Raw genomic sequence first — 55,802 nt, 5'->3', positions numbered from 1 at the left:
CGAGGACTGCGGCGACCACGCCCACATTCACGAGGAAGAAGATCCACGGCTGGCCACCGTCGCGTCCGCTCGTGCCCACGACGAACGGCCAGCATGCGAGCGCCACGACGTAGACGACCGCGAAGATCCCCGCAGCCATTCGCACGAACCGGCCGAACACGCAGGCAGCGAGCATCCCGATGAGAGGCACATAGACCACCGCGATCAGCGCGATATATCCGACATCGACACCCTGAGCGATACCGCCGAGCGCAGCGACAAGGCCCTGCGTGCCCGGAAGGGCGGAACCGACCGCGACGACCTTCGCGAGGATCCACTCCATCCGCTTGGCCGTGAAGCGCTCGAAGGCCGTTTCCGCGGTCCCTGGCGAGGGAATCTGACTCCAGGCCTGTTCGAGCGCCGCCTCAGTCGCCACTCGAGGTTCCATCGACGAGAACGATGCCGTCTTCGACCGCACGGCGAAGCAGCTCGATCTTCGTGCGCGCGGGACGGCCGACCTCGACGTACTTCACGCGGACGCGCGTGATGTTCTCCTTCGCCGTGGAATAAGCGACGCCCAGTCGCTCGGCGACGACCTTCAACGGCAGCCCCGCGGCGTACAGCCGCAGGACCTCGCGCTCGCGCACGGAGAGCTGGGCGTCGGCGAATGCCCGGTCGCCATCGACGGCGCTGGCCCACTCGACGTTGTTGAGCGCCTCGCCTCCCGCGACCGTGCGGATCGCCGCGAGCACGTCCTCGAGAGACGAGGCCTTGCTCACGACGCCCGCTGCTCCCGCGGCGAGGGCCTCGCGGACCGCCGCGGGACGATCAGCGACGCTGTGGATGACGACGCTCGTCCCCTCGGCGACGAGCCGGCTGACGTTCTCGGTCACGGTCGTGCCGTCGCCGAGCGTCAGATCCAGCACGATGACATCGGGCGGGATCGCTCCCGTCTCGCGACGCCACTGCGCATAGGAGTTGACGGTGCTCCCGGAGAACACCACCTCCTGCGAGCCGTCTCGCTCACAGGCCAATTCGAGCCCGAGCCGGACGGACTCGTGGTCATCGATGAGGGCGATCCTGCTCATAGCCCCCAGTCTATCGATTCCCTGTGAACTCATGCCGTCAGCAGGGCGACGACCTCGAAGTGATGGGAGTGCGGGAACAGGTCGAAGGCCTCGAGCGAGGCGACGTTCCATCCGAGCTCGCGGAAGGTGCCGAGGTCGCGCGCCAGCGCCACCGGGTCGCAGGCCACATAGGTGATCGCCTGCGGCTTCAGAGCATGGATGCCGTCGACCACGGCGCGACCGGCGCCCGCGCGGGGCGGATCGAGGACCACCGCGCCGACCTTCGTGTCCCCCGAGAACCCGTCGAGGTACCGGTCGACCCGCGCCGTGACCGCGGCGACGTCGACGTCTTCGAGATTGTGCTTGGCGTGCTCGGTCGCACGTCGACTCGACTCGACCGTGACGATCTGGCGCGCACCGAGATCCGCGAGAGTGGCGGCGAACAGGCCGACCCCGCCATAGAGGTCCAGGTGGGTGAGCTCCGGGTCGACGCGGTCGGCGAGCGTGCGGCGCACCGCGGCATCGAGCGTCTCCGCCGCGCGCGGGTGCACCTGCCAGAAGCCGTCCGCATCCACGCGGAAGGCGCGCTCGCCCACACGTTCGATGATGACGTCGGCAGGCTGGCGCTTGCCCTTCTCCGGGCGGCGGATGACGTGGACCTGCTGGTCCGCGGACTGCACGAGGTCGATGCGGCCGGGCTTGGCGTTCTTCTGCGACAGCGCTTCGGCGGCCACACGGCGGCGGGCCAGCGGGTGCGAGCTCACCGGGATCACACGGTGGCTGCGGGCTGCGAAGGGCCCGACGATGCCGTCGTCGTCGACGTGCAGGGAGACGCGCGTTCGCCATCCCGTGCCGTCGCCCTCGTCGACGGCCTGAACCTCGGGCGCCGTCAGCCCCGCACCGGCGAACTTGTCGAGGGCCTCCTGCAGCACTTGCCGCTTGAGCGTGCGCTGATGCGACAGCTCGATGTGTCCGAGGTCGGCTCCACCGGCACGGTCCTCGGGCGCGCGCGAGACGTCGGCCTCGGGCCACACGTGTGCTCGTCGGTGCGGAGAGGGCTCGAGCACCTCGACCGTCTCGCCGCGCCAGAACTTCTTCTTGGCCGCGGCCTCGGCGCTCGAGCCGGGCGCGGGATCCGTGATGCGCACGCGCACGCGCTCACCGGGGATCGCGTCGGAGACGAACACCACGCGCCCCTCGTGACGAGCGATGAACGTGCCGCCATGGGCGATACCGGTGATGTCGAGGTCGAGCAGCTGGCCCGAAGAGGAAGTCATCCCTCCAGGATCCCACGTCTGTTCGGACATTGCCTGCATGCGGCGCTCTACGCTGGAGGAATGCAGGTCTGCCTCGCTTCCACCTCCCCCGCCCGTCTCATGCTGCTGCGCCAGGTCGGGATCGAACCGATCACGCGAGCCCCCGAGACGGATGAGGATGCCGTGGCCGCCGCAGCGGCGGCCGAACGCGGCGGCCGCCTCCCCCCGGCCGACATGGTCCTCCTCCTCGCCCGCGCGAAAGCGGCTGATGTCGCGGAGCGCCTCGTGACGCAGCACCCTGATTTCGACGGCATCGTGATCGGCGGCGATTCGATGTTCGCCCTCGATGGCCGCGTCTACGGCAAGCCGTACACCGCGGAGGAGGCGACCCGCCGCTGGCGCGACGAGATGCGCGGAGCGACCGGCATCCTCCACTCCGGCCACTCCGTCTTCCGTCTGACCCCGGGCTCGGCGCCGGTCGAGGCGACCGCCGTGGCCGAGGCATCCGTCACCTTCGCCGCTGACGTCACCGACGCCGAGATCGATGCCTACGTGGCCTCGGGCGAACCGTTGCACGTCGCCGGAGCATTCACCGTCGACAGCCTGGGCGGCGCGTTCATCACGCGCGTCGAGGGCGATCCCTCGACCGTCGTGGGCATGTCGGTCTCGACGCTGCGTTCCTTGACCCGCGAGCTCGGCGTCGCCTGGACCGATCTGTGGTCGTAGACATCCCTCTACGTTTTTGCGTCTTTCTTGTCGAGAGTACTCAAAGGGATCAGCCCTGATCTCGATAGGCTGACACTCATGCCAATCGAGAAGGTGCTCATCGCCAACCGCGGAGAGATCGCCGTACGCATCATCCGCGCCGCTCGTGATTCGGGGATCTCCTCGGTCGCCGTATACGCCGATCAGGATCGTGACGCCCTGCACACGCGCCTGGCCGATGAGGCCTACTCGCTCGACGGCGAGACGAGCGCTGCGACCTACCTGCAGATCGACAAGATCCTCTCCGTGGCCCGCCGCGCCGGAGCCGATGCCATTCACCCCGGTTACGGATTCCTCGCCGAGAACGCAGACTTCGCCCGCGCCGTCATCGGCGCCGGCTTGATCTGGATCGGCCCCTCGCCCGAAGCCATCGAATCGCTCGGCGACAAGGTCACGGCGCGTCAGGTCGCCGAGAAGGTCGGCGCACCGCTCGCCCCCGGCACGCCCGGCCCCGTCGAGAGCGCCGACGAGGTCATCGCCTTCGCGGAGGAAGTCGGCCTCCCCATCGCCATCAAGGCCGCCTACGGCGGCGGCGGACGCGGCCTCAAGGTCGCCCGCGAGCTCGACGAGGTCGCCGAGCTCTTCGAATCGGCCACCCGCGAGGCCGTCGCCGCCTTCGGACGCGGCGAGTGCTTCGTCGAGAAGTACCTCGACAAGCCGCGTCACGTCGAGACCCAGTGCCTGGCGGATGCCGCGGGCAACGTCGTCGTCATCTCCACCCGCGACTGCTCGCTGCAGCGCCGCCACCAGAAGCTCGTCGAGGAGGCCCCCGCGCCGTTCCTCACGGATGACCAGAACGCCCAGCTGTACGCGGCGTCCAAGGCCATCCTCCAGGAGGTCGGCTACGTGGGAGCCGGAACATGCGAGTTCCTCATCGGCGCGGACGGCACCGTGTCGTTCCTCGAGGTGAACACCCGCCTCCAGGTCGAACACCCCGTCTCCGAGGAGATCACCGGTATCGACCTGGTGCGCGAGCAGTTCCGCATCGCCGCCGGCGGCACCATCGATTACGACGACCCGACGCCGCAGGGCCACTCCTTCGAGTTCCGCATCAACGGCGAGGACCCGGGCCGCGGATTCCTCCCCCAGCCCGGCCCCATCCACGTCTTCAAGACGTTCGGAGGCCCCGGCATCCGCCTCGACTCCGGCGTCACCGCCGGCGACGCCGTCTCGGGCGCCTTCGACTCGCTGCTGGCCAAGATCATCGTCACTGGCCGCACCCGCGCCGAGGCCCTCGAGCGCTCGCGTCGGGCCCTTGAGGAATTCGAGGTCGCGGGGCTGCCGACCGTGCTGCCCTTCCACCGCAAGGTCGTCAGCGACCCCGCCTTCACCGCCGAGAACGGCGAGTTCGGCGTCTTCACCCGCTGGATCGAGACCGAGTTCGACAACGACATCCCCGCCTGGGACGGCGAGCTCGAGGCGCCGGCCGAGGCCGAGAGCCGGCACACGGTCGTCGTCGAGGTCGCCGGAAAGCGACTCGAGGTGAGCCTGCCCGACCGTGTGACGGTCGCCGCCGGCGCCGTCGGACGTCCCGCGGCCGTCCCGCCGTCGCGCCGCAATCACACCATGCAGGTGTCCTCCAGCGCTTCCGGCGACGCGGTCAAGTCCCCCATGCAGGCCACGATCGTCAAGCTCGCCGTCGAGGAGGGCCACGAGGTCGTCAAGGGCGACCTCGTCGTCGTCCTCGAGGCGATGAAGATGGAGCAGCCCCTCCAGGCGCACAAGGACGGCGTGATCGGCAACATCAACGCCGAACCCGGCGCGACCATCGCCGCCGGACACCAACTGCTCACCATCAGCTGATCCGCCGGCCAGCCAAACGCCGAGACCCCGCTTTACCGACGAGACCCCGTCTTGCCCTCGCTGGTAGGACGGGGTCTCGTCGTTGTGACGGGGGCTCGACGCCGGCACCCTCTACTGTGGGCTCTGACACCGGATGTCGGGCAGAGGGGGCACCGTGACCGAGGTAGACGAGCTGCGACGCAGATTGGCCGTGCTCGAGCAGGAGAACGAGCTGTTGCGCTCCGCGGCGAAGGGCGGGGGTGCGCGCGCCGGCCGCGGCCGCGCCGCCCTCTCGTTCATCCTGATCGCCATCGCGCTGGTTCTGGCACCGGTCGCGGCGCTGGGCAGCTGGGCGCGAATGCAGCTGGTCGACACGGACCGGTTCGTCGCGACGTTCGCGCCGTTGGCCGAGGATGCCTCGGTGCAGGCCTTCGTCGCCGATGAGGTGACCGCGGCGATCATCGAGCAGATCGACGTCGATGCCCTCGTCGGCGAAGTCTTCGACGGCGTACGAGAGCTCGGCATGCCGCCGAAGGCATCCGCGGCGCTGAGCCTGTTGGAGGGGCCCGCGGCTCAGGGCGTGCAGACGCTGATCGGCGACGTCGTCGTGCAGGTCGTCGCCTCCCCCGCGTTCGCCGAGGTATGGGCGGGCTCGCTGCGCATCACCCACGCGAATGCCGTCGCGCTCATCCAGGGCGATCCCGCGGCCGCCGTGCAGCTCGCCGAGGACGGCGCCCTATCGCTGCAACTCGACGTGATCGTCTCGACGGTGAAGGCGCAGCTGATGGACCGTGGCGTCGGCTTCGCGGACTTGATCCCGCGGATCGACCGGGAGATCCCGATTCTTCAGGCGGATGCCCTGATCCTCGCGCGCACCGTGTACACCGTCGCCGTCACAGCGGGTTATTGGATGCCGTGGGTCGTTCTCGCGCTGCTCATCGCCGGAGTGGCGATCGCACGACGCCCGGTGCACGCCCTGGCCTGGACCGCGGGGCTCCTCGCCGCGACATTCGCGCTGTTCGCCGCCGCGCTCGGGGTCGGACGGCTGTTCTTCATCCAGACGATGAGCCCCGCCATCATGCCGGAGTCCGCGGCCACCGCGCTCTTCTCACAGGTGACGCTGCTGCTGAGGTCGACCGCGGTCGCTCTCGCCGTGCTCGCCGCATTCATCGCTCTCGGCGCCTGGTTCGCCGGATCCACCGTCGCCGCCCGCAGGCTCCGTCGCGCGGCGGCTCACGGCAGCGCGGCCCTGCGGGACGCCGGCGAACGCCACGGCATCACGACCGGACGCGTCGGCCGCTTCGTCGAACGCTGGCGCGCGGCGATCATCGTCGTGATCCTCGCCCTCACCGTGGTCCTGATCTTCTCGGCCCCGACCACGGTGGGATCGGTCATCGGCATCGTGATCGGTGCGGCTGTCGCGTTCCTGTTCGTGGAACTCGTGCGCCGCCCCGCGGATCCGACCCCGGAATCGGCCGATCGCTGATCAGCTCATGTTGACGAGGTGCATCGCGCGCGAGGCATCCGTGATGCTCGAGGACAGCGACGGGTACGCCGCGAACACGCGCGAGACCTGGTCGACCGTCAAACGACGCTCGACGGCGACCGCGATCGGGTAGATCAGCTCCGACGCCTTCGGCGCGACGATCACACCGCCGATCACCGTGCCCGACCCCTTTCGGGCGATCAGCTTGACGAACCCGTCCTTGATGCCCATCATCTTCGCGCGGGGGTTGGCCGCGAGCGGCAGCTTGTAGACGAGCCCGTCGACGACGCCGTCCTCGACGTCCTGCTCGCCGTGACCGACCGTGGCGATCTCGGGCGCCGTGAAGATGTTCGAGGTGATCTTGATCTTCTCCAGCGGGATCACGATGTCGCCCAGGGCGTGGAAGACGGCCGTGCGGCCCTGCATGGAGGCGACGGATGCCAGGGGGAAGAAGTTCGTGCAGTCGCCGACCGCGTAGATGTTCGGCACGGAGGTGCGCGCGACCTTGTTCACGCGCACGTGACCGGACTCGGTCAGCTCGACGCCGGCGTCCTCCAGGCCGATCTCGGCCGTGTTCGGGATCGATCCGACAGCCATGAGGCAGTGGCTGCCCTCGACGACCCGACCATCCGCGAGGGAGACCTTCACCCCCGTCTCGGTGCGCTCGACGAGGTCCGCGCGCGACTTCGACAGCACGGTCATGCCGCCGCGCTTGAAGACCTTCTCGAGCACGCGGGCCGCGTCCTGGTCGGAACCGGGCAGCACCTGGTCGCGGCTGGAGACGAGTGTCACCTTGGCGCCGAGGTTCATGTAGGCCGAGGCGAACTCCGCACCCGTCACTCCGGAGCCCACGACGATCAGATGCTCGGGAAGAGCCTTCATGTCGTACAGCTGCGTCCAGGTGAGGATGCGCTCCCCATCGGGCTTCGCGGAATCGAGCTCGCGCGGCGATGCACCCACCGAGACGACGATGGTGTCGGCCTCGACGCGGTCGAAGTCGGTGCCGCCGGGGCCGGTGGCGACGATAATGGCGTTCGTGCCCTCGAGGCGCCCATGACCGGAGATGATGCGCACGCCCGACTCGATGAGCGTCGTGCGCATGTCCTCGGACTGCTGACCGGCCAGCGCGATGAGCCGCTTGTTGACCGCGGCGAGGTTGATCGCGATCTCCGGCTTGAGCGGCTTGCCCTTGTCGCCCTTCGCGTAGAACTGGACGCCCAGATCGCTCGCCTCCGCGATGGCGACAGCGGCATCGGCCGTCGCGATGAGGCTCTTCGAGGGCACGACGTCGGTGAGGACGGCAGAGCCGCCGACGCCGACGCGCTCTACCAGGGTCACCTCCGCACCGAGCTGAGCCGCGGCGAGCGCCGCTTCATAACCGCCGGGACCGCCGCCGAGGACGGCGACGCGCTGAGTGCGCTCGAAAGGAGTGGAAGCCATATCCCCATTCTCCCGCAATCCTCGCTGAGAACCCGCCATCTTCCTTAGAGTGGAACCATGACCGACATTCATGACAACCCTCTCGATGCGCCGAACGCGGACCCGTTCGAGATCGCAGCTCGCGCCGCCGCAGACATCGCGCGGCTCACCGGCGTCGAGAACCACGACATCGCCCTCACGCTCGGCAGCGGCTGGGGCAAGGCCGCCGAGCTCATCGGCGAGACGATCGCGACGATCCCGGCCACCGAGGTCACCGGCTTCTCGAAGCCCGCGCTGGCCGGCCACGTCGGAACCCTCCGCAGCATCCGCACCCCCGGGGGCAAGAACGTCCTCGTGATCGGCGCACGCACGCACTACTACGAGAACCACGGCGTCCGCCGCGTCGTGCACAGCGTGCGCACCGCCGCCGCGACCGGGGCGAAGATCATGGTGCTCACCAACGGCGCCGGGGGCGCCCGCGAGAGCTGGAAGCCCGGCCAGCCGGTGCTCATCAGCGACCACATCAACCTCACGGCCGACTCGCCGCTCGAGGGCGCGACGTTCATCGACCTGACGGATCTGTACTCGACCCGCCTGCGCGATGTCGCCCGCACGATCGATCCCTCGCTCGACGAGGGCGTCTACACGCAGTTCCGCGGACCGCACTACGAGACCCCGGCCGAGGTGCAGATGGCCAAGAAGATGGGCGGTGACATCGTCGGCATGTCGACGGCCCTGGAGGCGATCGCCGCCCGTGAGGCCGGCATGGAGATCCTCGGCTTCTCGCTGATCACGAACCTCGCCGCCGGCATCCAGAAGACCCCGCTCAGCCACACCGAGGTGATCGAGGCCGGTCAGGCCGCCGAACCGGTGATCTCCGCACTGCTGGCCCGTGTCGTGGAGGCCCTGTGAGCGAGCAGACCCAGATCCGCCTCTCCCAGGCGCGCGCCTGGTTACGCCAGGACCCGGATGCCGAGACCCGCGACGAGCTGGCCGCGATCATCACCCGGGCCGGTGCCGGCGAGGCCGCAGCCCTCGCCGATCTCGACGATCGTTTCGCCACGCGCCTCGCCTTCGGCACCGCCGGGCTCCGCGGCGAGCTGGGTGCGGGCAGCAACCGCATGAACCGGGTGCTCGTCGCCCAGGCCGCGGCCGGATTCGCCGGATATCTCATCGAGCACGCGGCGGGCCCCGCACCGACCGTCGTGATCGGTTACGACGGCCGCCGCAACTCGCGCCGCTTCGCGCTCGACTCGGCGGAGGTCTTCGCCGGTGCGGGGCTGCGGACGATCCTGCTGCCGCGCCTGCTGCCGACGCCCGTGCTCGCCTTCGCCGTGCGCTACTTCGGCGCGGACGCGGGCGTCATGGTCACCGCCAGCCACAACCCGCCCAACGACAACGGCTACAAGGTGTACCTGGGCGGCGCCGATGGCGGCTCCCAGATCGTGGCACCCGCGGATGCGGAGATCGCCGCCCACATCCAGCGCATCGCCGACGCGGGCGACATCGGCGCTCTCGCCCGTTCGCAGGATTACGAGGTCGCCGGGGAGAGGGTCGTCGAGGCGTACGTCGCGGCGACGGCCGCCGTCGCCCCGGCGCCGGCATCCGCCCGCAAGCTCACCTGGGTCTACACGGCCATGCACGGCGTCGGCTGGGAGACGTTCGCGCGCATCCTGGATGCCGCGGGCTACCCCCGGCCGAAGGCCGTGTTCGACCAGCTCGAGCCGGACCCCACCTTCCGCACGGTCGCCTTCCCCAACCCGGAGGAGCCGGGCGCGATGGATCTCGCGTTCGCCGCGGGCCGACGCACCCGCGCGGACTTCATCCTCGCGAACGACCCCGATGCCGACCGTCTCGCGGTCGCGATCCCGGATACGACCGCTGCGGGCGGCTGGCGCCGTCTGAGCGGCAACGAGATCGGCCTGCTGCTGGGTGCCCGCGCGGCCCGCGCGGCGGAGGGCACGCCGGGCGCTTCGCTGGCATGCTCGCTGGTCTCCTCCCCCGGCCTCGGCACGATCGCGGCCCGCCACGGGCTGGACTTCCACGAGACCCTGACCGGTTTCAAATGGATCTCGCGTGCTCCCGGCATGGTCTTCGGCTTCGAGGAGGCCCTGGGCTACCTTGTGAACCCCGAGACGGTGCGTGACAAGGACGGCATCTCCGCGGCGATCGCCGTGCTCGGTCTCGCCGCCGAGGCGCGCGAACGCGGTGAGACGCTCGCGACGCTCATCTCCGAGCTCGGAGACGCGTACGGGCACGTCGCCAGCGGGCAGGTATCGGTGCGCGTCGATGACATCGCGGTGATCGCGAAGATCATGCTGTCGTTGCGCACGACTGCGCCGGCGGAGTTCGGCGGCCTTGCGATCACCGAGGCCGATGATCTGCTCCAGGCCGCACCGGGCGAGCCGTCCGGCGATGTGCTGCTCTACCGCCTCGCGGGCGGATCGCGCGTCATCGTGCGCCCGAGCGGCACCGAGCCGAAGCTGAAGATCTATCTGGATGCGCAGGCCGATACTCCCGAGGAGGCGCAGACGATCGTCTCCGCGCTCGAGGCCGGTGCGCGGGCTCTGCTGGAGGAGCGCTCCTGAGCGCCGGCGGATGATGCCCGTCCGTCAGGTGAGGATCACGGTCCCGGGCGGCGCGCATGCGCGCCCGGTAGCCGAGCTCGTCCGTCTCGCCGCCGAGCACTCGGATCCGGTGACCCTGCGCACGCACGATGGCACGGTCGTGGATCTGTCGAGTGTGCTGGCCGTCATGGACCTCGCCTTGGAGATCGGAGACGAGGTGTCCCTCGAGACGGCTCCGTCACCGGAGGCGGATGCTGTGCTGGCCGCCCTGGCGCAGGCGCTCGATCCGGTCTCCTGACGTTCCCTCGGAACGCCTGAGGCCCCTTCGATCCCGGAGGGGCCTCAGCCGTCGATGACGGCGACGAGCTCGTCGAGGAAGGCCTCGAAGCTCGTCCCGCGGCGCACGATGCGCTGAACGCTCTCGCGCTCGCTGAACACCTCGACGAGCTGCTCGAAGACGGTCTGGAAGGCCGCCCGGTCGTTCTCGCTGAATGCGGCGAGCGCGACGACCTGCACGCGCCCTTCGCCCCAGGCGACGGAGCCCTCGGCGACTCCGATCGCGATGGCGGTCCGCTCGGCGGTCATCTGGAGGGCGTGGGGCACGGCGAGCGCGTCGGTGAAGGCGGTGGAGGACATGCGCTCGCGCGCAATGGTGTTCTCGATGTAGTCCTCGCCGATCAGCCCGCGTTCGACGAGCAGCCCGCCGAGTCGACGGATGATCGTCTCGTCGCCGGAGTCCGCGAGCGGGTGCATGAAGGCGTCGGCGTGGAAGTATCGGGAGAGTTCCTCGCGCAATCGTGCGAGTCGCCTCGCCCGCCGCATCCGGGAGGCCGCCTGGGTGACGCGTTCGATGTCGGCGTCGGTGAGGAACGGCTGGATGCGCACGTAGCGCTCGCCCCCGGCGCCGGGTTCGATCGTCGTCAGCACGAGGTCGGCGTCGATGCCGTCCCAATCGGGGTCGACGCTCGTGAGGACACCGGTGACCTCGACAGCGGTGCCGAGCGAGCGATCGATGCTCGAGCGCAGCAGTTCGTGCAGCTCGTAATAGCCGGGGCAGACGATCACGGCGCTGAGGATGCTCTCGGCCTTGCGACTGCGTTCGAGACGGCCGCCGATGTGCATGGCGATGTAGGCGATCTCGTCGTCGCGGATCGGCGCGCCGAGCCGGTCGTGCAGTCCGCTGGCGATCGAGACGGCGACCTCGAAGATCATCGGGTATGAGGACTTGAGCGAACGGGTGAGCGGGTTACGGGTCCAGGCATGTTCCTGGGCGCGGCGCAGCAGGTTCTGCACGTGCAGGGCCAGTCGCAGGATGAAGCGCTCATCGACGAGGTCGACCTGGTAGTCGATGGCGGCCTGGATGATCTCGGCTCGCACGGCGGCTTCGATCGTGGCGTCAACGGCACGTCGCGCCGCCTCCGCGGTGGTCTCCTCGCCGGGGGCGATGGCACGGGTGAGCACGAGGGTCGCGAGGTGCGCGCTGTCGCCGTTGCCGAGCGAGACGCCGAAGTGCTCGGCGGCGAGGCGACTGATCACCGAGGCGAGTTTCGGGGCCTCGTCGCCAGCGTCGACCGCCGAGGCGTCGAGAGGGCGCCCCGCCGCGACGCGGTCGGCGGCGATCGCGATGTGCAGCAGAACGTCGGAGATCGCGAGCTCGTTGACGAAGTATCCGAGTTCTCCGAGCTCTCCCACCAGCGCCGCTTTGAAGGGCGCCACGGCGTGGGCGGCGACCGCGCTCCCTGTCAGGGCACGGCGGATGCTCTCCGGGTGGAAGGATCCGGCATCCATCTCGTCGTGGGCGAGGCGGCTGAGCAGCCGCCGCTGGGCGATCTCCGTCCCCTGCAGGCGCACGGTCTCACGGTCGCGCTCCAAGCGCAGATCCGCACCGTCGAGGAGACCGCGCACCCGGGCGAGGTCGGCTTCGATGGTCGCGTCGCTGATGTGCAGCCGCTCGGCGGTGTCGTAGACGTCGATGCCGTCATCGGCGTCCAGCAGCAGGCGGACGAGGGCGTGCAGGCGATCTCGCGGTGTGATGTCTCCGGTGGCGCGCGAACGCAGCGCTGTGTGCGCGCCCGGTCCCGCCCGGTAGCCGGCGGGCCCGGACTCGACGGCGTCGCCTGAGCTGCCGCGGGCGTTGAGGGATGCGACATAGGAGCGGATGCTGCGCGGGGTCACTCCGAGGGAATCGGCGAGCTCGGCAGCGGTCACCCAGTCGTCATGGCGCAGCAGCGCCTGCAGGAGCTGGTCCTGACGCTGACGCGACATGCGCTCCTCCCCATCCGGTGCCGGTACTGCCCCATGATGCCAGCCCTCGGCCCGGTGCGGGACCCTGTGGAAGATTCCGCAGGGGCGGAAGGGAATGTGGTGGCGGATCGTTCAGCGTCTTCCCAGACTGGACAGCGGAACGAGGTGGCATCGATGAGGATCCTGGTGGTGTGCGGCGCGGGTGCGTCCAGCACCTTTATCGCCCAGCGTCTGCGGCGCGCGGCCGAGAGCGCCGGCCTCGATCTCGATGCATACCCCGGCACGGAGCTCACGATCGATCACGCCTTCGCCGATCTCGTGCTCCTCGGCCCGCACATCGCCGATCGTCTTGAGCCGATCCGCGCGCGGGTCCCGATTCCCGTCGCGGTTCTCCCGGCCGACGTCCAGGCCGATCGGGACGGCGCCCTCACGCTCGCCCTGGTGCTGGCGGAGCTCGAGCGCTCCCCCGGTCTTCCCTCTTCGACCCGCTCCTCGTCCTCTGCGAAAGGAACATCATGACCGCTCTCAGCCGCACCGTGCGCATCGGCTCATCCCACGGGCTGCACGCCCGTCCCGCGAAGCTCTTCGCCCAGGCGGCGAAGGAGTCCGGCATCCCGGTGACGATCGCGAAGGACTCCGGCAAGCCTGTCAACGCCGCGAGCATCCTCGCGGTGATCGCCCTCGCCGTCGAGCATGGCGACTACGTGACGCTCACCGCGGAGGGTGCCGGCGCCGAGGGTGCGCTCGACGCGCTCACCGAGCTGCTGACGACGGATCACGACCAGGAGCAGGCATGACCGAGCTGCGCGGAGTCGGCGTCGGACGCGGAGTCGCGCACGGTCCGGTCGTGCGGATGGCCGAGCCGTTGCCGGCCCCGGAGAACTCTCCGAGCGATCTCGACCCCGAGGCGGAGCGCGCCCGGGTGCGGGAGGCGGTGTCGACCGTCGCGGCGGAGCTCCAGCAGCGGGCGGATGCCGCGGGAGGGTCCTCCCAAGAGGTGCTCGAGGCGCAGGCCATGATCGCCGAGGACCCCAGCCTGCAGGAGGAGGTCGATGCACGCATCGACCAGGGCGCCGGTGCGGAGTGGGCCGTGCACGATGCCTTCGCCGGTTTCCGTGCCACGCTCGAGGCCGTCGGCGGATACCTCGGCGAGCGCGCCGCCGACCTCGATGACATCGCCCAGCGCGTGCTCGCGCATCTGCGGGGAGTGGATGCTCCCGGCATCCCCGACCCGGGGCATCCCTTCGTCCTCGTCGCGCGCGACCTCGCCCCGGCCGATACCGCGCTCCTGGATCTGGAGCAGGTTCTCGCGCTCATCACGACGGACGGCGGCCCGACCTCGCACACCGCGATCCTTGCGCGGGAGAAGGGCATCGTCGCACTTGTCGGCGCCGCTTCGGCGGGTGAACTGAGCACCGGGCAGGTGGTGATCGTGGATGCCGCGGCCGGAACCGTGACGACGGATCCGAGCGCCGAGCAGATCGAGCGCGCGCGCCAGCGCGCCGCCGACCGCGACGCGGCCCGCAGCGCGCCGCCGACCGCGGGAGCGCTCGCGGATGGCACACCGATCGCTCTGCTCGCGAACCTCGGGAAGCCCGCCGATGCCGCTGATGCGGTGGCCGAAGGAGCGGAGGGCGTCGGCCTGTTCCGCACCGAGTTCCTGTTCCTCTCCTCCGCGCAGGCACCCACGATCGCCGAGCAGCGCACCGCGTACACGGAGTTGTTGACGGCCTTCCCCGCTCAGAAGGTCGTGGTGCGGATGCTGGATGCCGGAGCCGACAAGCCGCTCGCCTTCCTCAACGACGCCCACGAGGAGAACCCTGCGCTGGGTCTGCGGGGCCTCCGCTCCCTGCGCGCGAGCGAGGACATCCTGCGCGAGCAGCTCACGGCGCTCGCCGAGGCGGATGCCGCGACCGCCGCGGATCTGTGGGTCATGGCGCCGATGGTGACCACGGTCGAGGAGACCGCCTACTTCACCGGTCTCGCCCGCGAGTACGGGCTGAAGACGGCGGGGGTCATGGTCGAGGTGCCGGCGAGCGCCCTGCTCGCCGACCGCGTACTCGCGCACGCCGACTTCGCCTCGATCGGAACGAACGATCTGACCCAGTACACGATGGCCGCCGACCGTCTGCTCGGCTCCGTCGCCGGATTCCAGGACCCGTGGCATCCCGCCGTGCTGCGCCTCGTCGGCGAGGTCGGCACCGCCGGCGCACGCGCTGAAAAGCCCGTGGGTATCTGCGGCGAGGCCGCCGCCGATCCCCTGCTCGCCGTCGTCCTCGTGGGTCTGGGCGCGACGAGCCTGTCGATGGCACCCGCGGCACTCGCCGACATCCGACTCGCGCTCACCGAGCGCACCCTCGACGAGACGCGTCGCCTCGCCGAGATCGCACTCGCGGCCGATGACGCCGCCGGTGCGCGCAGCGCCGTGGCCGAGGCCGCGGCATCCCTCCCCTCACATCAGAAAGAGACGACATCATGACGACGACGTCACCGTCCCCCGCAAAGACCGGCGGACTCCGGGTCGGCGTGCAGAAGTTCGGCACGTTCCTCTCCGGCATGGTCATGCCCAATATCTCGGCGTTCATCGCATGGGGCTTCATCACGGCGCTGTTCATCCCCGACGGCTGGCTGGGCAGCAACAGCCCCGTCGAATCGTGGCAGTGGGCGGACTCCGCGATCCTCGGCGGAGGTGAGGTCGGGGGCGTCGAGTATCCGGGCCTCGTCGGCCCGATGATCAACTACCTGCTTCCGCTTCTCATCGCGTTCACCGGTGGACGCGTCGTGCACGGGCACCGCGGCGGGGTCGTCGGCGCGGTCGCCGCGATGGGCGTCATCATCGGAGCATCCGGCACCGTCATGTTCCTGGGTGCCATGATCGTCGGCCCGCTCACCGCCATCGTCCTCAAGTGGGTCGAGAAGCCCTGGGAGGGCAAGGTCAAGCCCGGCTTCGAAATGCTGATCGACAACTTCTCCGCCGGGTTCGTCGCCTTCTTCATGGCGCTGGCATCGTTCTTCTGGCTCGCACCGGTCATGAAGTGGATCACCGAGATCCTCGGCAACGCGGTCGGCTGGCTCGTCGAAACCGGCCTGCTTCCGCTGGCGAGCATCATCGTGGAACCCGCGAAGGTGCTGTTCCTGAACAACGCCATCAACCACGGCGTCTTCACCCCGCTCGGCACCGAGCAGGTGCAGGAGACCGGACGCAGCCTGCTGTTCCTCATCGAGGCCAACCCCGGCCCCGGCGCCGGAATGCTGCTCGCGTTGATGGTCTTCGGCGTCGGCGTCGCCCGGGCGACCGCACCGGGTGCGCTGATCATCCAGTTCCTCGGCGGCATCCACGAGGTGTACTTCCCTTACGTCCTCGCCAAGCCCGCTCTCGTGATCGGTCTGATCGCCGGTGGTGCAACGGGCGTTGCGACGAACATGGTGTTCCAGTCGGGTCTCGTGGCTCCGGCAGCCCCCGGATCGATCTTCGCGGTGCTCATCCAGACCGCGCCCGGCAGCCACCTCGGCGTCATCTGCTCCGTGCTCTTCTCGGCCGCCGTATCGTTCCTCGTCTGCGGTGTCATCCTCCGGGCCAGCCGCAAGCGCGACATCGCCGCGGAAGCCGCCGGCGGCGACCCGCTCGCCGCTGCCATCGCGCAGACCGAGGCGAACAAGGGCAAGGCGTCGAGCACGCTGTCCGGTCTCGCAGCGTCGGCCGCAGCAGGAACGACGGCAACCGTCACGGCCCCGATCCGCAACGTCGTCTTCGCCTGCGACGCCGGCATGGGCTCCTCCGCCATGGGCGCGAGCGTGCTGCGCAACAAGCTGAAGAAGGCCGGCATCACGGATGTCACCGTCACCAACCAGGCCATCGCGAATCTCGACGGCACGGCAGACCTCGTGATCACCCAGCAGCAGCTGACCGATCGCGCCAAGGGCACCTCGCCGAATTCCATCCACGTCTCGGTCGACAACTTCATGAATGCACCGCAATACGAAGAGGTCGTCGAGATGGTCCAGTCCCAGCGAGAGGAAGAATCATGAGTGTCCTGAACCGCGGCCAGGTCCGCATCCATCCCGGATCCGTCACCCAGGACGAGGCGCTGCAGGAGGCGACCGATATCCTCGTCGCCGCCGGTGCCGTCACCCCGGCCTACGTCGACGCGATGAAGCTGCGCGAGGAGACCGTCTCCACGTTCATGGGAAACGGGCTCGCGATCCCGCACGGAACGAATGAGACGAAGGACGCGATCCTCGACTCCGGTCTGTCGGTCGTCCGCTACGACGGCGGCGTCGATTGGGCCGGTGAGCAGGCCACCTTCGTCATCGGGATCGCCGGCCGCGGTGACGAGCACCTCGAGATCCTTTCGCAGATCGCCATCCTGTTCTCGGATGAGGACGATGTGGCCCGGCTCCACGCCGCCACCACCCCGGATGAGCTGTACGAGCTGCTGTCGACGGTGAACGAAGGATGAAGGCCGTCCACTTCGGCGCCGGCAACATCGGGCGCGGCTTCGTGGGTCTGCTGCTGCACCAGGGCGGCTACGACCTGGTGTTCTCAGATGTCTCCGGCGCCCTGGTGGACGCCATCAACGCCGCCGATTCCTACACGGTTCATGAGGCCGGCCCGGGCGGCACCGACCATGTCGTGACCGGATTCCGAGCGGTGAACAGTGCGGAGGATCCGGATGCCGTGGCCGATGAGGTCGCCTCGGCCGATGTCGTCACCTGCGCGGTCGGTCCGACCGTGCTGCGCTTCATCGCGCCGGCGATCGTCGCGGGCCTGCGGCGCCGGGATCCGGATGCCTCGCCGCTGACCGTCATGGCGTGCGAGAACGCGATCGGCGCGACCGACACCCTGCGGGCGGAGATCGAGAGCCTGGATGCCGACGCGGCGGCGCGTGCCGCGTACGCGAACACCGCCGTCGACCGCATCGTGCCCGCGCAGCCTGCGGACGGCGGTATCGATGTCACCGTGGAACCGTACTTCGAGTGGACGATCGAGCGGCTCCCCCTCGCGGAGTCCCTGCCGAGCATCCCGGGGGCGCACTTCGTCGATGACCTCGCCCCCTACATCGAGCGCAAGCTCTTCACCGTAAACACCGGGCACGCCGCGACGGCGTATCTCGGGGCGGAGGCCGGCATCGAGCGCATCTCGGATGCGCTCGCCGACCCCGCCATCGCCGCACGGGTCGCCACAGCGCTGACGGAGACCTCGGCGGTGCTCACCGCGGTGCACGGCCTCGACCCCGCGGACCTGGCCGACTACCGGGCCAAGATCCTCGAGCGCTTCCGCAATCCCGCGCTCGTCGACACGGTGCAGCGCGTCGGCCGCCAGCCGTTGCGCAAGCTCTCCCGGCACGAACGCTTCATCGGCCCGGCCGCCACCGCCGCCGAACGCGGCCTGCCCACGGCGGCGCTCGTCGCCGCGGTGACGGCCGCACTCCGCTTCGACGACCCGGAGGACGATCAGTCCGTCGAGCTGAAGCGCCGATTGCGCGCGGAGGGTGCGCAGCAGCTCACGGCGTCGATGACCGGGCTCGAGCCCGAGCATCCGCTCTTCCGGGCCGTCGAGGCCGCCGTCGCCGCGCGTCAGCAGGAGATGGCACAGCGCTGATGACGTCGCCGCACGGCGGTGCCGGTACGATCGAATCAGCTGGGGGGCGACGATCGAGCACACCGCCGTGCAAGGAGAAGCATGAAGAAGTACGCCGTCATCGGCGCCGGCCCCTCGGGCCTGGCCGCGGCCCGCGCCCTGCAGAAGCAGGGCATCCACGTCGACGGCTTCGAGGCGTCGCACGGCGTCGGCGGGCTCTGGGACATCGCGAATCCGCGCAGCTCGATGTATGAATCCGCGCATCTGATCTCGTCCCGCACGACGACCGAGTTCGCCGAGTACCCGATGCAGAGCGACGTCGACTATCCGAGCCACGAGGTGCTTCTGGAGTACTTCCGCTCCTATGCCGAGCATTTCGGCCTCGACGACCTCTACCGTTTCAACACCCGGGTCACCCGTGTCGAGCCCGCTGGCGACGAGTGGGATGTCACGGTCGTCGCCGAGCCGCGCGACGATGGGGCGGAAGGTGCCGAAGAAACGCTGCGCTACGACGGAGTGATCCTCGCCAACGGCACCCTCGCCGAGCCCAACGTGCCCGCCTTCCGCGGCGAGTTCTCGGGCACCATGATGCACACGCACGATTACAAGAGCGCCGCGATGCTCGAGGGAAAGCGCGTACTCATCGTCGGAGCCGGCAACTCCGGGTGCGATATCGCCGTGGATGCCGTGCACCGCGCCGAACGGGTCGATATGAGCGTGCGCCGCGGCTACTACTTCGTGCCGCGCTACGTCTTCGGCCGCCCCACCGACACCTTCGACACCGGCAGGCCGCTCCCCCGCCGCCTCAAGCAGTTCGTCGACACGAAGATGCTGCGCGCCTTCACGGGAGACCCGACCCGGTTCGGTTTCCCGAAGCCGGACTACCGCATCTACGAGTCGCACCCGATCGTGAACACCATGGTGCTGAACCACCTCGGCCAGGGAGATCTGCGCATCCGCGCGAACATCGACCGCTTCGACGGCTCGACCGTGCACTTCCGCGATGGATCGCACGCCGACTACGACATCATCCTGCTCGCCACCGGTTACACGCTCGACTACCCCTTCGTCGATCGCGAGCACCTGTCGTGGCGCGCCGCCTCGCCGAAGCTGTTCCTCAACGTCTTCCCCGCCTCCTTCAACGGTCTGTACGTCATGGGCATGATCGAGGCCAGCGGCATCGGCTGGCAGGGCCGTTACGAGCAGGCCGAGCTGCTCGCGACCTACCTCGCCACGGTCGAGAACGCGCCCGCCCGCGCGGCGCGCTTCCGTCGGCGCGTGACCGGCGAGCCCTGGCCCGATGTCACCGGCGGCTACCGATACCTGGGGCTGGATCGTATGTCGTACTACGTCAACAAGAGCGCCTACCGCGCCGCGGTCCGCACCGAGCGCGAAGGGCTGGAGGCCGCATGAACGTCGACGACGTCGTCCTGAGCTTCACACCGGGATCGCTCACCCTGCTGAACATCGTCCTCGGGCTGATCATGTTCGGCATCGCCCTCGACACCTCCCCCTCCGATTTCCGCGTCGTGGCGCGGCATCCGAAGCCCTTCGTCATCGCACTCCTCGCACAGTTGCTGCTGCTGCCGGCCGTCACCTTCGGCCTGACGATGATTCTGCCGGTGACGGCATCCATGGCGATGGGGATGATCCTCGTCGCCTGTTGCCCGCCGGGCAACATCTCGCAAGTGCTGACCCACCGCTCCGGAGGCAACGTCGCACTATCCGTGTCGCTCACCGCTGTCGGGAACCTCGTCTACATCGTCGCGATGCCGTTGAGCATCGCGTTCTGGGGGTCGCTGCACCCCACCGCGCGCACAGTGCTCGAGGACGTGTCGCTCGACCCGGGCAAGATGCTCCTGGAGATCGTCCTGATCATCGGCGTGCCCTTCGCCATCGGTCTCCTGCTGCGCGCGAAGCTGCCGAAGATCGCGGCCCGCGCGCACCCGATCGTGAAGTGGTTCAGCCTGATCGCGCTCGTCGCCTTCATCCTCGTGGCGCTCGTGGGCAACTGGTCTGTCTTCATCCAGGTCCTGGGAATCGTGGTGCTCGTCGTCACGGTGCACGACGCCGTCGCCCTCGCCCTCGGCTACGGCACGGCCGTCGTCGGCGGGCTGGGCACCCGTGAGCGCAAGGCCATGACGTTCGAGGTCGGCATCCGCAACGCCGGCCTCGGCCTCGGCCTCGTCTTCGCATTCTTCGGAGGCCTGGGCGGCATGGCGATCGTCGCCGGCTGGTGGGGCATCTGGGACATCGTCGCCGGTCTCGTCGTCGCCGGTCTCTGGGCACGGCACACCAAGAAGCGCACCGGGTCCGCGACCGGCGATGCCTCGGGACGCAGCGCGGTGGAGGCCTCATGACCCGCGTTCTCATCACCGGCGGCGCCGGTTTCCTCGGCTCGCACGTGGCACGCCTCCTCGCCGAGCGCGAGGACGTCGAGCTGGTCGTCGCCGCCGACCTGCGCGCCCAGGAGCCCCGGGAGGGCATCGAGTCGGTCGTGCTGGATGTGACGGATGCCTCCTCCATCGCCCCGGTGCTGCAGGAGCTGCGCATCGACACCGTCGTTCACCTCGCGGCCATCGTGAACCCGGGCGTCGATGTCGACCTGGAGTACCGGGTCGACGTCACCGGGTCGCAGAACGTTCTCGCGGCCTGTGTTCAGGCGGGTGTGCGGCGCATCGTCGTCTCGAGTTCGGGCGCGGCCTACGGCTACCACGCCGACAGTCCGGCGTGGATCGATGAGAGCGTCCCGGTGCGCGGCAACGACGCATTCCCGTACTCTCGCCACAAGCGCCTCGTCGAGGAGCTGCTCGCCGAGTACCGTGTGTCCCACCCCGAACTCGAGCAGGTCATCTTCCGCATCGGAACGATCCTCGGGCCGGATGTGCAGAATCAGATCACCGCACTGTGGGACGGCCCGCGCCTGCTGCGCATCGCCGGGTCGGATGCCCCGTTCGTCTTCATCTGGGTCGACGATGTCGCGGGCGCCATGGTCCGTGCGGCAACGGACGGTCCGGCCGGCATCTACAACGTCGCCGGCGACGGCGCCCTGACGGTCCCCGACATCGCACGTCGCCTGGGCAAGGGTCAGGTCGTCGTGCCGGCATGGGCGCTCGCGGCCGCGCTGGGCATCGGCAGGATGCTGCGCCTCACCCCGCACGGCCCCGAGAAGGTGCCGTTCCTGCGCTACCGGCCCGTGCTCGCCAATCGTGCGCTGAAGGAGGAGTTCGGCTACACGCCCTCCCGCAGCACGGCCGAGGCGTTCGAGGAGTACCTCGCCACGCATCCTGCTGTGGCGCGCCGATAGGCTCCGGCCATGCGCACGAAGCGTCGGGTTCTGCGATGGGTCATCGGGGGACTCGTCGCCCTCGTCGTGCTCGCGGTCGGAGGCAGCGTCATCTGGTCGCAGGTCGGGGTGATGGATGCTGAAGACGGGCCTCTCGCGGAGGCCCGCGCGAATCCGTCGATCACGATCGATGATGCTCCTGAGGGGATCGTGCTCTCCCCCGCCGATGGCGTATCAGAGGCGGGCCTGGTGTTCATCCCGGGGGCGAAGGTCGACCCGTGGGCGTATGTCCCGGTGCTGCAGGATGTGGCGGCATCCGGGGTCACGGTCGTGATCACCCGCCCGTGGCTCAACCTCGCCTTCTTCGATGTGCGCGGCCTCGACGCCTTCACCTCCACCGTGCCCGAGATCGACTCTTGGGGCGTCGGCGGACACTCGCTCGGCGGAGTGCGCGCCTGCATGCTCGCTTCCGAGGCTGACGCGCTCGTCCTGTTCGCCTCGTACTGTGCCGGAGAAGTCCCGGATGATCTCGCGGTGCTCAGCCTCGCCGGATCCGAGGATGGCCTGTCGACCCCGGAGAAGATCTCCGAAGCGCGCGACCTTCTGCCCACGGGCGCCGTGATGATCGAGATCGCCGGGGCTTCTCACGCCTCGTTCGGCGCCTACGGCCCGCAGTCCGGCGACGGGGAGCCGACGATCACCGACGCCGAGATGCGCGCCGCGGTGACGGCTCCGATCGTGGAGCTACTGATCGCCGGTTGATCCCCCGGTCAGCCGATCCGGGCGATGAGCGCGTCGATCCCCATCCCGTAGTCGATCCGCACGACCGGCAACGCGAGCTTGTCGGTGCCGATGCGGACCTTGCCCGGTTCGATCGTGCGCCCCATCTCGAACCCGGCCTGGGCGACGCCCTGTTTCGTCGTGTCGTTGTAGTGCCCGTAGGGGTAGGCGACGACTTCGCGCACGCCGAGCACATCGGCGGATGCGTTGAGGTCGGCGGCGATCTCGTCGGCCGACCAGTTCGCCATGCGTCCACGCCCATCCTCACCCGCCTCGTGCATGTCGTGCGTGTGCGAACGACGCAGCACATACGGCGAGGGCGCCGGGTCCTGCCGGTAGGCGGTGACCATGAACGACGTGGCGATCACCTTGTTCTCCGTGACCACGGGAACCGCGAGATCGAACCAGGTCTGATCCGCATCGTCATCGGTGATGATCACCGACCGCGGCGGCAGATGGAGCCTGCCATCGATGAAGGCGGCGAGCTCATCCCACGTGGGCAGGTAGAACCCCGTCGAGCCGATGTGCTCCATGTGCGCCTGGAAATCGCCGATGTAGGCGTAATTGCCGCGCAGCCATCCGTCCTCGCCCTCGGGCCGGGTCGTGAACTGGTGGTACATGAGGATCGGCACCTCGGTGTCGGTCGCCGCGTTCTCCTCCGCCGTCATCCACGATCCGTGCAGGGTGAGCCGCTGGTCATCGCATGTGACGGGATCCGAACCATTGATCCGCGACGCGGCTTCGAAGGCCGTGGCCGCCTCTGCGCTCGTGTACCAACCGCCGAACGCCATTCCGTCGCGAGCAGGAATCGGCAGCGACGCGAAGAGCGTCTCCTGGCTCTGCAGCATCGGCTCGAAGTCGATCCCCTCGCCGTCGAACTCCACCGCGCAGGCCAGCGGATCATCCGCATCGACCAGCAGCTGCTCGACCGGTGTCAGCGGCGTCGGTGTAGGTGTGGGAGACGGCGTCGCGGCCTCCGATCCCTCATCCGCCGGCGCAGGGCGTTGCAGCGCCGCCACCACGAGCGTCGTTCCGATGGCGAGCACCACGATCACCGGCACGAGGATCAGTGTCCAGATCTTCGTCCGCCGCCGTTTCCGGGCTCGCTCCAACGTTCTCGCCCTCCGGCGTCCTTCTTCCCCCATAGCCGAAGTCTATGGGGGAAGGGAGAGTCAACGTTGGAAGCCGTCCGCAATCATCTCGACGAGCTCTTCGCGCTCTTCGACCGGGAGGAACGCCGCGGATGCCGCGTTGAACTGGAAGGTCTCCAGATCATCGAGCTCATAGCCGAACGCGTCGACGAGCAGCGCCAGCTCGCGCGTCAGGGAGGTACGGCTCATGGTGCGGTTGTCGACGTTCACGGTCACCGCGAAGCCCAGCTGATACAGCAGGTCGAAGGGGTGGTCGCCGATCTCGGTGCCCCATGCCTCGATCGCCGCGGTGTGCACGTTGGACGACGGCGACAGCTCGAGCGGGATCTCCCGGTCTCGGACCCAGCGCGCCAGGTCGCCGAAGCGCACCTGCACTTCTTCACCGTCCCGGCTGCCCTCTCGGGCGATGACCTCGAGGTCGGAGACCAGACGCACGCCGTGCCCCAGGCGCAGGGCCCGGCCGTCGAGCAGAGCGCTGCGGATCGAGGCGAGTCCGGCCGCCTCGCCCGCGTGCACCGTCACGGGCATGAAGTTCGCGGCGAGCAGGTCGAAAGCCTCACGGTGATCGGACGCCGGGAAGCCGTCTTCGGGACCGGCGATGTCGAAGCCGACGACGCCCTCCTCGCGGTGATCGAGCGCGAGTTCCGCGATCTCCACGGCACGGTCGTTCTGACGCATGGCGCTGAGGATCTGCCCGACGCGGATGCTGCGACCCGAGCGGTCCACGGCCTCCTCGCCCTCCTCGATGCCGCGCTGCACGGCTTCGACCGCCTCGTCGAGGGACAGCCCGTTGGTCAGGTGCTGCTCGGGAGCCCAGCGCACCTCACCGTAGATGACGCCGTCATCGGCGAGGTCCTCGACGAACTCCCGCGCGATGCGCGTGAGCGCGTCAGCGGACTGCATGACCCCGACCGTGAAGTCGAACGTCTTGAGGTAGTTCACCAGCGACCCGGAGTCCGCCTGCTTGCCGAACCACTCGCCCATGCTCCGCCCATCACGGGCGGGCAGCTCCAGGCCGATCTCAGCCGCGAGCTCCACCACCGTCTGCGGGCGCACAGCGCCGTCGAGGTGATCGTGCAGGGAGATCTTCGGAAGCGAGCGCAGCGAGACGCCCTGGATCTTGACGTCGCCGTCTGCGGGGATAGACATGGGTGTTGTCCTCTCAGATTTCGCCCACCGGCCGGGTGCGGAACAGGCGGATTCCAGGTTACGCGGTGATGCGCTCGCGCACGAGCGGACCGCGAGCGGATGCTTCGGCGCCGATCTCCCACGCACCCTCGAGCGCGTCGAGCGCACGCGGGAAGCGTGCAGCATCGTCGCCGGAGAGCGTGAAGAGGGGCTGCCCCGCGGTGACGCGGTCACCGGGCTTGGCGTGCAGGTCGATGCCCGCGGCGTGGATCACCGGGTCCTCGGCGCGCGCACGACCTGCGCCCAGGCGCCAGGCCGAAATGCCGAAGGGCAGAGCATCCATCCGTGTGACGAAGCCATCAGCCGGGGCCGTGACGACGTGCGTCTCGTTGGCCACCGGGAGCGCTGCCATCGGATCGCCGTCCTGGGCGCGGATCATGGCGTTCCAGACGTCCATTGCCCGACCGCCGTCCAGGGCGCCCTCGACATCGGCATCCGGGAGTCCCGCCAGCGCGAGCATCTCGCGGGCGAGGGCGATGGTCAGCTCACGGACGTCGGCGGGGCCGCCACCGGCGAGGATCTCGACGGATTCGCGCACCTCGTTGGCATTGCCGATGGCGAAGCCGAGCGGCACGTTCATATCGGTGAGCAGCGCGGTGGTCGCGACACCCGAATCGGTGCCGAGCGCGACCATCGTCTGGGCGAGCTCACGGGCGCGGTCGATGTCCTGCATGAAGGCGCCGGAGCCGAACTTCACATCCAGCACCAGTGCGTCCGTGCCCTCGGCGATCTTCTTCGACATGATGCTCGAAGCGATCAGCGGGATCGCCTCGACCGTGCCGGTCACGTCGCGCAGCGCATAGAGCTTCTTGTCGGCGGGCGCGAGACCGGAGCCTGCGGCGCAGATGACCGCTCCGACATCGCCCTGCATCTGCGCGAACATCTCCTCGTTCGACAGCGCTGCGCGCCATCCGGGAATCGCCTCGAGCTTGTCGAGCGTTCCGCCCGTGTGGCCGAGACCACGCCCGCTCAGCTGCGGAACAGCGACGCCGAACGCCGCGACCAGCGGCGCGAGCGGCAGAGTGATCTTGTCGCCGACGCCTCCGGTGGAGTGCTTGTCGACCGTCTTCTTGCCGAGGGATGCGAAGCTCATCCGCTCCCCCGACGCGATCATGGCATCCGTCAGCACGCGGATCTCATCGCGCTGCATGCCGCGCTGGAAGATCGCCATCGCGAACGAGGCCATCTGCGCATCGGACACATAGCCGCGCGTGTAGGCGTCGACCATCCAGCGAAGCTCGGGCTCGGGGACGGAACCGCCGTCGCGCTTGGCACGAATGACGTCAATGGCGTCGAAGGGCTCAGTCATCACACAATCTCCAGGTCTCGGGGTCCGAAAGCATCGGGCAGCACCTCGTCGATGGTGCGGATGCCCGACACCGTCTCCAGCAGCATCTCCGGCATCGCGTGCTCGAAAAGCAGCTGCCGGCAACGACCGCACGGCATGATCGTCTCGCCGTCGTTGTTGACGCACACGAATGCGACGAGCTGGCCGCCGCCGGTCATGTGCAGGTTTCCGACGAGCGCGCATTCCGCGCACAGGCCCACGCCGTAAGAGGCGTTCTCGACGTTGCATCCGGACACGATGCGACCGTCCGCGACGAGGGCAGCCGCCCCGACCTTGTATCGGGAGTACGGCGCGTACGCCTTCGTCATCGCGTCGGTCGCAACCTGACGCAGCTCATCCCAATCGATGTCAGTCATGATTCCCTCTAGCTCTTGATGTACGGCTCGCCGGATGCGGCCGGCGGACGCGAGCGCCCGACGAGGCCGGCAACCGCGAAGATCGTCACGATGTACGGCAGCATGAGCATGAACTGGCTGGGCACCGGCGAACCGATGACCTTCAGCACGCCCTGCAGGTTCGAGGCGAAGCCGAACAGCAGCGCTGCCAGCGTCGCACGCACCGGATCCCACTTGCCGAAGATCACCGCTGCGAGGGCGATATAGCCCGCACCGCCGGTCATCTCACGGCCGAACTCGGGGTTGGTGACCAGCGTGTAGAACGCGCCGCCCATGCCGGCGATGGCACCTGCGAGCATCATGTTGCCGTAGCGGGTTCGCTCGACCTTGATGCCCACGGTGTCGGCGGCCTGCGGGTGCTCGCCGACGGCGCGCAGTCGCAGACCCCACCGGGTGCGGTACAGACCGAACCACACGACGAAGACCGTGACGTACATGATGTAGACGATGATCGTCTGGCGGAAGAGCACCGGTCCGAGGACGGGGATCTCGCTGAGCACCGGGATCGGGATCACGGGGAACAGCTTCGGCGCGTTGAGCTCCGCGGCGTTCGGGTTCAGCACCTGGCGGTACAGGAACGTCGTGAGCCCCGCGACGAGCACGTTCAGAACGACACCGACGATGACCTGATTCACGTAATAGGTGATCGCGAAGACCGCGAGTACCAGCGATACGAGGACGCCGGCTGCCATCGCGGCGATGAGCCCGGCCCACGGGCTTCCGGTGGCGGAGCTGACCAGCGCCGCCATGAAGGCACCTGCGAGCAGCTGCGCCTCGATCGCGATGTTCACGACACCGACGCGCTCGCCGATCACGCCGCCGAGGGCTCCGAAGATCAGCGGCGTCGCGAGGGCGAGAGCACCCCCGAGCAGGCCGATCATCGGCAGCGTGCCTCCGGCGGAGGCCCAGGCGAGGAAGCCGACGAGGAGGATCACGACGTAGACGACGGTGAGCCAGAGCGGCAGACGGCGGTGCGCGCGCGTCCAGATGACCGCGAGCACGGTTGCTGCCGCCATCAGCGCGGCACACACCCAGGCGGTGCCGTTGGCCGGAAGCACGAGCTCGGGCAGCTGAATCGCGGCATCCGCAGAACGCACCAGACGGAAAGTGCTCACGCCCTCGCGCGGCACGAGCAGCGGCAGCAGGGCGAACAGCACGGTGAAGATCCCGAAGATGATCGGGGTCTTCCAGGACGTGACGGTGACGTGGCGCTGTTCATCGCTCACGACCGCTTCAGTGGTGATGGTCATGCGGACACCTCCTCGGCGATCTGCGCCGCGTTCTTCTTCGGCGGCTTGGGTTTCTTCGTCTTGCGTCGGGCGCCGGGCTGCGGCAGACCGAAGATCGCGCGCACGAGCGGCGGTGCCGCGATGAAGAGCACGATCAGAGACTGGACGACGAGCACGATCTCGATCGGCACGTTCTCCGATGCCTGCATCGCGAATCCACCGGCCTTGAACGCACCGAAGAGGATGCCCGCGGCGAGGATGCCCAGCGGCGAGGACCGTCCGAGCAGGGCGACGGTGATGGCGTCGAAGCCGATGCCGGCATCGATGTCGCCGCCGAAGCCGGTCGTGACGGTGCCGAGCATCTGACTGACGCCGGCGATGCCGACCAGGCCACCGGCGAACAGCATCACGAGGAAGTACATCTTTCCGACGCTGATTCCCGCGGTCTTCGCGGCGGCGGGGTTCTCCCCCACGGCACGGAAGCGGAAGCCGAGGCTCGAGCGCTCCAGCAGCCACCAGGTGAATGCGACGGCGATGAGGGCGAGGATGAATCCGGCGTGCAGCTTGTACTGCGAACCGAGGATGCCGGGCAGGATCGCCGACTCCGCCATTGCGGCGGTCTTCGGGTTGCTGGATCCGGGTGCCTGGAGGATGCCGGGGGTCGCCAGCATCCAGGCCAGGAGGTAGAAGCCGATGTGGTTGAGCATGATCGTCACGATCACCTCGTGCGCGCCCGTTCGCGCCTTCAGGATTCCGGCGATGCCGGCCCAGATCGCACCCGCGAGGATTCCCGCGACGACCGCGACGATCATGTGCAGCGGCCAGGGCAGGTTCATGCTGGTTCCGACCCAGCCGGCGGCGGCCGCGGCCATGAGCATCTGCCCCTGGCCGCCGATGTTGAACAGACCGGCGCGGAACGCGAGCCCGACGCCGAGGCCCGCGGCGATCAGCGGCGTCGCGAACTTCAGGGTCTCGGTGAACGGCTTGATGCCGGCGGCGAACCCGTCGACGCGGAAGTTGTAGATCGCGCCCTGGAAGAGCGCGACATAGGCACCGGAGATCGCCGACCACACGGCCGCGAGCATGTCGCCCGGACGCGCGAAGAAGTACCCGGCGGTGCGCTGCACCTCGGAATCGGTGAACGCGATCATGATCGAGCCCGCGACGAGGGCGAGCACGACAGACAGCAGCGAGATCATTCCGTTTCCGGTCGACACGCGTCGCCAGGCCTCGTGCCACTTGGACGGGTCCGGCGCGGTGTCGTCCTTGCCGAAGTCCGCCGGCGGGGCGAGGTTCGGCTTCAGTTCGGGGCCGGTCATGCGCGGGTCTCCTCGGTCGGGGTGGTCGCCGATTCGCTCGGCGCAGCCACGGCGGTCGTATCGGTCTCGACCATGCCGGCCATCATCAGGCCCAGCTGCTCGCGGGAGGTGTCGCCGGGGACGATACCGACGACCTTTCCGCGGTACATGACCATGATGCGGTCGGCGAGGGCCGCGGCCTCATCGAGCTCGGTCGAGATGACGACGACGGGGATGCCGGAGTCGCGGGTGTCGATGATGCGCTTGTGGATGAATTCGATGGATCCGACGTCGACGCCACGGGTCGGCTGCGCGGCGACGAACAGCGACAGATCACGGCTCAGCTCGCGGGCGAGAACCACCTTCTGCTGATTTCCGCCGGAAAGCCGACCGGCCGCCTGCGCGGGTCCCTGCGTACGGATGTCGAACTCGGTGATCTTCTCGCGCGCGAACGCGTCGAGGATGCCGCGCTGAACCGTGCCCGCGGTGACGAAGGGAGCACCGACCGAGCGGTCGAGCATGAGGTTCTCGGCGATCGAGAACTCCTTGACGATGCCGTCGACGCTGCGGTCCTCGGGGACGAAACCCACGCCCTCGTCGAGGATGCCGCGCACGGAACGCCCGATGAGCTCGCGTCCGTTCAGCGTGATGCTGCCGGCAACGCGGTCCTGAAGGCCGACGATCGCCTCGGTGAGCTCCGTCTGGCCGTTGCCCTGCACACCGGCGATCGCGAGGACCTCCCCGGCTCGCACCGAGAAGGAGACGTCGTCGACCGTCACGGTCCCGGCGGAGTCCGTCACCGTGAGGTTCTCGACGACGAGCGCTTCGGCGCCGAGCTTCGGGGCGTCCTTCTGGACGGTGAGCTCGACGGCGCGACCGACCATGAGCGAGGCGAGCTCCTCGTTGCCGGCGGTCGGCGACGCCTCTCCGACGACCTTTCCGAGGCGGATCACGGTGATGCGGTCCGCGACCTCGCGGACCTCGCGCAGCTTGTGAGTGATGAAGACGATGGAAGTGCCGGAGTCCTTGAGCTGGCGCATCGTCGCCATCAACTCATCGGTCTCCTGCGGCGTGAGCACCGCGGTCGGCTCGTCGAACACGAGAACCTTCGCATCGCGCGACAGAGCCTTGATGATCTCGACCCGCTGCTGAACGCCCACGGGCAGGTCTTCGACGACGGCATCCGGGTCGACCTGGAACCCGAAGCGGTCCGAGATCTCGCGCACCATCGCGCGTGCGGCCGCCAGGTCCAGGCGCCCGCCGAAGCGGGTCTTCTCATGCCCGAGCATGACGTTCTCGGCCACGGTGAAGACGGGGATCAGCATGAAGTGCTGGTGCACCATGCCGATGCCGGCCGCCATCGCATCGCCGGGACCGGCGAAGTCCTGAGCCACGTCGTCGAGGAGGATCTCGCCCTCATCGGCCTGATACAGGCCGTACAGGACGTTCATCAACGTCGACTTCCCGGCGCCGTTCTCTCCGAGCAGGCAGTGGATCTCACCGGGCTCGATCGTCAGGTCGATGTGGTCGTTGGCCGTCAGCGCGCCGAATCTCTTCGTGATGCCGCGCAGTTCTAGCTTCATATGTCAGATCCTAATCAGCAAAGATGCTTCCGCCCAGGCTCCGATCGGGAGCCTGGCATAGGTGAGGGGAGGTCGGCGGGTGGCCGACCTCCCCTCTTCAATCGTCCTCGATCAGTCGAGGTACGAGGTGACGGTGATGTCACCGTCGATGATCTGCTGCTGCAGGTCCTGAACAGCGGCCCACAGCTCGGGGTCGACCTTGTCCTGGAAGTTGTGCAGCTCGGCCAGGCCGACGCCCTCGTTCTCCAGCGTTCCGACGTAGGTCGCGGCGTCGAACTCGTCGTTGGCGCTGGACATGACGGCCTCGTAGGTGGAGAGCTTCATGTCCTTGAGGATCGACGTCAGCACGTAGTCCTCGGTGTTCGGGTCGGTGACGAACAGGTCGGCGTCCACACCGACGAGAGCGATGTCGCGGCCGGATTCCTTGATGGCCTGCAGAGCCGACTGGTAGACCGGTCCGCCGACGGGCAGCAGCACGTCGACGCCCTGGTCGATGATGTTCTGAGCGACGGTCTTCGCCTCGGGGCCGGCCTCGAAGCCGCCCGTGAACGAGCCGGAGGCGCCGTCCCAGCCGACGACCGCAACGTCCGTGCCGTTCTGCTCGTTGTAGTACTGGACGCCCTGGTAGAAGCCGTCCATGAAGATCGTGACGGTCGGGAACTCCATGCCGCCGAAGGTGCCGACCTTGCCGGCCTCGGAATAACCGGCCGACAGGTAACCGGCCAGGAACGCGGCCTCGGCGGTGTTGTACAGCAGCGGCTTGACGTTGTCGGCATCGGTGGTGCCGTCGAAGTCGTTGTCCGCGGCGTCATCGACGAGGATGAAGTCGACGCCCTCGTTGGCATTGGCGGCCTCCACAGTGGCGGCAGACAGCGCGAAGCCGACGGAGACGACCGCATCGCAGCCCTGCGAGATGAGGCTCTCGAGGTTCGGCGCGAAGTCGGTCTCCGAGTTGGACTCCACATCCTTGGGCGTGACGTTGACCTCTTCGGCCGCCTGGACCATGCCCTCGTACGAGAGCTGGTTGAACGACTTGTCGTCGAAACCGCCCTGATCCGAGACGATGCAGGGCAGGAAGTCGATGGACTCTCCGCCACCGGCGTTGTTGTCCTCCGGTGCTGCACCGCAACCGGCGAGAGAGACGGCGACACCGGTCGCCACGAGCACGGCGAATGCGCGCTTCTGGGTGGAAATGGTCACGTAAGCCTCCACGACTACTGGCCCGCGCCGATCGCGTGGCCCCACAGCCCAAATTACCGACTGTTACCGCACCATTGACCGCCCGCGCGGTTAATGGTTACAAACTCGCAATAGATCGCGGCCGCGCACGTCAGAGGACGTCGCCGCGACCCGTCAGCTTGAGCGATTCGACGACGCCCTTCACCCGCTGCGCGTGCTCGGTCGTCGTGACCAGCAACGCGTCCGGAGTATCGACGACGACGATGTCCTGCACACCGACCAGGCTGATGACGCGGGAGGTCTGGCTGACGAGGATGCCGGTCGCGGCATCCGAGAGGACCCGGGCGCGCGGCCCGAGCACCGCGAGATCGTTCTTGCGACCATTGGAGATGAGCTTGGTCAGCGAGGCGAAGTCGCCCACGTCGTCCCAGTCGAAGTGCCCCGGGATCACCGCGAGGCGCCCCTTATCGGCGGCAGGCTCGGCCACGGCGTAGTCGATAGCGATCTTCTTCAGGCGCGGCCACACCCGATCCACGGCCGGGCCGCGGCGGTCTCGGTCGTCCCAGGCCTCGGCGAGCTCGATGAGGCCCGCATGCAGCTCGGGTTCGTTGGCGGCGAGCTCATCGAGCAGGACGCTCGCCCGGGCGATGAACATGCCCGCATTCCAGAGGAACGACCGATCCGCGTAGTACTCCTTGGCCGTATCGAGATCGGGCTTCTCGACGAAGCGCTCGACCGTCGCCGCCTCCGGAGCCCCCTCGACGTCGAGCTCGTCGCCCTTGCGGATGTAACCGAACCCGACGGACGGTTCCGAGGGCTGGATGCCGATCGTGCAGATGTATCCGGCGCGCGCCACGGCGACCGCCTGCTGCACCGCGAACTCGAATGTGCGCGTGCCGCGGATCACGTGGTCGGCCGCGAAGGAGCCGATGATCACGTCCGGGTCGCGACGATGCAGGATGGCGGCGGCGAGGCCGATCGCAGCCGCCGACTCGCGCGGTTCGGACTCGAGGAAGACGTTCTTGTCCGGAATCCCCGGGAGCACCGCTTCGACCGCGGCCCGATGGGCGCGTCCCGTCACGACCGCGATCCGGTCCGTGCCGGCAAGAGGAGCCAGTCGGTCCCAGGTGTCGCGCAGCAAGGAATTCCCCGAGCCGGTCAGATCGTGCAGGAACTTCGGCGCATCCGCCCGCGACAGCGGCCACAGCCGGCTTCCGATGCCGCCGGCGGGGATCACGGCGTAGAAATGGTCGAACGGGTCGCTCATGCCTCCAGCGTAGCCGGGTGAGAAATCTCGACATCAAGATAGTTAGGCAACCCTTCCTCGTCCAGATCTCGGAACGGGAATAGGATGGGACGCGATCGGGCAGCCCTGTCGTCAGTTCGGACCCCAGGATGCAACCGACCTCGCATCGATCAGGGAGGACGACCGTGTCCGCAGGCACTCGCTTGACACCGTCGATTTCGGAAACCACTTCCAAGGCACCGCGCGGCACCCTCTACCGGGGTCGCGAGGGCATGTGGTCGTGGGTGCTTCATCGCATCACCGGAGTCGCCATCTTCTTCTTCCTGCTGGTCCACGTTCTGGACACAGCACTCATCCGGGTATCCCCCGAGGCGTACAACGCCGTGATCGGCACATATAAGAACCCGATCATGGCGCTCGGGGAAGTCGTGCTCGTCGCCGGCATCGTGTTCCACGCGATCAACGGCCTGCGCATCATCCTCGTCGACTTCTGGTCGAAGGGTGCACGCTTCCAGCGCCAGCTGTTCTGGGGCGTGCTCGCCGTCTGGGTGATCGTCATGGCCGGCTTCGTGCCCCGCCACCTCATGCTCGCGTTCGCAGGATTCGGAGCCCACTGATGTCTGCTCAGACCGCCGTCGCCCCGGCACGCCGTCGCCGCGGCATCAACCTCGAGAAGTGGGGCTGGGTGTTCATGCGAGCATCCGGCGTCGTGCTGATCGTCCTCATCTTCGGGCACCTGTTCATCAACCTCATGGTCGGTGACGGCATCCACGCCCTCGACTTCGCATTCATCGCCGGCAAGTTCGCCACGCCGTTCTGGCAGTGGTGGGACGTGCTGATGCTGTGGCTGGCATTCATCCACGGCGGCAACGGCATGCGCACGATCGTCAACGACTACGTGACGAACGAGAAGGCCCGCAAGGCCCTCGTCTGGGCCATCGGCCTCGCCGCGGCCCTCATGATCGTTCTGGGCACCCTGGTCGTCTTCACCTTCGACCCCTGCCTCGGCGTGACCGAGTCGAGCACGCTCTGGGAGTCGTGCGTCGCCCTGGGTGTCGTCGGAAACTGAGAAAAGAGCAACGAGAAGTGACTACTGAGACGCAGGATTCCGTCGTTCGCGATGGCGTTCACTACCACCAGTTCGACGTCGTCATCGTCGGCGCGGGCGGCGCGGGAATGCGCGCCGCCATCGAGGCCGGTCCCGGCGCGAAGACCGCGGTGATCTCCAAGCTTTACCCGACGCGCTCGCACACCGGTGCGGCGCAGGGCGGCATGGCCGCGGCGCTGGCGAACGTCGAAGAGGACAGCTGGGAGTGGCACACCTTCGACACAGTGAAGGGCGGCGACTACCTCGTCGACCAGGATGCGGCCGAGATCCTCGCGAAGGAGGCCATCGACGCGGTCATCGACCTCGAGAACATGGGCCTGCCCTTCAACCGCACCCCCGAGGGCAAGATCGACCAGCGGCGCTTCGGCGGCCACACCGCCGAGCATGGCAAGACCCCGGTCCGCCGTGCCTGCTACGCCGCCGACCGCACGGGCCACATGATCCTGCAGACGCTGTTCCAGAACTGCGTCAAGCTCGGCATCAACTTCTTCAACGAGTTCTACGTCCTCGACCTCATCACGGTCAAGGACGACGAGGGAAGCATCGGCGTCGCCGGTGTCGTCGCCTACGACCTCGCCACCGGCGAGCTCCACGTCTTCCAGGCCAAGTCCGTCGTCTTCGCGACCGGCGGCTTCGGCAAGATCTTCAAGACGACCTCCAACGCGCACACCCTGACGGGCGACGGCGTCGGCATCATCTGGCGCAAGAACCTGCCCCTCGAGGACATGGAGTTCTTCCAGTTCCACCCGACCGGTCTCGCCGGTCTCGGCATCCTCCTCACCGAGGGCGCCCGCGGTGAGGGTGCCATCCTGCGCAATGAGTCGGGTGAGCGCTTCATGGAGCGCTACGCCCCCACCATCAAGGACCTCGCACCCCGCGACATCGTCGCGCGGTCCATGGTCCAGGAGGTCCTCGACGGACGAGGCGCCGGTCCGCACAAGGACTACGTCTACCTCGACTGCACCCACCTGGGCGCCGAGGTCCTCGAGACCAAGCTCCCCGACATCACCGAGTTCGCCCGCACCTACCTGGGCGTCGACCCGGTCACCGACCCGGTCCCGGTCATGCCGACCGCGCACTACGCGATGGGCGGCATCCCGACGAACAACAACGCCGAGGTGCTCTCCGACAACAACACCGTCGTGCCCGGCCTCTATGCCGCCGGCGAGTGCGCCTGCGTCTCGGTGCACGGCTCGAACCGCCTCGGCACCAACTCGCTGCTCGACATCAACGTCTTCGGCAAGCGCGCCGGGAACAACGCCGTGGCCTACGCCAAGACCGCGGAGTTCGTCCCGCTGCCCGAGAACCCCGCAGGGTTCGTCAAGGACATGATCGAGAACCTGCGCAACAGCGACGGCACCGAGCGCGTCGCCGTGCTGCGCAAGAAGCTCCAGGACGAGATGGACCGCGGCGCCCAGGTGTTCCGCACCCACGAGTCCCTCGAGCACGTCCTCGGCGTCATCGCCGAACTGCGCGAGCGCTACAAGAACGTCTACGTCGACGACAAGGGCCACCGGTTCAACACCGACCTGCTCGAGGCCGTCGAGCTGGGCTTCCTGCTCGACATCGCCGAGGTCGTCGTCTACGCCGCGCAGAACCGCAAGGAGAGCCGTGGCGGCCACATGCGCGACGACTTCCCCAAGCGCGACGACGAGAACTACATGAAGCACACCATGGCCTACCTGACGGGCGACCCGCACTCGTCGACGCCGTCCGACCACATCAAGCTCGATTGGAAGCCGGTCGTCCAGACCCGCTACCAGCCGATGGAGAGGAAGTACTGAGATGTCCACCGCTGTCGCAGAGACCCCTGCTGCCGCTGACCCGGCCATCCAGTCGTTCCTCGTCACCTTCATCGTGCGCCGCTTCGACCCCGAGGTCGACGAGGAGCCGCGCTGGGTCGACTACGACGTCGAGCTGTTCGCGACCGACCGCGTCCTCGACGCCCTGCACAAGATCAAGTGGGAGGTCGACGGCTCGCTGTCCTTCCGCCGCTCGTGCGCGCATGGCATCTGCGGTTCGGACGCCATGCGCATCAACGGGCGCAACCGCCTCGCCTGCAAGACGCTGATCAAGGACCTCGACATCTCGAAGCCGATCTACGTCGAGGCCATCAAGGGCCTCCCCCTCGAGAAGGACCTCATCGTCGACATGGAGCCGTTCTTCGCCTCCTACCGCGAGGTCCAGCCCTTCCTCGTCGCCAGCTCCACCCCCGAGAAGGGCAAGGAGCGCACGCAGTCGATCGCCGACCGCGCGATCTTCGACGACACCACCAAGTGCATCCTGTGCGCCGCGTGCACCTCGTCCTGCCCCGTCTTCTGGACGGACGGCCAGTACTTCGGCCCGGCCGCGATCGTGAACGCGCACCGCTTCATCTTCGACTCCCGCGATGACAACGCCGAGGTCCGTCTCGACATCCTCAACGACAAGGAGGGCGTCTGGCGCTGCCGCACGACCTTCAACTGCTCCGAGGCGTGCCCCCGCGGCATCGAGGTCACCAAGGCCATCGCCGAGGTCAAGCAGGCTGTCCTGCGCGGTCGTCCCTGACACCGAGCATTCGTTTCACGGACACGCCCCCGCCCTGCAATAGGGTGGGGGCGTGTCTGATTCTGCGGACCCGTCCTCCGAAGCCGGGCGTCTCGATGCCGCTGTCGAGCGAGCGGGAGATCTGACCCGGCGCACTCTCGAGCTGTTCCCCGTGCGCGTGTGGCGGCATTTCCTGCAGAACAACGGCTTCCTGCTTGCGGCGGGCGTGAGCTATCAGGCCCTGTTCGCGATCTTCGCGGCCATCTACCTGGCGTTCGCGATCGCCGGCATCTGGCTCGGCGGGAGTCCGGATGCCGTCAACGCCCTCATCGGCGTCATCAACAGCTACATCCCCGATCTCATCAGCAAGGACAGCAAGTTCGCCACTCCCGAGCAAGCGCATGAGATCGCCCGGAACACGACGAGCGTGCTGACCCTGACGGGTCTGGTCGCTCTCGGCGCAGTCGTGTGGACGGCGATCGGCTGGGTGACCTTCTCCCGGCGCGCGGTCCGGGACATGTTCGGCCTCCCCCCGGACATGCGCAACTTCATCATCTTGAAGGCGCGGGATCTGCTGGCCGCCGTGATCTTCGGCATATCCCTGATCGTCGGAGCCGCACTCAGCTACACCAGCGCCGCGGTGCTGCGCTGGGTACTCCAGATGCTCGGCTGGGATTCCGGCTCCACCAGCCTGAACCTCCTCATCCGGATCGGCACGGTGATCGTGTCGTTCGCGATCATGACTTGCGCCCTGGCGGCCATGGTGCGCTTCCTCACCGGAACAGCGCTGCACTGGCGGACGATCTGGCCCGGAGCGATGCTCGGCGGCGGCGCCATGACGTTCCTGCAGTTCGGCGTCGGCTTCCTCGTCAGCTACACCCCCTCCAATCCGCTTCTGGCGACGTTCGCCATATTCATCGGTCTGCTGCTGTGGTTCCGGGTGATCGGAGTGGTCATGCTCATCGCCGCGGCATGGATCGCCGTGACCGCCCAGGATCGCGACCAGCCTCTCCTGCGCCAGTCGGAGTTCCAGCGCCAGGAGCAGGAGTACCAGGCTCTCGTCGTCGCCGCCCGGATCCGCCTGCGTGATGCGACGGATGCTCGGAGCGAGTCCCCCTGGTTCCGCCACTGGTCGAAGTCGCACGCCGTGCGCTCCGCCGAGAGCGAGCTCGCCGAACTCCTCGACAACCCGCCCCGCCAGACCACCCCCGAGACGGCTTCGCCGCGGCGGTTGCTCACGGAGCTGTTCCGGGGCGAAGGCGGTGTCCGTCCCCCTCGCTAGGCTGGAGGCATGGCTCATCTCCGCGTCGCCTCAGTGAACGTCAACGGCATCCGTGCCGCCGCCCGCAACGGCATGAGCGGTTGGCTCGATGCCGCCGATGTCGACATCCTCACCCTGCAGGAGGTGCGCGCCCAGGACGAACACCTCGAAGCAGCGCTTCCGGGCTGGCACATCGTCCACGACGAGGCGACGGCGAAGGGCCGCGCCGGCGTCGCGATCGCCAGCCGCACGCCCGCACTGGCGCACCGCACCGATTTCGGCCCCGATGACTTCGATTCGAAGGGCCGCTGGATCGAGGGCGACTTCCTGCTCGGCGACCGTCCTCTGACCGTCGTGAGCGCGTATGTCCACTCCGGTGAGGCCGAGACCCCCAAGCAGATCGAGAAGTGGAAGTTCCTCGACGCGTTCGGTCCGCGTCTCGCGGAGCTCGGCGCCGACGATGCGCTCGCCGTCGTCACGGGCGATCTGAACGTCGGACACCGCCCCCTCGACATCAAGAACTGGAAGGGCAACGTCAAGAAGTCCGGTTACCTCGCGCGCGAGCGCGCCTACTTCGACCGGTTCCTCACTGCCGCCGGTGAAACGGTCATCGGCCAGGAGGGCATCGGACGCGGAATGGTCGGCGAGCTCAGTGACACGCGAGTGCACATCTCCGAGACCGATGGTCCCGGTCTCGGCTGGGTCGACGTCGGACGACGCTTCCACGGAGAGGTCGAAGGCCCGTACACGTGGTGGTCGATGCGCGGTCAGGCCTTCGACAACGACACCGGCTGGCGGATCGACTACCACCTGGCCACTCCCCCGCTGGCCGAGCGCGTCGTCGACTACCGTGTCGCGCGTGCTGCGAGTTACGCCGAGCGGTGGAGCGACCACGCCCCCGTCATCGTCGACTACTCGTACTGAGAAGCGCCCGTCTGTTCCGGTGCGCGGCGGTGCTCGTACCGGAACCAGCCGCGATACTCCATCAGGGTGCCGACGAGCGGGTTCCGCATGCGCGCGATGATCGTTCCTCGGGCGCGCCGCTCGTCATAGCCGTTCTCGACGACACCATCGATTCCCAGCGCTCTCGGCAGCCGGATGGCTCGGCCGAAGACGCGCACACGACTCGACCGCGTCGTCAACCGGAGAGCGCCGTCGTCCGTGACGGAGGCCTCGAGGAGGATCTCGAGCCGTCCGTCATCGCCGACGACGTTCACCAGCGTCCGCGGTGCGCGTCCGGCGCGCAGCACATCGTCGAAGCGCTCGAGGCCGCCGCGGAAGCGCAGGGTGCGCGACGCCGCGAGCCGGGGTTGTCCGCGGGGGTCGGCCGCCGGGCGCTCGATGATCGTGAACGGGACATCGGGCTCGTGGCGAGGAACCAGCAGTCCGGGTCCGACGAACGGCGCGGCCAACCTCAGCATCCATCGCCAGGGGCTCCCCGCCACAGCGAACACGCCATCGCCGACCCCGATCATTCCGTCCGGCGGTCCCGACGCATAGGCGAGCACCTCCGGCGCGAGTTTCTCCGCGTCCGCGCCGAGGGCGTGCAGGAACACGGATGACCCGCGACTCATTCGCGCCGTTCCTCGCGGTAGGGCTTCACGGTCTCGGGGATCGCCGACGCCCGCGGATAGGTGCAGGTGAACTCCCCGCGATACCCGAACAACCGTCCGAACCGGGGGTTGCGAACCTCGAGGTCGATGACGAAGCATCCGCGCTCCTCGTCGTAGCGCTCCGTGAAGTCGGCGCGACCGCTGAGGAGCATCGGGAAGCGGAAGGCGATAATCCCCTCGTAGAAGCGCTGCGAGTGCGAGATGAGCCGGAGCGCGCCGTCCTCGGTCACGGAGAGCTCCAGATCGACGGCCAGGTGCTGGTGACTGCCGAGGTAGTCGACGATCCGTCCACGCGCAGCGCTGTAGATCATCGTCGCGTCGAATCGGCGCCGACGCCGCGGGCCGACCTGCATGGTGCGCACGAAGGTGACCGTCTCGCGCCCGAAGCCATCGATGTACGGGAAGTTGTCGATCTGGAAGGGCACATCGCTCGCCCGCTCGGGAAACATGATGTTGCGCAGCGTGCCGAGCCGGAGGAAGGGCACCGTCCACCAGGGGCCGCGTCGAAGCTCGGTCATGACGCCTCGGCCGATGCATCCGTACCCCGCGTCGACCCCGACGCCGAAACGGCGCTGCAGCTGCGGGTGCAGACGCGTGAAGTCCTCGCCGAGAGCGCGTGCGAAGATGCTCGCCGGCATCGTCATCGTGAGATCTCCCCCAGGCTCGCCGGCGCATCGTCCATGACATCCGCCCGCCGTCGCGACACGGGACGGGACAGGCATCGCCCGGCACGCGGACGCACACGTCGGCCCGGGCGGAGGGCTCGCCACCAGGTGGTCTCCTCCGGGAGGATGCCGGACTCGGCCCACAGCCGCAGCCGATCGAAGCTGCGGGCGGTCAGCCACCAGACGAAGGGGCGGATGACGAGCGGATCGAGCAGCTTGCCGAGGATCCCCCACCCCGGTGCGTAGTCATAGCCGGTGAGGAAGCGCACGCCCTCGGCCGTGGGGATGTATCGCCAGTAGCCGCGTCCGGCCCCCAGAGGCGAGAGCCGGTCGTCGCTGTTGAACACGAGCGCCGATGTGCGCTCCCCTCCGCGGGCGGTCCGCGTGCCCTTCGAGATGCCGGTACCGCGGATCGTGTGCAGGCGCAGATCGAGCTCGTACCGGAATTCCTGCGATCCGTCTGCACGCTCCCGGGTGGGGAGGATCGCCGTGAAGCGCGCGTCCCAGCGCACGTGCGCCGTCGGGTCCTGGGTCAGCTCCCACACCCTTTCCAGTGGTGCGCGCACGAGGATCTCGACATACAGCGGCGCCGTCGGGCGCCGACGACGGATGCGGGATGCCGGGGACACGGCCCCAGCGTAGGGCATCCGTCTCCCGGGGATGGTGCGGGCCCCTTCGGGAGCGCGCATAGAATCGATGTCGTGACCAAGCCTCGCCTTTACTCCGGAATGCAGCCCTCCGCCGACTCCCTCCAGATCGGCAACTACATCGGGGCGCTCCTCCAGTGGCGCGATCTGCAGGCCTCCTACGACGCCTACTTCTCGGTCGTCGACCTGCACGCCCTGACCGTGGCGCAGGACCCGGCCCAGCTGCGTGAGAAGACCCGCCGCACGGCGGCCCAGTACATCGCGGCGGGCATCGAGCCGTCGCAGTCCACACTGTACGTGCAGTCGCACGTGCGCGCTCACGCCGAGCTGGCGTGGATCCTCTCGACCATCACCGGCTTCGGCGAAGCCGGGCGCATGACGCAGTTCAAGGACAAGTCCTCGCGCTACGGAGCGGATGCCACGAGCGTCGGCCTGTTCACCTATCCGGTGCTCATGGCCGCCGACATCCTGCTCTACCAGACCGATGTCGTCCCGGTCGGCGACGACCAGAAGCAGCACGTCGAACTCACGCGGGACCTCGCCGAGCGCTTCAACTCGCGCTTCGGCGAGACCTTCGTCGTGCCGATGCCGGTCATCCAGAAGGAGACTGCGCGCATCTACGACCTGCAGAACCCGACGTCGAAGATGTCGAAGTCCGCGGAGAGCGAAGCGGGGGTGCTCTGGATGCTGGACGACCCGGCCAAGTCCGCGAAGAAGATCATGCGCGCCGTCACCGACAACGAGGGCGTCGTGCGCTTCGACCGAGAGAACAAGCCCGGCGTCTCCAACCTTCTGACGATCTACGCGGCCCTCACGGGACGCCAGATCGCAGCGATCGAGGACGAGTACGCGGGACGCGGCTACGGCGACTTCAAGAAGGGCCTGGCCGAGGTCGTGGTCTCGGAGTTCGAGCCGGTTCGTGCCCGTGCGCTCGAGCTGCTCGATGACCCGGCCGAGCTGGACCGCATCCTCGCGGCGAACGCCGAACGCGCCGACGCGGTCGCCGACGAGACCCTCGCTCGCGTCTATGACCGGGTCGGACTCCTGCGTCGCGTGTGAGCCGCCCGCATAGGATGGAGCCGTGACTGATCCGCAGCTTCCTCCCCCCGGGCCGAGCGCTCCCCTGCCTCCGGTGCCGCAGGCGCCCGCCCATCCGCAAGCGCCCGCATACCCGCAGGCGTCAACTGCAGCGCCCGCGTACCCGGCTCCGGGATACCCCGTCGCACCTCCGACGAGTCCTGCTGTGCAGGCGCCTCCCGGAGCATACGGGGTCCCCGTGGGCGGCTACGCCCTGGGCGACGGCGCCTACCAGCCGCCGTCCGCACCGGCGAAGAAGTCCCCGATGCCCGGCATCATCGCCCTGCTCCTGGGCGTCATCGCCGTCGTCGTCTCGCCCATCATGGCCAGCATCGCCGGGTACCGCATTGGTTTCGGGATGCCGGGTGTGATCGAGGAGGACTACCTCGATATGACCGACGACGTGCTCTATCTGCTCTCGCCCGTGCGCAATGATGTCCTGCTCGGCGAGATCAGCTTCTGGATCGGTACCCTCGCGGGCATCGCGGCCATCATCGTGGGCATCATCGCGATCGTGAAGCGTGCCGGCCGCGGCTGGGCAATCACGGCCCTGGTGCTCGGCGTCATCGCACCGTTCATCTTCTTCCTGATGCTCGCCATCATGCTCGGGATCGGTGCGAGCGCCGGAGCGATCACCTACTACAGCTGAGGCGCCCACCTCGCTCTGATGCGGAAGGCCGGTACAGAGTCCCGTACCGGCCTTCCGCATCATCGGTGACGCCTCGTCACCGCGGCGCGTGATGCTTCTGCTGCGCGGCGAGCAACCCCTCGCCGATGAGCTGCTCGACAGCATCCGCCGCATCCGAGACGAGGATCGCGAGCGTTTCGCGCTCCGCCTTGCCGAAGGGTGCCAGCACCCAGTCCGCGGGATCCTGACGCCCCGGGGGCCGCCCGATCCCCACGCGGACGCGGGGGAAATCGGCTGTTCCGACGGCCCGGGCGACGTCGCGGATGCCGTTGTGCCCGCCGTGGCCACCGCCGACCTTGAGCTTGATGGTGTCGAAGGGAATGTCGAGCTCATCGTGTACGAGCACGATGCGCTCCGCAGACACCGAGTAGAACCGCGACAGCGCCGCCACCGGGGTTCCCGACACGTTCATGAACGAGTTCGGCTTGGCCAGAACCATCTTGTCGCCGCCCGGCCGCATCCAGGTCTCGACGACGCGAGCGCCGCCCTTGTGCTCGCGGAAGCCCTCGTCGCGCCGGGCCGCGAGCTCATCGACGACGAGCTGGCCGACGTTGTGCCGGGTGCTCTCGTAGCGGGGGCCGGGGTTTCCCAGCCCGACGATCAACCAGGTATCGGCCATGGAGAAGGCGCCTTTCGGACGTGGTCGCAGAAACGGGCGGAGGATACGACAGAGGGGACGCGAACCGATCGCGTCCCCTCTGCTCATGATTCGCGTGTGGATTACTCCGCAGCGGGTGCGGCAGCAGCCTCAGCCTCGGCCTCTTCCGAGACCTCGGCGGCCGGAACCGAAACGGCGATGAGCAGCAGCTCGGGCTCGTCGACCAGCGAAGCGCCCTGGGGCAGCACGATGTCGGCGGCTGTGATGTGCGCGCCGTCCTGCAGGCCCTCGACCGAAGCCTCGACGTGCTCGGGGATGTGGGTGGCCTCGACCTCGAGCTTGATCGTGTTCACCTCGACGGTGACGATCGTGCCGGAGAAGGACTCACCGGTCACGGTGACGGGGACCTCGACCTGGACCTTCTCGCCCTTCTTCACGACGAGGAGGTCGATGTGCTCGATGATCTGGCGCACCGGGTCCTTCTGGACGTCCTTGACCAGCGCGAGCTGACCCTTGCCGTCGATCTCGAGCTCCAGAAGCGCGTTGGCGCGGCGGATGATGAGCGAGACCTGGTGGCCGGGCAGGGCCACGTGGACCGGCTCGGTGCCGTGGCCGTAAAGAACGGCGGGGATCTGGCCGGCGGCGCGCAGACGACGGGCGAAGCCCTTGCCGAACTGCGTGCGGACCTCTGCGATGACCTTGGTGTCGTCAGACATGGTTTCTCCTTCGGGGCACGCGGCGAACATCTCGCCGCGTGGTGGTCTTGGTGGTCGGTGTCCCAGACACAGACGTGCGAAAAAACCAGGGGCTTGATTCGCCGCGTCGATTACGGATGCTGCGTGCGCGCACGTTGCATCCCTCGCCGAGGAACAACTCCATGGTACCGGATCACCCGGTAGGGTGAAACTCAGGCAATCCCCACCCTTTGAGAACTTGGAGTTCCGCATGCTCGATGCAGCTTTCATGTCCCACGCGTTGCTCTGGCTCATCGGCGCCATGTCGGTGTGCGCCACCGTCGTCAGCATCGGCGCGATGTACGCGATGGGCCGCACCGCGTACCGCAAGGACTGACGCGCGCTAATCTGAACACCCCCACTTCTTCACGATCGAGGAGCAGTTTTGCCCGGAGCATCAGCGAACATCGGAGTCGTCGGACTCGCCGTCATGGGGTCGAACCTCGCCCGCAACCTCGCATCCCGCGAGGGGAACACGGTGGCGATCTTCAACCGCAGCTATGAGAAGACCCAGGGCGTGCTCGACGCGCACCCCGAAGCGGGCTTCATCCCGGCGAAGACCTACCAGGAGTTCGCGGACAGCCTGCAGAAGCCGCGCACCGCGATCATCATGGTCAAGGCCGGCGGACCCACCGATGCCGTGATCGACTCCCTCGTCGAGGTGTTCGAGCCCGGCGACATCATCGTCGACGGCGGCAACGCATTCTTCCCCGACACGATCCGCCGCGAGAAGACGGTTCGCGAGACCGGCATCAACTTCGTCGGCGCCGGTATCTCCGGCGGTGAGGAGGGCGCCCTGCTGGGCCCCTCGATCATGCCCGGCGGCTCGGGCGAGTCCTGGGTCACTCTCGGCCCGATCCTGAAGTCCATCGCCGCGGTCGCCGAGGGCGAGCCCTGCGTGACGCACATCGGCCACGACGGCGCGGGCCACTTCGTGAAGATGGTCCACAACGGCATCGAGTACGCCGACATGCAGCTCATCGCCGAGGCCTACGACCTCATCCGCCGAGGAACGGGCAAGACCCCCGCAGAGATCGCCGATATCTTCGCCGAGTGGAACACGGGCGAGCTCGAGAGCTACCTGATCGAGATCACCGCCGAGGTGCTCCGCCAGGTCGACGCCGAAACCGGCAAGCCCCTCGTCGACGTCATCCTCGACCAGGCCGGCGCCAAGGGCACCGGCGCGTGGACCGTGCAGACCGCGCTCTCCCTCGGTGTTCCTGTCTCCGGCATCGCCGAGGCCACCTTCGCCCGGTCGCTGTCCTCGCACCCCGAGCAGCGCGCCGTCGCATCCGCGCTCCCGGGCCCGGATGAGACCTTCACCGTCGATGACGTCGACGCGTTCATCGAAGACGTCCGCCTGGCCCTGTACGCGTCGAAGATCGTCGCCTACTCGCAGGGCTTCGACGAGATCCGCGCCGGTGCGGCCGAGTACGACTGGAACATCGATCTGGGTGCCGTGTCGAAGATCTGGCGCGCGGGATGCATCATCCGCGCCCAGTTCCTCAACCGCATCGCCGACGCCTACGCCGCCGAGGCCGACCTGCCCGTGCTGATGACCGCGCCGTACTTCGCCGAGGCCATCACCCGCGCCCAGGCCGCCTGGCGTCGCGTCGTCGTCGCAGCAGCGAACGCCGGCATCCCCGCCCCCGCGTTCAGCTCGTCGCTGTCGTACTACGACGGCATCCGCGCCGACCGACTGCCCGCAGCGCTCGTCCAGGGCCAGCGCGACTTCTTCGGCGCGCACACCTACAAGCGCGTCGACAAGGAAGGCACCTTCCACACGCTCTGGTCGGGAGACCGCACCGAGATCGAGGCGGAAGACACCCACTGAGCAGCGTTCACCGCGTGAGAAGAAGGCCCCGGCTACGCCGGGGCCTTCTTCCGTGTTCTGAGGAACCTCTCAGCGGGTGATATCGGTGATGGTGCCCTTCGCGAGGTGCAACCGGCGGCTGGCCCGGCGCGCGACAGCGGAGTCGTGCGTGACGACGACCATCGTTATCCCCTCCGCGCACAGCCCCTCCAACAGCACGAGGATCTCATCGCGCATGCTCTCGTCGAGGTTCCCGGTCGGTTCGTCCGCGAGCAGCACCTTCGGCCGCCTCACGATCGCGCGCGCGATCGCAACGCGCTGCTGCTGACCTCCGGAGAGCTCGGACGGCAGGTGATCGCCGCGCTCCGCGAGGCCGACGTGCTCAAGGGCCTCGTCGACACGGCGGCGCCGCTCCGGCTTGGACAGGCGCGTGGTCTCCAGCGCCATCTCGACGTTCTCGGCCGCGGTGAGCGTCGGAATGAGGTTGAAGCTCTGGAAGACGAACCCGATCTCCTCCGCGCGCAGCCGTGTGAGCTCGGCATCCGAGGACTTCGCCAGTTCCGTGCCGCCGAGCGTCAGCGATCCGGACGTCGGCCGGTCGAGCGCGCCCAGCAGCTGCAGCAGCGTCGATTTGCCACCGCCGGTCGGTCCCTGGATGGTGACGAACTCCCCCGCCCAGATGTCGAGGTCGACGCCGGTCAGGGCCCGGACGACCCGGTCCTTCTGGGTGTAGGTTCGGGTCACGCCGGACAGGCGGTACACCGGTTCTGCCGCGATGGTCATACTCTCTTCTTTCGTCGTCATCGTGATCAGGCCACCGATCGCAGTGCCTCGGCGGGGCTCAGTCGGGCCGCGCGCCATCCGCCGAAGACACCGGCGAGCAGACCGCCGAGCACCGCGATGCCGATCGCCGCGAGGAGCACCACGGGCGTGAACGGCGCGCTCAGCACGATGTCCGCAGTGCTTGCGGCCTCGAACATCCCCCCGCTGGTCAGACCGCCGCCGAATCCTCCCGCGCCGCGCGGCTTCTCGCCGCCCATGCCCGACGGTGCGGATGCCGCCGCCGAGATCGTCGGCTGCACGATGTTGATGAGGACGATCCCGATGACTCCCAGGACGAGGCCGCCGATGCCGCCGATGAGGCCCTGCACCATGGATTCGCCGGCGACCTGGCGCACGATCCGGCCGTTGGACCAGCCGATCGCCTTCAGCGTGCCGAACTCGCGGGTGCGCCGCGAGACTCCGGAGATCGTGAAAAGCACGGCCATCAGCAGCGCCACGGCGAGCACGATGACCGAGAGCCACGTGCCGAGGTTCGTGATCATCGATGTCGCGCTCGTCAGCGAGCCGGAGACCGTGGAGGCGAGGTCGGACTGCGAGCTGACCGTGGCATCCGGCAGCGCGGTCTCGAGGTCGCCCTGCAGCTGGTCGATGCCGGAGGCCGACTCGGCCTGCACATAGATGGTCGAGACGACATCGTCGACGCCCGCGAGGGCCTGCGCCGTCTGCAGGGGGAGGTAGACGTTCGCAGCGGTGTCCGCGGAGTCGGACGTGGATGCCACGATGCCGACGACCTCGACCTCGGAGCCCGCGACGTCGATCATGTCGCCGACCGCGATCTCCGCGGTCGAGGCGTAGGAGCCATCGACGAGGGCGACGAGGGCCTGGACGTCATCGGCGTCGAAGGCGCGCCCGTCGGAGACCTCGACGGAGGCGAGCGGACCGATGGCCGCTCCCTCCGGATCGATGCCGAGCACGCTGAACGAGTCGAGCCCGAACGCGCTGCCGCCTGCGCCGTCGGGTCCGCCCTGCGCAGGCTCGCCGCCGCCGGGCATCCCGCCCTCTGCGGGCTGCGAGCCGCCGACGAAGCCGCCGGTGGGCATCTCGCCCGAGAAGGTGGTGTTCGTGAGGCTGAGCGTTGCTGTGGCCCCGCTCACGCCGGGTGTGGCGAGCACGTCGTCGAGAACGGCGGCGTCCAGGGTCGAGCGCATCATCTCGGTCATCAGCTGCGACGAGCTCAGGGTCGTCGTGTCAACGCCGGCTTCACCGGCATCCGCATCGAACTCGAACCGCGGGCCGCCGCCCTCGCCGGGCTCGGTCATCGCTCCGGTGACCGTCAGGTCGGTGCCGACGCCGTACACCGATTCGAGCGCCTGCGCCTGCGCGTCGCGCACTCCGGCTGTCAGCGCGTTGACGATGATCACGAGTGCGATCGCCACCGCGAGCCCGACGGCGACGATCACCGTCTGCTTCTTGCGGCCGGCTAGCTCTCTCCGCAGATATCTTCCGTACATGTCTCTCCTTCGCCCGCGCTTCGGCGGGACGGAGATGACGATATTGACGGCGATTATGGGAAGCAGATGGTGAGCTGATGGGTTTCTTATGAACCGGCAACGGGTCCGCGACGATCATGCGCGGGACGCAGCATCCGATTCACAGATCACGCATAGAAGTTTCCATAGAAGTTTCATAGACGAAGCATCACAATGGACCTCATGAGCCACGATCTGCCCGAACTTCGCCGCCCCGATGGATCTCCGCTGCGCATCCTCGCCGTCGATGACGAGCAGATGCTCACCGACCTTCTCGCGATGGCCCTGCGCATGGAGGGCTGGGAAGTGCGCACCGCGTCCTCGGGCATGGAGGCTCTGCAGGTCGCCCGGGAGTTCGAGCCCGATGCTCTTGTGCTCGACATCATGATGCCCGATCTCGACGGGATGAGCGTACTGCGCCGGCTGCGTGAATCGGGCAACCTCGTCCCCGTGCTCTTCCTGACCGCGAAGGATGCCGTGGGCGACCGGATCGCGGGCCTGACCGCCGGCGGCGACGACTACGTCACCAAGCCCTTCAGCCTCGAAGAGGTCATCGCGCGTCTGCGCGCGATCATCCGACGCACGGGCCTGGCCTCCAGCGACGAGGGCCAGTCGATCCTGCGCGTCGGCGACCTCACCCTCAACGAGGACAGCCACGAGGTCGAGCGTGACGGAACCGAGATCGAGCTAACCGCCACCGAGTTCGAACTGCTGCGCTATCTGATGCGCAACGAGCGCCGTGTGCTCTCGAAGACGCAGATCCTCGACCGCGTCTGGAGCTACGACTTCGGCGGCAAGTCGTCGGTCGTCGAGCTGTACATCTCGTACCTGCGCAAGAAGATCGACGCCGGCCGCACGCCCCTGCTGCACACGGTGCGCGGCGTCGGCTACATGATCAAGGCCCCCCAGTGACCCGGCCGGGGATGCGCGCACCGCTGACCCTGCAGGCACGGCTCATGATCGCCGTGACCGGGTTCGTCTCGCTCATCCTCATCATCGTCGCCGTCATCACCGGCGCGACGCTGAACCAGGCGCTCGAGGGTCAGCTGACCGAGCAGGTGCGCTCCCTCTCCGACCGCACGACGGCGCTGGTGTCCCAGCGCGCGGGCTATGCGATGATCACCAACGAGTCCCTCACCGCACGCTCCGCCATGGACGGCGTCGCCCCGCCCGCTTCCGGCCTGCTCCTGGCGTTCTGGATCCCGGATGAGACCACCGGCGGCACGGCCAGCGGAGTCGTGATCGGCGAGGGGGGAGCGCTCAGCGACCTCTCCACCCGGGAGCTGCGCGCCATCGACGCGGCGCTCGCCGGACGCAGCACCGGGTCGATCGCGCTCCCCGGACACAACGGCGCCTCCTACCAATTGATCGTCACCCAGACGGCGGCGACGAAGTTCTCCCCCGCCATCAACGTCGTCACCGGGCTCCCCCGCGACGGCATCCAGAGCACCCTCGCCCAGCTGTTCACCGTCGTGTCCCTCGCGACACTCGGCGGGCTCATCCTCCTTGCCCTCACGATCACCGTCACGATCCGGATGACCCTGCGACCGCTGCGGGCCGTGGCCGCGACTGCGACGCGCGTCGCGAACCAGCCGCTCGATCGCGGCGAGGTGTCCATCACCGAGCGCGTCCCGGCCGAGGAATCCGACCCGCGCACCGAGATTGGCCTCGTCGGCGCATCGTTGAACACCCTGCTCGACCACGTCGACGAGTCGCTCGCCTCCCGCCAGCGCAACGAGGAGCGCATGCGCCGCTTCGTCGCGGATGCCAGCCACGAGCTGCGCACTCCCCTCGCCTCGATCCGCGGCTACTCCGAGCTCTCGCTGCGCGCACTGCGGCAGACATCGGCCGTCGATGCCGCCGAGAGCACCGAGACCGCGCTCGAGCGCATCCAGGCGCAGTCGCTGCGGATGACGCGTCTGGTCGAAGACCTGCTGCTGCTGGCCCGACTGGACGAGGGCACCGAGCTCGTGCACGGCTCCGTCGACCTCACCAACCTCGCTCTCGAAGGGCTCGCCGATGCCCGCCCGACCGGGCCCGACCACCGCTGGAGCGTCGATGTTCCCGACGAGCCGGTCGTCATCCTCGGCGACGCCGGGCGCCTGCACCAGGTCGTCGCGAACCTGCTCGCCAACGCTCGCACCCACACACCCGCCGGCACGCAGATCACGCTGGGCGTCGGCGTCGAGGACGATCTCGCCGTCATCCGCGTGCACGATGACGGCCCCGGCATCGATCCGCAGGTGCGCGACGCGCTCTTCGCCCGTTTCGCCCGGGGCGACTCCTCGCGTGCCCGCCAGACCGGCGGAACGGGGCTGGGCCTGGCGATCGCCAAGGCCATCGTCGAGGGGCACCGGGGAACCCTGTCCGTGGAATCCGAGCCCGGAGACACGACCTTCACCGTGCGCCTTCCCCTGACGCAGCCGCTCCCCGACCCGCCGGAGGCGTGAGCCGGCGGCGCCTGGTGCGCGGTCAGTACCCGGCGAAGGCGTCGGTCGTCAGCGAATGCGCCTTCTGCAGCGCGGGAGCGAGGTCGGCGATGAGTCGCGGCGGTCCCGAGATGAAGGTGTGCCGCGCCGCGATGTCGGGGACCACGCGTTCCAGACCCTCGGCATCCAGGCGCACGCCCTGCGCCCACGACCATTTGTCGCCGAGGCCCGCCGGCTCGTCTCGGGTGTATACGACGGCGCGAACGCCTGTCGCCTCCAGCTCCTCGCGGAACGCCAGCTCCGAAACGTCAGATGCCACGTACACGAGCACGATGTCGCGCTGAACCCCGGCCGCTTGCAGCTGGCGAAGCTGCGAGACGAACGGAGTGACCCCGATTCCTGCAGCGACCATGAGCACCGGCGCGTCGCCACGGGGCAGCAGGAAGTCGCCCCATGTCCCGGTGACCGCCAATGTCGCGCCGGGCTCGGCGGCGGCGAGAGCGCGCTTGTAGGACGACGGATGCTTCTGGTCGCCGTTCTTATAGGCGATGCGCAGCGTCGGCAGGTCCGCGGGCGCCGAGACAATGCTGAACTCGCGGCGCGTTCCGCGGGCATCCGGCCGGTGATGCGGCACATCGAGCTCGAGGTACTGACCCGGCAGGAAATTCAGCCGCCCCTTGGTGCGGAAGGTCAGCTCCTGCACGGTCGGGGTGATGAACTCGCGCTTGTCGAGGCGGAGCCGCACCGAACCGCGCAGCGCGAAGACGAACGCCAGCAGGTTGCCGATGAGCAGTGCGCGCTCCTGGCCGAGGGTGAAAAGACCCGCGATGAGAATCGGCCAGCCGGCGAGCACACCGACCAGCGCCGCCACCGAGTACTGCTGCCACCGCCGCGGCGGCAGCGTCAGCGGCTCGGACAGCATGAAGATGCCGAGGAACAGGAACGTCGACTGCAGCACCGCGAACGACAGCGCCTCGCCGAGGTCGAACCCCATGCCGAACTGCTGCCCCTGCACGGCCTGGCGCACCACTGAAGTGCCGATCGCGACGAGAAGGAACACCAGCACCACCCGCACCTTCTCGGTGCGCCACAGCACCGCCAGTCCCAGCACGGCCACGGGAAGGGCCAGCGACGGCGTGCCCACCCACCATGAGGCGGAGGTTCCCAGCCATTCGAAGGCGCCGAACGAACCGACGATCGTCACCACCGCGGCTCCGAACGCCGCCGGATTGAGGATGTGACGTCCGCGCCAGGCGATGAGGTACTTCGACAGGCTCGCCAGCGCACCGGCGAGGGCGAGGCCCGTGAAAGCGGCGGCATCCGACCCGGGCCGCATGACGAAGAGCATGATGAGCGTCGTCACCAACGACGATTCCACGCGCCACGGGAGCCGGAGAAGACGCTGCGCGATCGCGTCGACCGCGCAGATGACGACGCCGAGGACGACGAAGGAGTACAGGATCTCCGCGGGTGTCGGGGAGACGATCGCGCCGAGTGCCGACAATGCCAGCGCGATGACGGCGAGCAGCCCCAGCGCGAACAGCACCAGCCGATACATCGATACGGCGCCGAGAACCGCGAGAACACGCTGGCGGGCGGCGGTGAACATACTCATCACAGGGTCAACTCTCCCTCATCGAACCGCCCACCGGGGCGGAATACCTCGATCGGTGCGCTCGCGGACCACTGCGCGCGCCCGTCCGTGCTCATCCGCACCCACTCGACGCCGCGCTCGGCGGCGAAGTCCGCACCGCCGTCGAAGAACAGCGCCGTGGCGACGGCGTCGGCGGTCATGGCATCCGCCCCGATCGCCCAGGTCGCCGCCCAGGTTCGCACCGGAATCCCGGTACGGGCATCGAGGACATGGTGCAGTCCGCTCCCCCAGGCGCGGCGGGTGATCGCGGACGCGCAGATCGCCTGGTCCCGAATCATGGCGACTCCGATCGCGGCGCTCGGATCGAAGGGATGCTCGAGGCCCACGCGCATGTCTTCGCGCACCCGCAGGTCGCCGCCGGCATCGACCGCACGGATCCCCGGGACATCGGCGAGCTCGTCGAAGACACGATCGACCAGGCGGCCCTTGCCCAACGCACCCACATCGAGCAGAGCCGGCGTCGAGACGCTCAGCAGCGGCTCAGCCCACGACACGATGCCGGTCCACTCCGACGGAGCCGGTCGTGGCGTGCCGGGGCGCAAGGAGTAATCGGGGTCGTAGCCGAGCGCGTTCAGGCTCTCGGCCACCAGCGGATTCACCGCACCGTCCGTTGCCCGGGTGAGAGCACGATAGGCGTCGAGCATCGCCGGAGCATCCGGGGGAAGCGCGGCCGTCCCGCCGGAGCGACCGAGCCGGCTCACGAGAGAATCCCTGCGGAACCGCGACCAGGTGCGGTCGAAGTCCTCGATGAGGTCGTTGATGCGCGAGCGCACCGAGTCGTCGAGCGGGTGCTCCGAATCGATCTCCCAGGTCGTGCCGATCGCGTCGAAGCGCCACAGGGGCATGCGCGCTCCTACTGCTCGAGGGCGGCCTGCGCCTTGATCTCCGCCACCGCCGCGTTGAAACCGCCGCTCGTGAGCGACGATCCCGCAACCCGGCTGACGTCGATCTCGTCGAGGGGAACCCCCACGATCTCCGTCGCGATGCCCGAGATGAACGCGGCCTGGTACTGCTCGGTCTCCCGTGCCCCCGGATCTCCCGCGACCTCGACGCCCGCGACGAGGTTGTCGGCGATCGTCAACGTCACCGATACCCTCTCGACGTTCTCCGGCGTCTGATATGACCCCTCGGCCGTGTAGGTCCCGTCCGCGTACTCCACGGGCTCCGCGGAATCGGCCGAGGCATCGGTGCCCGCGCACCCGGTGACGGTCAGAGCGCCGATGACGGCCGCGAGGACCGCTCCGGAACGCACGGCGGGCGACAGGGTCTGCACGATCATGCTCTCGAGACTATGTCCGCGCGCTATGCGCGGGCTGTGCCCCGGGTCAGGCGTCTCCGCCGAACATGCTCGTGACGGATCCGTCCTCGAACACCTCGTGGATCGCGCGCGCCAGCAGCGGAGCGATCGGCAGAACCGTCAGCGACTCCCAACGACGGGACTCGTTCAGCGGGATCGTGTCGGTGACGACGACCTCGTCGATCGCCTCATCCTGCAGACGCTCGGTGGCCGGGTCGCTGAAGATCGCGTGCGTTGCCGCGACGATCACCCGTCGCGCGCCGTTGGCCTTCAGAGCCTGCGCGGCCTTGACGATCGTGCCGCCCGTGTCGATCATGTCGTCGACGAGCAGGCAGGTTCGGCCGGCGACGGTTCCGACGATCTCGTGAACGGAGACCTGGTTGGCGACCTTCGGGTCGCGACGCTTGTGGATGATCGCCAGCGGCGCATCCAGGCTGTCGGACCACGTGTCGGCGACGCGCACGCGCCCCATGTCGGGCGAGACGATCGTGAGCGTCTCGCGGTCTTCGGCCGTGAGCGTCTCGCGGAAGTGCTCGAGGAGCACCGGCTTGGCGAAGAGGTGGTCGACGGGGCCGTCGAAGAAGCCCTGGATCTGGGCGGCGTGCAGGTCGACGCTCATGACGCGGTCGGCACCGGCGGTCTTGAAGAGGTCGGCGACCAGGCGGGCGCTGATGGGCTCACGACCGCGGCCCTTCTTGTCCTGGCGGGAGTAGGGGAAATACGGCACGACGAGCGTGATGCGCTTGGCCGAGGCGCGCTTGGCCGCATCGATCATGATCAGCGTCTCGATGAGCGACTCGTTCAGACCCTCGCCGAAGGTCTGCACGATGAAGAGATCGGTCCCGCGGATCGACACCTCGAAACGAGCGTAGATCTCACCCGAGGCGAAGGTGCGGTGCTCGACGGGCGCGACCTGCGTTCCCAGTGCCCGCGCCACGGCGGCGGTCAGCTCGGGGTGCGAGCGTCCGCCGGCGACGACCAGGTGCTTCTTGTTCTTGGCGACGAGTCCGGGAGCGACCCCGTTGTCCCGGTCCAGCTCGACGGTCTTCTTCTTGTGCCCCATGGCGTGCCTTTACTCCGCAGCTCGGTTGGCACGGGATGCCGCCTCTGCGGCGCCAGTCCCGGCTCTGTTCTTCTCGACCCATCCCTCGACGTTGCGCTGAGGGGCGACGCTCAAGGCCAGAGCACCAGCGGGGACGTCCTTGCGGACGACCGCTCCCGCTCCGGTCTTCGCACCATCTCCAATCCTAACCGGCGCGACGAACACGTTGTGCGAGCCCGTGTGCACCTCGTCGCCGATCTCAGTGCGGTGCTTGACGAGGTCGTCGTAGTTCGCCGTGATCGCACCGGCGCCGATGTTGACGCGCTCGCCGATCGTCGTGTCGCCGATGTACGACAGGTGCGGCACCTTGCTGCCGGCGCCGATCGTGGAGTTCTTCGTCTCGACGAAGGTGCCGATCTTGCCGCCGTCGGCAAGCACCGTGCCGGGGCGGATGAAGGCGAAGGGGCCCACCGTCGTGCCGGCGCCGATGACCGCGAGCGTCGCATCCGTGCGCTTGATGACGGCATCCGCGCCGACCTCGCAGTCCACGAGCGTCGTGTCGGGGCCGATCACGGCACCGGACTCGATCACCGTGGCCCCCACGATGTGCGTGTTCGGCAGGATCGTGACATCGGACGAGAGCTTGGCATCATCGTCGATCCACGTGGTCGCCGGGTCCATGATCGAGACGCCGTCGCGCTGCCAGCGGCGCACGATTCGGGCGTTGAGCACGCGACCGGCCTCGGCGAGCTGGGCCCGGTCGTTCACGCCGAACGTCGCTGCGGTGTCGGCGGCGATCTCCGCGGCGACCGTGTGCTGGGCCTGACGCAGCAGACCGATCACGTCGGTGAGGTACAGCTCGCCCTGGGCGTTGTTCTGGTCGATCTGCGGGAGGAAGGAGCGCAGCGCGGATGCACGGAAGACGTAGACGCCCGCGTTGATCTCGGCGACGGCCGCTTCTTCGGCGGTGGCGTCCTTCTGCTCGACGATGCGCGACACCGTGCCGGCCTCATCACGGATGATGCGTCCGTAGCCGGTCGGGTCGTCGAGGAGCGCGCTGAGGATGGTCGCGGCGGCCTCTGCCCGCCGGTGGCCGGCGAGGAGGGACTGCAGGGTGTCTGCCTCGAGCAGCGGGACATCGCCGGAGAGCACGAGCACATCGCCCTCGAAGTCCGACGGAAGAGCGTCGACGGCGACCTGGACGGCGCGCCCGGTGCCGGGGATCTCGTCCTGGTCGACGATCACGGCGTCGGGGTACTGCGCGGAGATCGCGCTGACGACCTGGTCGCGCTCATGGCGCACGACGACCTCGATGTGGTCGGCGCCCAGGACGGAAGCCGTGGTCAGCACGTGGCCGACGAGGGGGCGCCCGGCGATCGGGTGCAGCACCTTCGGCAGCCGGGACTTCATCCGTGTGCCCTGGCCAGCAGCCAGCACGATGATCGCGAGTCTGTTCTCCGTCATGCTCCGCCGCCAGGACTCGAACCTGAACCTCACAGCTCCAAAGGC

At 68.4% G+C, this 55,802-nt stretch carries 54 protein-coding genes (1 of these 54 running past the window's edge); 28 read left to right on the top strand and 26 right to left on the bottom strand.

The annotated features are described in order from the left end of the window. The 3 genes in view from Q0Z66_RS03830 to Q0Z66_RS03820 are tightly spaced (at most 29 nt apart) and all read right to left on the bottom strand, a layout consistent with a single transcriptional unit that may run on beyond the window. On the bottom strand, positions 1-415 hold the beginning of the coding sequence (locus Q0Z66_RS03830; RefSeq protein WP_298037971.1) for an ATP-binding protein. 818 nt of this gene lie to the left of the window's left edge; only the first 415 of its 1,233 coding nucleotides appear in the window; the start codon lies at positions 413-415; its stop codon lies beyond the left edge, outside the window. Beyond that, positions 405-1,067, bottom strand: coding sequence for a response regulator transcription factor (locus Q0Z66_RS03825; protein WP_298037969.1), 663 nt, complete (start codon positions 1,065-1,067; stop codon positions 405-407). Before Q0Z66_RS03825 ends, Q0Z66_RS03830 begins: the two co-directional genes overlap by 11 nt. Positions 1,068-1,096: 29 nt before the next feature. Next, complete coding sequence (locus tag Q0Z66_RS03820; protein WP_298037966.1) at positions 1,097-2,323, bottom strand: class I SAM-dependent RNA methyltransferase; 1,227 nt, start codon at positions 2,321-2,323, stop codon at positions 1,097-1,099. A 60-nt stretch (positions 2,324-2,383) separates the two neighbouring features. Between Q0Z66_RS03820 and Q0Z66_RS03815 the strand changes: the two genes are divergently transcribed. The 3 genes from Q0Z66_RS03815 to Q0Z66_RS03805 all read left to right on the top strand — a co-directional run bounded on the left by Q0Z66_RS03815 (position 2,384) and on the right by Q0Z66_RS03805 (position 6,335). After that, a complete protein-coding gene (locus Q0Z66_RS03815; protein WP_298037963.1) occupies positions 2,384-3,028 on the top strand; it encodes a nucleoside triphosphate pyrophosphatase in 645 nt (214 codons plus the stop codon). A 78-nt stretch (positions 3,029-3,106) separates the two neighbouring features. Beyond that, on the top strand, positions 3,107-4,870 hold the full coding sequence (locus tag Q0Z66_RS03810; RefSeq protein WP_298037961.1) for a biotin carboxylase N-terminal domain-containing protein: 1,764 nt from the start codon (positions 3,107-3,109) through the stop codon (positions 4,868-4,870). A 154-nt stretch (positions 4,871-5,024) separates the two neighbouring features. After that, a complete protein-coding gene (locus Q0Z66_RS03805) occupies positions 5,025-6,335 on the top strand; it encodes a hypothetical protein (RefSeq protein WP_298037959.1) in 1,311 nt (436 codons plus the stop codon). Here the strand turns inward: Q0Z66_RS03805 and Q0Z66_RS03800 are convergent, their stop codons facing one another. Beyond that, positions 6,336-7,775, bottom strand: coding sequence for an NAD(P)H-quinone dehydrogenase (locus Q0Z66_RS03800; protein WP_298037956.1), 1,440 nt, complete (start codon positions 7,773-7,775; stop codon positions 6,336-6,338). It abuts the gene before it with no gap. Between the two features lie 57 nt (positions 7,776-7,832). On the opposite strand from Q0Z66_RS03800, the gene Q0Z66_RS03795 reads away from it, so the two are divergent. The 3 genes from Q0Z66_RS03795 to Q0Z66_RS03785 are packed head-to-tail and all read left to right on the top strand — an operon-like array spanning position 7,833 to position 10,619. After that, a complete protein-coding gene (locus Q0Z66_RS03795; RefSeq protein WP_298037953.1) occupies positions 7,833-8,666 on the top strand; it encodes a purine-nucleoside phosphorylase in 834 nt (277 codons plus the stop codon). Beyond that, positions 8,663-10,342: a phospho-sugar mutase gene (locus Q0Z66_RS03790; protein WP_298037951.1), complete on the top strand. Its 1,680-nt coding sequence runs from the start codon at positions 8,663-8,665 to the stop codon at positions 10,340-10,342. Before Q0Z66_RS03795 ends, Q0Z66_RS03790 begins: the two co-directional genes overlap by 4 nt. 10 nt (positions 10,343-10,352) lie before the next feature. Further along, a complete protein-coding gene (locus Q0Z66_RS03785) occupies positions 10,353-10,619 on the top strand; it encodes an HPr family phosphocarrier protein (RefSeq protein WP_298037948.1) in 267 nt (88 codons plus the stop codon). Positions 10,620-10,663: 44 nt separating this feature from the next. Here Q0Z66_RS03785 and Q0Z66_RS03780 read toward each other — a convergent pair whose 3' ends face one another. Continuing rightward, on the bottom strand, positions 10,664-12,586 hold the full coding sequence (locus Q0Z66_RS03780) for a PTS sugar transporter subunit IIA (protein WP_298037944.1): 1,923 nt from the start codon (positions 12,584-12,586) through the stop codon (positions 10,664-10,666). A 153-nt stretch (positions 12,587-12,739) separates the two neighbouring features. Here Q0Z66_RS03780 and Q0Z66_RS03775 point away from each other — a divergent pair, with 153 nt between their 5' ends. The 10 genes from Q0Z66_RS03775 (at position 12,740) to Q0Z66_RS03730 (ending at position 22,194) form a co-directional block, all read left to right on the top strand. Further along, complete coding sequence (locus Q0Z66_RS03775) at positions 12,740-13,084, top strand: hypothetical protein (protein ID WP_298037942.1); 345 nt, start codon at positions 12,740-12,742, stop codon at positions 13,082-13,084. Then, a complete protein-coding gene (locus Q0Z66_RS03770; protein ID WP_298037939.1) occupies positions 13,081-13,362 on the top strand; it encodes an HPr family phosphocarrier protein in 282 nt (93 codons plus the stop codon). The genes Q0Z66_RS03775 and Q0Z66_RS03770 overlap by 4 nt, the downstream gene beginning before the upstream one ends. Continuing rightward, positions 13,359-15,044 carry a phosphoenolpyruvate--protein phosphotransferase gene (gene ptsP, locus Q0Z66_RS03765; RefSeq protein ID WP_298037938.1) on the top strand — a complete coding sequence of 562 codons (1,686 nt, stop codon included), beginning with the start codon at positions 13,359-13,361 and terminating at the stop codon, positions 15,042-15,044. Before Q0Z66_RS03770 ends, ptsP begins: the two co-directional genes overlap by 4 nt. After that, a complete protein-coding gene (locus Q0Z66_RS03760) occupies positions 15,041-16,594 on the top strand; it encodes a PTS mannitol transporter subunit IICB (RefSeq protein ID WP_298037936.1) in 1,554 nt (517 codons plus the stop codon). Before ptsP ends, Q0Z66_RS03760 begins: the two co-directional genes overlap by 4 nt. Continuing rightward, complete coding sequence (locus Q0Z66_RS03755) at positions 16,591-17,025, top strand: PTS sugar transporter subunit IIA (protein WP_298037934.1); 435 nt, start codon at positions 16,591-16,593, stop codon at positions 17,023-17,025. Before Q0Z66_RS03760 ends, Q0Z66_RS03755 begins: the two co-directional genes overlap by 4 nt. After that, complete coding sequence (locus Q0Z66_RS03750; RefSeq protein ID WP_298037932.1) at positions 17,022-18,167, top strand: mannitol-1-phosphate 5-dehydrogenase; 1,146 nt, start codon at positions 17,022-17,024, stop codon at positions 18,165-18,167. Before Q0Z66_RS03755 ends, Q0Z66_RS03750 begins: the two co-directional genes overlap by 4 nt. Positions 18,168-18,248: 81 nt before the next feature. Further along, positions 18,249-19,559, top strand: coding sequence for an NAD(P)-binding domain-containing protein (locus tag Q0Z66_RS03745; protein WP_298037929.1), 1,311 nt, complete (start codon positions 18,249-18,251; stop codon positions 19,557-19,559). Further along, positions 19,556-20,506: a bile acid:sodium symporter family protein gene (locus tag Q0Z66_RS03740; RefSeq protein WP_298037927.1), complete on the top strand. Its 951-nt coding sequence runs from the start codon at positions 19,556-19,558 to the stop codon at positions 20,504-20,506. Before Q0Z66_RS03745 ends, Q0Z66_RS03740 begins: the two co-directional genes overlap by 4 nt. Beyond that, complete coding sequence (locus Q0Z66_RS03735; RefSeq protein WP_298037925.1) at positions 20,503-21,453, top strand: SDR family oxidoreductase; 951 nt, start codon at positions 20,503-20,505, stop codon at positions 21,451-21,453. The genes Q0Z66_RS03740 and Q0Z66_RS03735 overlap by 4 nt, the downstream gene beginning before the upstream one ends. A 9-nt stretch (positions 21,454-21,462) precedes the next feature. After that, positions 21,463-22,194 (top strand): alpha/beta hydrolase, encoded by a 732-nt coding sequence (locus Q0Z66_RS03730; RefSeq protein WP_298037922.1) that lies wholly within the window; start codon positions 21,463-21,465, stop codon positions 22,192-22,194. An 8-nt stretch (positions 22,195-22,202) separates the two neighbouring features. Here Q0Z66_RS03730 and Q0Z66_RS03725 read toward each other — a convergent pair whose 3' ends face one another. The 9 genes from Q0Z66_RS03725 to Q0Z66_RS03685 form a co-directional block, all read right to left on the bottom strand. Then, on the bottom strand, positions 22,203-23,273 hold the full coding sequence (locus Q0Z66_RS03725; RefSeq protein WP_298037920.1) for a polysaccharide deacetylase family protein: 1,071 nt from the start codon (positions 23,271-23,273) through the stop codon (positions 22,203-22,205). Between the two features lie 111 nt (positions 23,274-23,384). Further along, a complete protein-coding gene (locus Q0Z66_RS03720) occupies positions 23,385-24,512 on the bottom strand; it encodes an adenosine deaminase (RefSeq protein ID WP_298037917.1) in 1,128 nt (375 codons plus the stop codon). A 58-nt stretch (positions 24,513-24,570) separates the two neighbouring features. Further along, positions 24,571-25,860, bottom strand: coding sequence for a thymidine phosphorylase (locus Q0Z66_RS03715; protein WP_298037915.1), 1,290 nt, complete (start codon positions 25,858-25,860; stop codon positions 24,571-24,573). Next, positions 25,860-26,255: a cytidine deaminase gene (locus Q0Z66_RS03710; protein WP_298037913.1), complete on the bottom strand. Its 396-nt coding sequence runs from the start codon at positions 26,253-26,255 to the stop codon at positions 25,860-25,862. The genes Q0Z66_RS03715 and Q0Z66_RS03710 overlap by 1 nt, the downstream gene beginning before the upstream one ends. An 8-nt stretch (positions 26,256-26,263) precedes the next feature. Further along, positions 26,264-27,544, bottom strand: coding sequence for an ABC transporter permease (locus tag Q0Z66_RS03705; protein WP_298037910.1), 1,281 nt, complete (start codon positions 27,542-27,544; stop codon positions 26,264-26,266). After that, the gene (locus Q0Z66_RS03700) at positions 27,541-28,842 is read right to left on the bottom strand and encodes an ABC transporter permease (protein WP_298037908.1); all 1,302 of its coding nucleotides are present in this window, start codon (positions 28,840-28,842) and stop codon (positions 27,541-27,543) included. Before Q0Z66_RS03700 ends, Q0Z66_RS03705 begins: the two co-directional genes overlap by 4 nt. Further along, positions 28,839-30,404 carry an ABC transporter ATP-binding protein gene (locus Q0Z66_RS03695; protein ID WP_298037905.1) on the bottom strand — a complete coding sequence of 522 codons (1,566 nt, stop codon included), beginning with the start codon at positions 30,402-30,404 and terminating at the stop codon, positions 28,839-28,841. The genes Q0Z66_RS03700 and Q0Z66_RS03695 overlap by 4 nt, the downstream gene beginning before the upstream one ends. A 111-nt stretch (positions 30,405-30,515) precedes the next feature. Next, positions 30,516-31,604 (bottom strand): BMP family ABC transporter substrate-binding protein, encoded by a 1,089-nt coding sequence (locus Q0Z66_RS03690; protein ID WP_298037902.1) that lies wholly within the window; start codon positions 31,602-31,604, stop codon positions 30,516-30,518. Positions 31,605-31,734: 130 nt separating this feature from the next. After that, positions 31,735-32,850 carry a mannose-1-phosphate guanylyltransferase gene (locus tag Q0Z66_RS03685; RefSeq protein ID WP_298037901.1) on the bottom strand — a complete coding sequence of 372 codons (1,116 nt, stop codon included), beginning with the start codon at positions 32,848-32,850 and terminating at the stop codon, positions 31,735-31,737. A 164-nt stretch (positions 32,851-33,014) separates the two neighbouring features. Here Q0Z66_RS03685 and sdhC point away from each other — a divergent pair, with 164 nt between their 5' ends. Genes sdhC through Q0Z66_RS03655 form a run of 6 tightly spaced genes read left to right on the top strand, consistent with a single transcriptional unit; the run spans position 33,015 to position 38,648 of the window. After that, positions 33,015-33,446 (top strand): succinate dehydrogenase, cytochrome b556 subunit, encoded by a 432-nt coding sequence (sdhC, locus tag Q0Z66_RS03680; protein ID WP_298037899.1) that lies wholly within the window; start codon positions 33,015-33,017, stop codon positions 33,444-33,446. Beyond that, positions 33,446-33,898 carry a succinate dehydrogenase hydrophobic membrane anchor subunit gene (locus Q0Z66_RS03675; protein WP_298037897.1) on the top strand — a complete coding sequence of 151 codons (453 nt, stop codon included), beginning with the start codon at positions 33,446-33,448 and terminating at the stop codon, positions 33,896-33,898. Before sdhC ends, Q0Z66_RS03675 begins: the two co-directional genes overlap by 1 nt. Positions 33,899-33,915: 17 nt before the next feature. Next, complete coding sequence (gene sdhA, locus Q0Z66_RS03670; RefSeq protein WP_298037894.1) at positions 33,916-35,721, top strand: succinate dehydrogenase flavoprotein subunit; 1,806 nt, start codon at positions 33,916-33,918, stop codon at positions 35,719-35,721. A gap of 1 nt (position 35,722) precedes the next feature. Further along, a complete protein-coding gene (locus Q0Z66_RS03665; protein ID WP_298037892.1) occupies positions 35,723-36,484 on the top strand; it encodes a succinate dehydrogenase iron-sulfur subunit in 762 nt (253 codons plus the stop codon). A gap of 52 nt (positions 36,485-36,536) precedes the next feature. Continuing rightward, positions 36,537-37,745, top strand: a complete 1,209-nt coding sequence (locus tag Q0Z66_RS03660; protein WP_298037889.1) for a YihY/virulence factor BrkB family protein — start codon at positions 36,537-36,539, stop codon at positions 37,743-37,745. A 9-nt stretch (positions 37,746-37,754) separates the two neighbouring features. After that, entirely contained in the window at positions 37,755-38,648 is an 894-nt protein-coding gene (locus Q0Z66_RS03655) for an exodeoxyribonuclease III (protein ID WP_298037886.1), read from the top strand. Here the strand turns inward: Q0Z66_RS03655 and Q0Z66_RS03650 are convergent. Genes Q0Z66_RS03650 through Q0Z66_RS03640 form a run of 3 tightly spaced genes read right to left on the bottom strand, consistent with a single transcriptional unit; the run spans position 38,636 to position 40,631 of the window. Further along, a complete protein-coding gene (locus Q0Z66_RS03650) occupies positions 38,636-39,298 on the bottom strand; it encodes a DUF4166 domain-containing protein (RefSeq protein WP_298037884.1) in 663 nt (220 codons plus the stop codon). The two genes, Q0Z66_RS03655 and Q0Z66_RS03650, sit on opposite strands and share 13 nt — an antisense overlap. Then, on the bottom strand, positions 39,295-39,981 hold the full coding sequence (locus Q0Z66_RS03645; RefSeq protein WP_298037882.1) for a DUF4166 domain-containing protein: 687 nt from the start codon (positions 39,979-39,981) through the stop codon (positions 39,295-39,297). Before Q0Z66_RS03645 ends, Q0Z66_RS03650 begins: the two co-directional genes overlap by 4 nt. Continuing rightward, a complete protein-coding gene (locus Q0Z66_RS03640) occupies positions 39,978-40,631 on the bottom strand; it encodes an SRPBCC family protein (protein ID WP_298037881.1) in 654 nt (217 codons plus the stop codon). Before Q0Z66_RS03640 ends, Q0Z66_RS03645 begins: the two co-directional genes overlap by 4 nt. A 72-nt stretch (positions 40,632-40,703) precedes the next feature. On the opposite strand from Q0Z66_RS03640, the gene trpS reads away from it, so the two are divergent. Both trpS and Q0Z66_RS03630 read left to right on the top strand, forming a co-directional pair. Then, positions 40,704-41,708: a tryptophan--tRNA ligase gene (gene trpS / locus Q0Z66_RS03635; protein ID WP_298037879.1), complete on the top strand. Its 1,005-nt coding sequence runs from the start codon at positions 40,704-40,706 to the stop codon at positions 41,706-41,708. Between the two features lie 22 nt (positions 41,709-41,730). Next, positions 41,731-42,375 (top strand): hypothetical protein, encoded by a 645-nt coding sequence (locus Q0Z66_RS03630; RefSeq protein WP_298037877.1) that lies wholly within the window; start codon positions 41,731-41,733, stop codon positions 42,373-42,375. Positions 42,376-42,451: 76 nt separating this feature from the next. On the opposite strand, the gene pth is transcribed toward Q0Z66_RS03630, so the two are convergent. Together pth and Q0Z66_RS03620 are read right to left on the bottom strand one after the other, a co-directional pair. Further along, the gene (gene pth, locus Q0Z66_RS03625) at positions 42,452-43,033 is read right to left on the bottom strand and encodes an aminoacyl-tRNA hydrolase (protein WP_298037876.1); all 582 of its coding nucleotides are present in this window, start codon (positions 43,031-43,033) and stop codon (positions 42,452-42,454) included. A gap of 101 nt (positions 43,034-43,134) precedes the next feature. After that, entirely contained in the window at positions 43,135-43,728 is a 594-nt protein-coding gene (locus tag Q0Z66_RS03620; RefSeq protein WP_298037875.1) for a 50S ribosomal protein L25/general stress protein Ctc, read from the bottom strand. A gap of 229 nt (positions 43,729-43,957) precedes the next feature. On the opposite strand from Q0Z66_RS03620, the gene Q0Z66_RS03615 reads away from it, so the two are divergent. Further along, the gene (locus tag Q0Z66_RS03615; protein ID WP_298037873.1) at positions 43,958-44,083 is read left to right on the top strand and encodes a hypothetical protein; all 126 of its coding nucleotides are present in this window, start codon (positions 43,958-43,960) and stop codon (positions 44,081-44,083) included. Between the two features lie 48 nt (positions 44,084-44,131). Next, positions 44,132-45,580, top strand: coding sequence for an NADP-dependent phosphogluconate dehydrogenase (gene gndA / locus Q0Z66_RS03610; RefSeq protein ID WP_298037871.1), 1,449 nt, complete (start codon positions 44,132-44,134; stop codon positions 45,578-45,580). Between the two features lie 69 nt (positions 45,581-45,649). Here the strand turns inward: gndA and Q0Z66_RS03605 are convergent, their stop codons facing one another. Together Q0Z66_RS03605 and Q0Z66_RS03600 are read right to left on the bottom strand one after the other, a co-directional pair. Next, positions 45,650-46,342, bottom strand: coding sequence for an ABC transporter ATP-binding protein (locus tag Q0Z66_RS03605; protein WP_298037868.1), 693 nt, complete (start codon positions 46,340-46,342; stop codon positions 45,650-45,652). Positions 46,343-46,368: 26 nt separating this feature from the next. Beyond that, complete coding sequence (locus Q0Z66_RS03600) at positions 46,369-47,853, bottom strand: ABC transporter permease (RefSeq protein ID WP_298037866.1); 1,485 nt, start codon at positions 47,851-47,853, stop codon at positions 46,369-46,371. Between the two features lie 201 nt (positions 47,854-48,054). Here Q0Z66_RS03600 and Q0Z66_RS03595 point away from each other — a divergent pair, with 201 nt between their 5' ends. After that, positions 48,055-48,783, top strand: a complete 729-nt coding sequence (locus tag Q0Z66_RS03595) for a response regulator transcription factor (protein WP_298037864.1) — start codon at positions 48,055-48,057, stop codon at positions 48,781-48,783. An 11-nt stretch (positions 48,784-48,794) separates the two neighbouring features. After that, a complete protein-coding gene (locus tag Q0Z66_RS03590; protein ID WP_298037861.1) occupies positions 48,795-50,321 on the top strand; it encodes an ATP-binding protein in 1,527 nt (508 codons plus the stop codon). 22 nt (positions 50,322-50,343) lie between these two features. On the opposite strand, the gene Q0Z66_RS03585 is transcribed toward Q0Z66_RS03590, so the two are convergent. The 5 genes from Q0Z66_RS03585 to glmU are packed head-to-tail and all read right to left on the bottom strand — an operon-like array spanning position 50,344 to position 55,757. Next, positions 50,344-51,915, bottom strand: a complete 1,572-nt coding sequence (locus Q0Z66_RS03585) for an FAD-dependent oxidoreductase (RefSeq protein WP_298037858.1) — start codon at positions 51,913-51,915, stop codon at positions 50,344-50,346. Next, positions 51,915-52,799, bottom strand: coding sequence for an FAD:protein FMN transferase (locus tag Q0Z66_RS03580; RefSeq protein WP_298037856.1), 885 nt, complete (start codon positions 52,797-52,799; stop codon positions 51,915-51,917). Before Q0Z66_RS03580 ends, Q0Z66_RS03585 begins: the two co-directional genes overlap by 1 nt. 8 nt (positions 52,800-52,807) lie before the next feature. Continuing rightward, positions 52,808-53,233 carry a hypothetical protein gene (locus tag Q0Z66_RS03575; RefSeq protein WP_298037853.1) on the bottom strand — a complete coding sequence of 142 codons (426 nt, stop codon included), beginning with the start codon at positions 53,231-53,233 and terminating at the stop codon, positions 52,808-52,810. Between the two features lie 46 nt (positions 53,234-53,279). After that, positions 53,280-54,314, bottom strand: coding sequence for a ribose-phosphate diphosphokinase (locus Q0Z66_RS03570; RefSeq protein WP_298037850.1), 1,035 nt, complete (start codon positions 54,312-54,314; stop codon positions 53,280-53,282). 9 nt (positions 54,315-54,323) lie between these two features. Beyond that, positions 54,324-55,757, bottom strand: a complete 1,434-nt coding sequence (gene glmU / locus Q0Z66_RS03565; protein ID WP_298037848.1) for a bifunctional UDP-N-acetylglucosamine diphosphorylase/glucosamine-1-phosphate N-acetyltransferase GlmU — start codon at positions 55,755-55,757, stop codon at positions 54,324-54,326. Between the last annotated feature and the right edge of the window lie 45 nt (positions 55,758-55,802).

The sequence above is a fragment of the uncultured Microbacterium sp. genome (genome assembly GCF_947632095.1).
GTDB lineage: Bacteria > Actinomycetota > Actinomycetes > Actinomycetales > Microbacteriaceae > Microbacterium.
The sequence above is the reverse complement of the archived record's forward strand: the minus strand, read 5'-3'. Positions and strand labels throughout refer to the sequence as shown.

Excerpts from the sequence above, each read along its gene's own strand:
- Q0Z66_RS03825 (WP_298037969.1), bottom strand. The coding sequence starts at position 1,067 with ATGAGCAGGATCGCCCTCATCGATGACCACGAGTCCGTCCGGCTCGGG.
- Q0Z66_RS03820 (WP_298037966.1), bottom strand. The coding sequence starts at position 2,323 with ATGACTTCCTCTTCGGGCCAGCTGCTCGACCTCGACATCACCGGTATC.
- Q0Z66_RS03815 (WP_298037963.1), top strand. The coding sequence starts at position 2,384 with ATGCAGGTCTGCCTCGCTTCCACCTCCCCCGCCCGTCTCATGCTGCTG.
- Q0Z66_RS03810 (WP_298037961.1), top strand. The coding sequence starts at position 3,107 with ATGCCAATCGAGAAGGTGCTCATCGCCAACCGCGGAGAGATCGCCGTA.
- Q0Z66_RS03800 (WP_298037956.1), bottom strand. The coding sequence starts at position 7,775 with ATGGCTTCCACTCCTTTCGAGCGCACTCAGCGCGTCGCCGTCCTCGGC.
- Q0Z66_RS03795 (WP_298037953.1), top strand. The coding sequence starts at position 7,833 with ATGACCGACATTCATGACAACCCTCTCGATGCGCCGAACGCGGACCCG.
- Q0Z66_RS03785 (WP_298037948.1), top strand. The coding sequence starts at position 10,353 with ATGATGCCCGTCCGTCAGGTGAGGATCACGGTCCCGGGCGGCGCGCAT.
- Q0Z66_RS03780 (WP_298037944.1), bottom strand. The coding sequence starts at position 12,586 with ATGTCGCGTCAGCGTCAGGACCAGCTCCTGCAGGCGCTGCTGCGCCAT.
- Q0Z66_RS03775 (WP_298037942.1), top strand. The coding sequence starts at position 12,740 with ATGAGGATCCTGGTGGTGTGCGGCGCGGGTGCGTCCAGCACCTTTATC.
- Q0Z66_RS03770 (WP_298037939.1), top strand. The coding sequence starts at position 13,081 with ATGACCGCTCTCAGCCGCACCGTGCGCATCGGCTCATCCCACGGGCTG.
- ptsP (WP_298037938.1), top strand. The coding sequence starts at position 13,359 with ATGACCGAGCTGCGCGGAGTCGGCGTCGGACGCGGAGTCGCGCACGGT.
- Q0Z66_RS03760 (WP_298037936.1), top strand. The coding sequence starts at position 15,041 with ATGACGACGACGTCACCGTCCCCCGCAAAGACCGGCGGACTCCGGGTC.
- Q0Z66_RS03755 (WP_298037934.1), top strand. The coding sequence starts at position 16,591 with ATGAGTGTCCTGAACCGCGGCCAGGTCCGCATCCATCCCGGATCCGTC.
- Q0Z66_RS03750 (WP_298037932.1), top strand. The coding sequence starts at position 17,022 with ATGAAGGCCGTCCACTTCGGCGCCGGCAACATCGGGCGCGGCTTCGTG.
- Q0Z66_RS03745 (WP_298037929.1), top strand. The coding sequence starts at position 18,249 with ATGAAGAAGTACGCCGTCATCGGCGCCGGCCCCTCGGGCCTGGCCGCG.
- Q0Z66_RS03740 (WP_298037927.1), top strand. The coding sequence starts at position 19,556 with ATGAACGTCGACGACGTCGTCCTGAGCTTCACACCGGGATCGCTCACC.
- Q0Z66_RS03735 (WP_298037925.1), top strand. The coding sequence starts at position 20,503 with ATGACCCGCGTTCTCATCACCGGCGGCGCCGGTTTCCTCGGCTCGCAC.
- Q0Z66_RS03730 (WP_298037922.1), top strand. The coding sequence starts at position 21,463 with ATGCGCACGAAGCGTCGGGTTCTGCGATGGGTCATCGGGGGACTCGTC.
- Q0Z66_RS03720 (WP_298037917.1), bottom strand. The coding sequence starts at position 24,512 with ATGTCTATCCCCGCAGACGGCGACGTCAAGATCCAGGGCGTCTCGCTG.
- Q0Z66_RS03715 (WP_298037915.1), bottom strand. The coding sequence starts at position 25,860 with ATGACTGAGCCCTTCGACGCCATTGACGTCATTCGTGCCAAGCGCGAC.
- Q0Z66_RS03710 (WP_298037913.1), bottom strand. The coding sequence starts at position 26,255 with ATGACTGACATCGATTGGGATGAGCTGCGTCAGGTTGCGACCGACGCG.
- Q0Z66_RS03705 (WP_298037910.1), bottom strand. The coding sequence starts at position 27,544 with ATGACCATCACCACTGAAGCGGTCGTGAGCGATGAACAGCGCCACGTC.
- Q0Z66_RS03700 (WP_298037908.1), bottom strand. The coding sequence starts at position 28,842 with ATGACCGGCCCCGAACTGAAGCCGAACCTCGCCCCGCCGGCGGACTTC.
- Q0Z66_RS03695 (WP_298037905.1), bottom strand. The coding sequence starts at position 30,404 with ATGAAGCTAGAACTGCGCGGCATCACGAAGAGATTCGGCGCGCTGACG.
- Q0Z66_RS03685 (WP_298037901.1), bottom strand. The coding sequence starts at position 32,850 with ATGAGCGACCCGTTCGACCATTTCTACGCCGTGATCCCCGCCGGCGGC.
- Q0Z66_RS03675 (WP_298037897.1), top strand. The coding sequence starts at position 33,446 with ATGTCTGCTCAGACCGCCGTCGCCCCGGCACGCCGTCGCCGCGGCATC.
- Q0Z66_RS03665 (WP_298037892.1), top strand. The coding sequence starts at position 35,723 with ATGTCCACCGCTGTCGCAGAGACCCCTGCTGCCGCTGACCCGGCCATC.
- Q0Z66_RS03655 (WP_298037886.1), top strand. The coding sequence starts at position 37,755 with ATGGCTCATCTCCGCGTCGCCTCAGTGAACGTCAACGGCATCCGTGCC.
- Q0Z66_RS03650 (WP_298037884.1), bottom strand. The coding sequence starts at position 39,298 with ATGAGTCGCGGGTCATCCGTGTTCCTGCACGCCCTCGGCGCGGACGCG.
- Q0Z66_RS03645 (WP_298037882.1), bottom strand. The coding sequence starts at position 39,981 with ATGACGATGCCGGCGAGCATCTTCGCACGCGCTCTCGGCGAGGACTTC.
- pth (WP_298037876.1), bottom strand. The coding sequence starts at position 43,033 with ATGGCCGATACCTGGTTGATCGTCGGGCTGGGAAACCCCGGCCCCCGC.
- Q0Z66_RS03620 (WP_298037875.1), bottom strand. The coding sequence starts at position 43,728 with ATGTCTGACGACACCAAGGTCATCGCAGAGGTCCGCACGCAGTTCGGC.
- Q0Z66_RS03615 (WP_298037873.1), top strand. The coding sequence starts at position 43,958 with ATGCTCGATGCAGCTTTCATGTCCCACGCGTTGCTCTGGCTCATCGGC.
- Q0Z66_RS03605 (WP_298037868.1), bottom strand. The coding sequence starts at position 46,342 with ATGACCATCGCGGCAGAACCGGTGTACCGCCTGTCCGGCGTGACCCGA.
- Q0Z66_RS03600 (WP_298037866.1), bottom strand. The coding sequence starts at position 47,853 with ATGTACGGAAGATATCTGCGGAGAGAGCTAGCCGGCCGCAAGAAGCAG.
- Q0Z66_RS03595 (WP_298037864.1), top strand. The coding sequence starts at position 48,055 with ATGAGCCACGATCTGCCCGAACTTCGCCGCCCCGATGGATCTCCGCTG.
- Q0Z66_RS03590 (WP_298037861.1), top strand. The coding sequence starts at position 48,795 with ATGCGCGCACCGCTGACCCTGCAGGCACGGCTCATGATCGCCGTGACC.
- Q0Z66_RS03585 (WP_298037858.1), bottom strand. The coding sequence starts at position 51,915 with ATGAGTATGTTCACCGCCGCCCGCCAGCGTGTTCTCGCGGTTCTCGGC.
- Q0Z66_RS03580 (WP_298037856.1), bottom strand. The coding sequence starts at position 52,799 with ATGCCCCTGTGGCGCTTCGACGCGATCGGCACGACCTGGGAGATCGAT.
- Q0Z66_RS03575 (WP_298037853.1), bottom strand. The coding sequence starts at position 53,233 with ATGATCGTGCAGACCCTGTCGCCCGCCGTGCGTTCCGGAGCGGTCCTC.
- Q0Z66_RS03570 (WP_298037850.1), bottom strand. The coding sequence starts at position 54,314 with ATGGGGCACAAGAAGAAGACCGTCGAGCTGGACCGGGACAACGGGGTC.
- glmU (WP_298037848.1), bottom strand. The coding sequence starts at position 55,757 with ATGACGGAGAACAGACTCGCGATCATCGTGCTGGCTGCTGGCCAGGGC.